Here is a 40,812-nt window from a genome sequence, read left to right as displayed (position 1 = left end):
GCCGGCATCAAAAGGTTTCCACACCGCAGCAACCCTAAACGAACAGATCAACCTTCTGGAACGTCGTCACGTCGATCAGGCCGACGTCGGAAATCCTGAGCTCGGGGATGACGACCAGCGCCAGCAGCGAGTGCTGCATGTAGGCGTTGTTGAGTGAGCAGCCCATCTGGCGCATGGCGTCGCTGAGTTTGTCCGCCTTGGCGGCGACGATTTCCGCCCGCTCGTTCGACATCAGCCCGGCGATCGGCATTTCGACCAGCGCCAGCTCCTTGCCGTTGGAAAACAGCACGACGCCGCCGCCGACCTCGCCCAGCCGGTTCACGGCCAGGGCCATATCCTGCTTGTTGGTGCCGACGACGATGATGTGGTGGGCATCGTGCGCCACGCTGGAGGCCATGGCGCAGTCGCCGATATAGCCGAAGCCGGAGACGAAGGCGTTGGTGACGCCGCCGGTGCCCTTGTGACGCTCGACCAATGCGATCTGGCAGACATCGTTGCGGCGGTCCATGGCGACCAGTCCGTCCTCCACCGCAAGATCGGCCTCCAGCGCCCGCGTCGGCGCCTGGTTCTCGATGACGCCGATGACGCGTACCCGTACCTCGTTGGCGCCCTTGGGTGCCGCGATATCGAAATCCGCAGGTTTGAGCTTCTTGCCGAGCTTGACGGTGTTCTTCGCCGTCCGCGGATAATTGTAGGCCGGAATGTCGATTTCGAGCTTGCCGCCCTTGGCCAGCCTGACGCCGCGGGCATAGACTTCGTCGATGGTCATTTCGGCCAGGTCGGAGACGATCAGCAGATCGGCAAGCCGTCCCGGCGCGATCGAGCCGATCTCGCGTTCCAGCTTGAAATGCTGGGCGGTGTTGAGCGTCGCCATCTGGATCGCCGTCACCGGCTTCAAGCCCTGGCTGATGGCGTGGCGCACGACCCGGTCCATGTGGCCTTCATGCACCAGCGTGCCGGAATGGCTGTCGTCGGTGCACAGGATGAAGTTGCGCGGGTCGAGCCCGCTCTCCGTCACCGCCTTGATCTGCGATGCCACGTCGTACCAGGCCGAGCCCAGCCGCAGCATCGCCTTCATGCCCTGGCGGACGCGCGCGATGGCGTCCTCGGCGCGCGTGCCTTCGTGGTCGTCCTCCGGGCCGCCGGCGACATAGCCATGGAACGGCAGGCCGAGATCGCGCGAGGCATAATGCCCGCCGACCGTCTTGCCGGCCCTCACCGTCGCCGCGATCTCGCCCGACATCACCGGATCGTTGGCGGCGACGCCCGGAAAATTCATCACCTCGCCGAGCCCGATGATGTTCTCCCAGGTCATCGCCTCGGCAACGTCGGCGACGGTCAGCTCGGCGCCAGCATGCTCCAGCCCCGGCGCCGACGGCACGCAGGACGGCATCTGCACATGCACGTTGACCGGCATGGCGACCGCCTCGTCATGCATCAGCCGCACGCCCTGAAGGCCGAGCACATTGGCGATCTCATGCGGATCGATGAACATCGAGGTGGTGCCATGCGGGATCACCGCGCGGCAAAATTCCGTCACCGTCACCATGCCGCTCTCGACATGCATATGCGCGTCGCAAAGCCCCGGCACCAGATAGCGGCCGCCGGCATCGACCACCTTGGTGCCCTGGCCGATGGCATGGCCGGCATTCGGCCCGCAATAGGCGAAGCGGCCGCCGGCAATGGCGATGTCGGTGCCGGCGATGATCTCGCCCGAATGGACGTTGACCCAGCGCCCGTTGCGGATGACGAGATCGGCGGGTTTGCGGCCCATGGCGACATCGACCAGATGCGTCGCCATCTCGGCCCAGGGTTTTGGTTTCGTCGCATTGGCGGTCTTCGGCATCAAACAGGCTCCTCTTTGCCCGACTGTGCCAAGCCGGGAGGATTTTGACCAGCGAGGAAGTAAGCGCCGACGGCGAAACTGCCGATCTCCTCTCTCAAGGGGGTGATGTCGCCGAAGGCGACAGAGGGGTCGCCGATCCACGCGCGACGACCCCTCTGGCCTACCGGCCATCTCCCCCTCAAGGAGGGAGATTGATGCCACCATGGCTTTCGCCAATCGCCAAGGGCATTTTGCGTCGGCCGCAGCAACTTTGTTCTTGCTTTGTGCCGGCAGCTATGCTACTAATTTGGGTATGGTGCCAATTGGCTCCAACGACCCGTCCTCCCGAGGCGGGTTTTTTTTATTGCGCCATTCATGGCAAATGGCCCAGGCGGAATACGATTCCGTTGCGGCCAATCAGCCTTCGTCTCGTTAGAGGATCCTTCTGAATCGACGCTCGCGGAGTTTGACGCACTCCATCGTTCGAGCCTTCGGCCGGTTCAATCAATTCGATCGCGAACTGTCACTTCTTGCTCGGATCGTCTGCCGGGTTGACGTAGGTGATCTTGAATGGCCCCTCGCCATGAACCTGGATGATCGTTTCGCTTGTCGTCCAGGCGAAGTGATTCATTCCGGCCGGCGCGACGCCGAAGCCGCCAGCAGTCAGTTCGACGCCTTTCGCCTCGTCGAACTTATCGCCCATTCCAACATGGAAGTTGCCGGAAAGCACCGTTACGTATTCCGTGGTGGGATGATTATGTGCGGCAATTTTGTAGCCGGCGGGTGTCTTCAACCGCAGCACAAAGGCGCCGTCCTTTGAGGGATCTCCCGCGACAACAGCCATTTCCGCCCCAGCGGGAATGGCAGCAGGAGCAGGACCCCATTTGATGTCTTTGGCGTTCATCGGCATCTCATCGGCAAACAGAGGCGCCGTCCCAACAAGCAGCAGTGCCAGGGCAGAGGCAAGCTTGAGCATGACAATCTCCCAGTGTTTGTAGAGGATGGCGTCGAGTATCGGAGCGCCGATCCACTTGCCACTTCGAGCCTTACCAGGGCAGAGCGCCCGAACGCATCCTGCGAACGGGGGACGCGCATTCGCGGTAGCCGCGGAAGCTGCCGCTAAAAACATTTCCAGGTGAAACGATTTTGTTTGTATCACTGTAGGTGATCGGCCTCGCTAGCTTCCAGTGCCAGATTTGTCGACGGCAGAAGACGGCTTGACGGCCTTTGGCTGGCGGCTGAAAAGGGCTGGCCTGCGGACGTGGCGGAATTGGTAGACGCAAGGGACTTAAAATCCCTCGATCTCTGATCGTACGGGTTCGATTCCCGTCGTCCGCACCAGATTTGGAGTTGCGAAATAATTCGACTTTTTCAGATTTGCCGGACGCCCTGCTAAAAATTGTCCGGGGTATCCGCGAGGGTATCCATTCACTTATCGCTAAGGTGGAGTCGCGCCATGGCATGGTCTGACCTGCTTTTGTTTGCCCCCGGTATCCTTGGCGTCGCCGCCATGGGTTTGGCCAAGTTGCCCGACCTCATCGATGCCATCACTGGCGACGACCAAGCACCGTTCGACCGCTTCGATTCCGAGGCCCGGAATCGTGGTCTGGACTATGCCGGGATGACGAAGAAATGGGATGTTCGTACCGTCTTCGCTCAGCTTCGCACCGATGCCAGCAACGCCGTGGCGGCCGATGTGGAGAATTGGGCACCGGTCATGAACGATTCGATGAACTCCGCGCTGAAGGCTAATCCGCAGCGTGCTCACGAAGTAAGAGGTATGTTGGCCGGGTTGAGCTATTCCCACATTCTCTATGAGCATGAGGCCCGCGCCGTCGCCGCCCGCGCTTCGGATTCGCTGCAAAACCAGCGCTCGACCCGGCCGCAGCGTGTCGATATAGAATGCCCTGAAAAAGAGCCAAAAGGGGCAATCTGGTGAATTCCTATCTCCGTCCGCCGATTGTCGAAGCTGTCGTTGAGTTCGTCACAAATAATTCGATATCCTTTGACGACCTGCAGGCAATGTCGAACAAGGTAGCGGGCGACTACAAGAACCAATCCATTGAAAAGGGCATTCAGGTTCGCATCGACACGCTAGGTGGTGCTGCCACAGTCCATTCCGATCAAACACCTGATCGCTTCCGAAGGACTTCGGATGACCAAGCAGATATCGTAATCTTCGCGGATACCAGCCTGATAGTTGCACGTGCCGCACCCTATCCAGGGTGGGAAGTTTTAAGTGAACGCATTGGGAAAAACTGGCGTATTTGGTCAAAGGGACCATCGGGAAGGAGTGTTGTTCGGCTTGGGGCTAGGTTTATTAACCGTATAGACATACCAATTAACGGCGAAGAACGCATTGAACTCAACGACTATTTAAATTTCTTGCCGCAAGTCCCAAAGATTTCCGACAAGCCGATGTCCTCATTTCTAGTTCAAGCGTCAATGCCGACAGCCAATCCTCATTGGGACTGCAACATTATGTCTACCATAGTTGCACCGTCGCCATTGCTGAACCATATGTCCCTTTTGTTGGACATTGACGTCTTTAGGATGCGCGACATACCATCCAAAAGTGCCGATGTTCTGGCGATTCTCGAAGAGGCGCGGCCGTTGAAGAACATCATCTTTGAGCGCTGCATTACCGACCGAACCAGAGATTTATTTCGATGACAAGAACTACCCATACGGTAGCGGCTCATCCACGAACCCTGACGGCGCTGCCCCCGAGTGGGGCGGCCGGCGCATATTCAACGCAGATGAATTATGCATTGTCCAATGCGCTCACCAGGTCATTCACGCCTTTGGGTGATAGCAAGCCTCGCGGTAGTGACAGCCATCTCGATACGCTGTTGGAAAACGCCAAAGCAATTTTCAAGGTCACGACAAACACAGTTGCCATGCATCTGTTGTCCTCGGACTGGAGGGCGCGCCTATTCAGACAGGTCGATAGCCTCCTTGACGCGGAAGAATGGGATGAAGAGGACAAGCCGGTTGTTTCCGGGTCGTCGCTGACTTTTATTCGCATGCTGATTTTTCTCAAAGCCCGGCGGCCTGGGCTTGGCGCGACCAGTGATGGGAATTTGGTGGCGTCTTGGACAACGGGAAACAATCGCCTCACCATCGTTTGTAAGTCCGATGACACCGTTCGGTGGGTGATATCTACCCAGACCGATATGGGTTGTGAGACGGCAGCCGGTCAAACCACAATTCTTCGGCTTCCTGATGTTTTGCAGCCATACAATCCGGCGCAGTGGTTTTCTGATGAAGGGAGATAAGATACCGGATGAAGACTACCTGATACGAAGCGTCCCATTTTCCAAGTTGCGGAAGGCCGATGGCACGGACGAAGTTATCGGAGTTCTCCCCGAGGCATTCGTGATGCGCGATGTTGATTCATATCTGTCCGCAAACTGGCTTGAACATTTTGCGGGATCTGACCAGCAAAAGATCATCGCAGCTGTCCATACGCTACGCAAAAGCTCTCTGAAAATTTCATCCAAAAGTGGGTTTGCGCGGGGTAAGGTGAGCGACATTCGTTCCGCCTGCTCGACCCGCGGCCATAGCGTTCGGATTGTCCACGAACCAGAGCCAGACAATGATGCCCACGCGGCTGTGCGCCGCTATCCCCGTGATGAACTGGAACTCTTTGAAGTGCTTGCAACCGGCGCTTGGTCAGACTGGTTTCTGAACGCTAGCATCCCCTAGAAGCCGACTTTCAAGCGATGATGACGGCGACGCAGAAAGGTGGCCAGCGTCGCCCCAAGAGGGTTGAAGTCCTTTGATAGGTTGCAGCGGCTGCAACACCAGTTTCGATTACACGATGGAAAACGACGATACAATTGCGTTCAGAGTTGGCTCGGTGGACGACCCGACAAATATGGGAAAATCAGCAGCCACCCGCGAACTCGCTATGTTCGCTGCCGGTCATCTCAGGCGGGAAGATTGTCTGGTTTTGGAGAAGACTCAGTGGGAAGATGGAACCTAGGCGTTCGCGAGGCTGCCTAGGCAAAACGAACAAGCCAGAAATGCCGGTCGAATCCGGTTCCCCAAACCATTGCGGGATCGTCTAGAGGTTTAGGACACTGGCCATGATAGAAACGCCGCTCCCTCGGGTTGAGCGGCGTTTCGCTATGCGGGAACATTTTGAGTGAAGGATGATGCGGCTTGGGGGCCCCCCGCGAGAATCGCGCCAAGGATTGATCATTCTCACAGTGAGAATGACGCATTCGGAAGTGACCAGCATCCCGCTATAGACTACCGGCCCGGCGGCGGCTCAGAAAATTAACGCCGCGACGTCCCGGCCCGCTCCACCACCCTCACCTCCCGATCGGGTTCAGCTTCAAATGCTGGATCAGGATAATCGTCTTGGCATCGATAATCCGACCGTCGTGGATGCCGGCCAGTGCCTCGTCTAGCGGCATCTCCAAAACTTCGATGTCTTCGCCTTCGTCGTGGGCGCCGCCGCCGTCGGAAATGCGGTCGGCGGGCGAGTAGCGAGCGACGAAGAACCAGAGCCGCTCGGTGACGCTGCCGGGGCTCATATAGGGCGAAAACAGCCGCTGCACGTCCTTCAGCCGATAGCCGAGTTCCTCCTCGGCCTCCTTGCGGATACAGGTTTCGGGATCGTCTTCGTCGAGCAGGCCGGCGCAGGCCTCGATCAGCGGCTCCTTGTGGCCGGTGACGTAGGCGGGGTAGCGGAACTGCCGCACCAGAAGCACAGTCGAGCGCTCGGGATCGAAAGGCAGGATCACCGCGCCGTCGCCGCGATCGTAGGTCTGGCGGGTATGCGTTTCCCATTTGCCGTCGCGCCGGCGGTAGTCGAAGACGGTCTTTTTCAAAACCGCCCATTCGTCGGACAGGACTTCCTCAGAGCGGATGCGAATGCGATCTTCCATGGTGGACTCCCTGCTGCCGCGGCAAGGCGTAGCCGCGAACGGCGGTTCTTGCAATCCGGCCAGCTATTGGTCCAGAGCACCGGTTCACCGTCTCGTGTCTGGCGCTGGCACAATCGGCTGCATAAATAGCGGCAACCCTTCGCGGAGTTTTTTTATGACCTCATCGCTTTTCCAGCCGATCACCCTCGACGGCCTGACCTTCCCCAACCGCATCGCGGTCGCGCCGATGTGCCAGTATTCGGCCGACGACGGCTCGGCCAGCGATTGGCACCTCTATCACTGGATGAACCTGGCAATGTCGGGTGCCGGCATGGTCACCGTCGAGATGACCGAGGTCGAACGGCGCGGCCGCATCTCGCATGGCTGTCTCGGCCTCTATTCCGAGGACAATGAGGCGGCGGCGCGACGCACGCTGGATGCAGCCAAGCGTGTCGCCGCGCCGGGCACGAAATTCGGCACGCAGCTTGCCCATGCCGGCCGCAAGGCCTCCAACCGGAAACCCTGGGAAGGCGGCGGCCCGCTGCACGCCGATCAGGATCCGTGGCCGATCGTGTCGGCCTCGGCAATCGCCTACGACACCGGCTGGCAGGTGCCGCGGGCGCTGGAGGACGACGAGATCCTGCAAATCATCGAACGCTTCGCCGAAGCAGCCCGGCGTGCCGAGCGCGCCGGCTTCGACTTCATCGAGCTGCATGCCGCGCATGGCTATCTGATCTTCCAGTTCCTGTCGCCGCTCTCCAACCGGCGCACCGACCGCTGGGGCGGCTCGCTGGAAAACCGCATGCGTTTCGCCGTCGAAATCGCCAAGGCGGTGAAGCAGGCCGTGCCCAGACTGATGCTGGGCGCGCGTCTGTCGATCAAGGAATGGGTCGATGGCGGCTTCGACGTCGAGGATGCGATCGAAGTGGCAAAAGCGCTGAAGGAAGTCGGCGTCGCCTATCTCTGCTGCTCGAGCGGCGGCAATTCGCCGTTGCAGAAGCTGCCGTCCGGACCCGGCTACCAGGTTCATCTGGCCGAAGCGGTGCGCAAGGGCGCCGGCATCGCGACGCGGGCCGTGGGCCTGATCGACGATCCGAAACAGGCCGAGGCGATCGTCGCCGACGGGCGCGCCGACATGGTGGCGCTGGCGCGCGCCTTCCTTGCCGATCCGCGCTGGGGCTGGCGCGCCGCGGCCACCTTCGGCGAAAAAATCCACCCGGCGCCGCAGCTTGCCCGCTCGGTGACGACGATGCAGCATTGGATGAAGGCGGCGAACTGACGGGGCGGGTTCTCACCTCGCTGGACAGGGAACCATAGCTTCGCTTTGATCCTCTGCCGGTGTAGAGTGGCGAGGGCCGCGGCTGGGCGCGGCAGGTTGGGGGAGCAGAGACATGTCGTTCAGGGGGATTTCCATTGCGGCTGCTGCCGCGGTTTTGGCCGGGCTGTCGTTTGCCACATCGACGCCGGCCGGGGCGCAATATTGCGAAGGCACGGTGCACGGTCTTTCCAGGCACTACAATCTGGCAACGGGAAGCGGCTTTCTCGCCGTTCGGGCCCGGCCGAACTCGTCGTCGCGCATGATCGGGCAATTGTTCAACGGCGACCAAACCGAGATCTTTGACCGTCGCGGAAACTGGTACCAGGTCGATTTCGGCGGCCGCGCCGGCTGGGCGAATGCGCGCTGGCTGCGCAACGACTGCGGCTATTGAGGTATTTTCGCCTGAGCTAAAATAGCTGTTGCAACCAAATCGGCCGCTCCGCGTTGGCGGCGATGATGGACAGCAAGCCATTTGAAAAGCCGGTCGTGGTCGAACTCGGCCATGTCGGCAAATATCGGCATATCCGCAGCGCCCAGGAGGCGGCGGAGTGCCTGATGACGGTCTGGCCACTCAATCGCGGGCCGCGTCATCGTGATGCCCTCGACACTTGCCTAAAAGTGCTGGAAGGTTATCGTTCGACGGCCGATGCACGTCGGGCACTGATCGAAGCCGCCAGGGAATCGGACGTGCTGGTTACGGACGACAGGCTGCCAGACGACAGACTGGCCGACGATAGGCTGCATTGAGGCAACGGGCTTTCAACCGGAGGGTTCATGGCGAAACTGACCTATAAGATCGTCGAGCATGACGGAGGCTGGGCCTACAAGGTCGGCTCGACATTCTCCGAAACGTTCCCCACTCATCAGGACGCGTTGCGCGCCGCCGAGATCGCTTCGGCCGAACAGCAGGTCGCCGGCAACACCGATGGCATCCAGTACGAGGACGCCGACGGCAAATGGCACGACGAGCTCGCGGATGGCCGCGACCGGCCGCAGACCGAGGTTTCGGATTAGGGTGTGTCGATATCCAGGTGATGCCGGGCTGCTTTACAGGTCGGTTTGGTAGCGCTACCGTCTGACATCGCGCGTGACCGGGGAGGAGCCTGGGCGCTGTCGCGGGCCAGGCAAGAAAGCGGTTTCCTTCGAAGTCGTTGCAGGAATCAGTCGGGAGGAGATCGATGGCGTCTGTCGCAATCGGCGATGTCTACAAGTCATTTGGGACCGTCGAGGTCCTGCACGGGGTCAGCGTCGATATAAACGACGGCGAGTTCGTCACGTTGGTCGGTCCTTCGGGTTGCGGAAAGTCGACCCTGCTCAGGATGATCGCCGGCCTGGAAAAGATCTCGCGCGGCCAGATCGCGATCGGCAAACGTATCGTCAACAACGTTGCGCCAAAAGAGCGCGACGTCGCCATGGTTTTCCAGAACTATGCGCTCTACCCGCATATGACGGTCGCCGAGAACATGGCGTTCTCGCTGATGCTCAAGGGCGTTCCCAAGACGGAGAGCGATGCCGGCGTGCGGCGCGCGGCCGAAATCCTGGGACTGGTGCCGCTGCTCGACCGGTATCCGCGCCAGCTTTCCGGCGGCCAGCGCCAGCGCGTCGCCATGGGCCGCGCGATCGTGCGCGATCCGCAGGTCTTCCTGTTCGACGAGCCGCTCTCCAATCTCGATGCCAAGCTCCGGGTGCAGATGCGCGCCGAGATCAAGGAACTGCACCAGCGCCTGAAGACGACGACGGTTTACGTCACCCACGACCAGATCGAGGCGATGACCATGGCCGACAAGATCGTCGTCATGCACGACGGCATCGTCGAGCAGATCGGGCCGCCGCTCGAACTCTACGACCGGCCGAACAATCTTTTTGTCGCCAGCTTCATCGGCTCGCCCGCCATGAACATGCTCAGGGGCGAGATCGTAAGCGACGGCTCGCCGTCGTTTCGCGGCGCCGGAGGGATTTCGGTCCCGTTGGCCTCGGCACTTTCCATCGGCAATGGTGAGCCGGTCGTGCTGGGGATACGGCCCGAGCATTTGCGGCTATCCGACAATCAGGGCATTCCGGTCACTGTCGTGGTGGTCGAGCCGACAGGGTCCGAAGTGCAGCTCATCGGCCGAACCGCCGGCGGCGAGGAGATCGTCGCCAATTTCCGGGAACGGCATTCCTTCACGCCGGGCGAAACCATCTGGCTTACGGCCGAGCCTGGCCTCATCCATCTCTTTCACGGCAAAACCGGACAGCGGTTCGAAACACCCATCAAGCAGTAGGACGGCACGGACAATAAGCAGGAGGAAGCGAGCATGAAATTCACCAGACGCGACGTGATCCGCACCACCGCCGGCGCTGCGGCGGGAGCCTTGGGAAGCCGGCTCATCGGCTCTCCCGCCTTTGCCCAGGAGGGATTGAAGTACAAGCCCGAGGACGGCGCCAAGCTCAGGCTGCTGCGCTGGTCGCCCTTCGTGCAGGGCGACGAGGATCAATGGCTGGCCAACACCAAGCGCTTCACCGAAGCGACCGGTGTCGAGGTCCGCGTCGACAAGGAAAGCTGGGAGGACATCCGTCCCAAGGCAGCGGTCGCCGCCAATGTCGGCTCCGGCCCGGACTTGATGTTGGTCTGGTTCGACGACCCGCATCAATATCCCGACAAGCTGCATGACGTGACGGAACTGGGCGAATATCTCGGCTCGAAATATGGCGGCTGGCACGATGGACCGAAGCAATATGCGACACGGCAAGGCAAATTCCTCGGCCTGCCGCTGGCCACCATCGGCAATGCCATCGTCTATCGTGAAAGCTGGGTGAAGGAGGCCGGCTTCTCCGAATTTCCGAAGGACACGGCAGGCTTGCTCGAGCTTTGCAAGGCATTGCAGGCGAAGGGACACCCGGCCGGCTTCACGCATGGCCACGGCGTCGGCGACGGCAACAACTACGCCCACTGGCTGCTATGGAGCCATGGCGGCCAGATGGTCGACGAGAGCGGCAAGGTGACGATCAACAGCCCCGAGACGCTGAAGGCGATCGAATACGCGCAACAGCTCTACAAGACCTTCATTCCCGGTACCGAAAGCTGGCTCGACGTCAACAACAACCGCGCCTACCTGGCCGGCGAATTGAGCGTGATCGCCAATGGCATTTCCGCCTACAACACCGCCAAGATCAACAAGGACAAGGATCCGAAACTGACCGAAATCGCCAAGGACACGCGCACGACCAACCTGCCGATCGGTCCTGTCGGGAAATCCGTCGAGCTGTTCCAGGTGACCACGGCCGTGATCTTCGACTACACGCCCTACCCCAATGCGGCCAAAGCCTATCTGCAGTTCATGTTCGAGGAACAGCAAATGTCGCAGTGGATCACGTCCTCGGCGGGCTATTGCTGCCAGACGCTCAAAGCCTTCGACAACAACCCGGTGTGGACGGCCGATCCGAACAATGCCGCCTACGCCAAGGCCTCGGCGACGCTGCGGCCCAACGGCTATGCCGGCCCGCTCGGCTATGCTTCGGCGGCGACCATGGCCGACTATGTGCTGGTCGACATGTTCGCCAAGGCGGTGACAGGCCAGGCGACGCCGCAAGAAGCGATGGCAGAAGCCGAGAAGCGCGCAAACCGCTACTATCGCGTTTGAGCGGATTCAGCCGGGCAGCCATGCTGCCCGGCTTCGAATCGCGCATGGCCGCCTGGCCGATCAATGAGACTTAGAGGAGCCGACCCATGGCCGTGACCTCCGCTGCCGCTCAGCCACCCCGGTCGACGCTGTCGCGCATTTTGACGTTCGTGTCTGAAAGTCATAACGCGCTTGGCTTCGGCTTCATGCTGCCGGCGGCGGCGCTGCTGCTGGTCTTCCTAACCTATCCGCTCGGGCTCGGCGTCTGGCTCGGCTTCACCGATGCCCGCATCGGCCGCCCCGGCATCTTCATCGGCATCGAGAACTACGAATATCTGTGGGATGACGCCGTCTTCTGGCTCTCCGTCTTCAACACCTTGCTCTACACGATCAGCGCCTCGATCCTGAAGTTTGCGCTAGGCCTCTGGCTGGCGCTTATCCTCAACCAGAACCTGCCGTTCAAGTCGTTCTTCCGCGCGATCGTCCTGCTGCCCTGGGTGGTGCCGACGGTGCTGTCGGCCATCGCCTTCTGGTGGATCTACGATTCGCAGTTCTCGATCCTGTCCTGGGCGCTTATGGAAATGGGCCTGATCGACCATCGCATCAACTTCCTCGGCGATCCGGAGAATGCGCGCGCTTCGGTCATCGCCGCCAATGTCTGGCGCGGCATTCCTTTCGTGGCGATCACGCTGCTTGCCGGCCTGCAGACGATTCCGCAGTCGCTCTACGAGGCCGCCACGCTCGACGGCGCCAGCCGCTGGCAATTGTTCCGCTATGTGACGCTGCCGCTGCTGACGCCGATCATCGCCATAACCATGACGTTTTCGGTGCTGTTCACCTTCACCGATTTCCAGCTGATCTATGTGCTGACGCGCGGCGGGCCGGTGAACGCCACCCATCTGATGGCGACGCTGTCGTTCCAGCGCGGCATTTCCGGAGGCCAGCTTGGCGAAGGCGCCGCGATCGCAGTCGCCATGATCCCGTTCCTGCTGGCGGCGATCCTGTTCAGCTACTTTGGCCTGCAACGCCGCAAATGGCAGCAGGGCGGCGGAGATTGACATGACCGCGATCGAAACGAGCAAACGCCCCGAACTCGACGAAGGCGGCATGGGCTACCTGCAGAGTGTGCCGCGCCGCGTGGTGACGGTCTATCTGCCGTTGCTGATTTTCGTCATCGTGCTGTTGTTTCCGTTCTACTGGATGACGATCACGGCGGTTAAGCCCAACCTCGAGATGACCGACTACGCCAATTTCAATCCGTTCTGGGTGGTGCATCCGACGCTCGAGCATATCCGCTATCTTCTCTTCGAGACGTCCTATCCGGGCTGGCTGCTCAACACGATCATCATCTCGACCGCCGCCACTTTCCTGTCGCTGCTGGCTGCAGTGTTCGCTGCCTATGCGATCGAACGCTTGCGGTTCTCCGGGGCGCGGCAGGTCGGCCTCGCGGTGTTCCTGGCCTATCTCGTGCCGCCGTCGATCCTGTTCATTCCGCTGTCGGTGATGGTGTTCAACCTTGGGCTTTACGACACGCCCTTCGCGCTCATCCTCACCTATCCGACCTTCCTGATCCCGTTCTGCACATGGCTGCTGATGGGTTACTTCCGCTCGATCCCGTTCGAGCTGGAGGAATGCGCGCTGATCGACGGGGCGAGCCGCTGGCAGATCCTCACCAAGATCGTGCTGCCGCTGTCGGTGCCGGGCCTGATTTCCGCGGGCATCTTCGCATTCACGCTGTCATGGAACGAGTTCATCTACGCCTTGACCTTCATCCAGTCGTCCGAAAACAAGACTCTGCCGGTCGGCGTGCTCACCGAACTGGTGCGCTCGGACGTCTATGAATGGGGGGCGCTGATGGCGGGAGCGCTGATCGGCTCGCTGCCGGTGGTGGTGCTCTATTCGTTCTTTGTCGAGCACTATGTTTCCTCGATGACCGGAGCCGTGAAGGAATAAGTTCGGAGGTATTCCCGGCGGCCGGGATGTCCCGAGGCACCCTGCCGGCCGAGGCTGCGGCGGGTTGCACACCTTTGCGTGAGGTTCCGGGAGGGTGTCAGCTGCTGGTGTCGGACTTCGGCGCAAATGCGCGGTCGGCAATGCGTTCGATGAAAGCGACGACCCGTTCCGGCCCGACGAATTGTGGCATATGGCCAAGCCCCTCGACCGGCTCGAAATCGAGCCCGCTGATCTTTTCCATCAGCGGCCAGCCATGGATATCGATGCCCAGGACGATATCGGAAGCACCGAACAGAATGCCGGCCGGCATGGTGATCTCACCATAGCGTTGCTCGATACGGCCAAGGTCGTGCTCGATGGCCACGACATCTGTCGACGTTGCATAGAAATGGCTTGGCCTGAGCCCGCACCAGCCGCCGCCCTCGATCATATAGTCGGCCGGCCTCGCCTGCGGCGCAAAAATGAAGGCCAGCGTGCGTTCTGCGTATCTGAGAGCCGCCGGGATCGCCACCGTGTGAGCCATGATCCGGCGCCGCAGCGGCGACTGAATGTATAGCGGGCCGAACTTCTCGCGCGCGTCCGGTTCCAGATGGGTCAGCGGCGCCAGCAAGGCGATACCGGAAATCGCGGTGGGATGCTCGACAGCCAGCGTCAGCGCGATGGCGCCACCCAGCGAATGGCCGACGATCAGCGGCTTTTCCAGCACAAGCGCCTCGATAAAACGCCGCACGATCTCGGCCTGCTCGGGCAGCCGCCCGCTGGCGCGCCAGGCCCGCACTGAATAGCCGGAACCCGGACGGTCGAGCGCGATCAGCCGATAGTTCGGGCCGAACCGTCCGAACAGCGTGTGGCGGAATTGATGAAGCTGCGCGCCGAGGCCGTGCAGGAAGACGATCGGCCGCCCCTCGCCCATCTCGAAATAATGGATGCGATTGCCGTCGATCTCGATGAATTTACCGCTGGCCGGCACCAGCCTTTCGGCTTTCGCCGCAATCCGCAGCGTCGCCAGCACAGGATAAGCTGCCACGACGAGCGCCAGCAGAAACAGCGCGCCGAGCAGCCATAGAAGAATCGATACCGGCATGTTCTTGCTCATGGCCCAAACCGGTGCAGCATCACCCGCCGAAGGTTCCACTGCAAGGGAGGTGGCACAGGTGGATCCGTCGTTTGGCGGCATTGCCGCCGGCCGTTCGCCGCGCTATCTCAGGCGACCCGTTGCCGGAGCCTGCCATGACCGAAATCGTCACCGCCGCCATGCTCGTCATCGGCGACGAGATTCTGTCCGGCCGCACCAAGGACAAGAACATCGGCCACCTCGCCGACATCATGACGGCGATCGGCATCGACCTGAAGGAAGTGCGCATCGTTGCGGACGAGGAAGACGAGATCGTCGCTGCGGTGAATGCGCTGCGCACCCGCTACAGCTATGTCTTCACCACCGGCGGCATCGGCCCGACGCATGACGACATCACCGCCGATTCCATCGCCAAGGCCTTCGGCGTGCCGTGCGAATACGACGCCAGGGCCTACGCCCTGCTGGAGGCAAGCTATGCTGCCCGCGGCATCGAATACACCGAAGCGCGCAAGCGCATGGCGCGGATGCCGCGCGGGGCAGACCACATCGACAACCCGGTGTCGGTTGCGCCGGGCTTTCGCATCGGCAACGTCCATGTCATGGCCGGCGTGCCTGCGATTTTCCAGGCGATGCTCGACAATGTCGTGCCGACATTACGGGCCGGCACCAAAATGCTGTCGGCAACCGTGGAATGTCCGTTCGGTGAAGGCCTGATCGGCGGCCCGCTGGGCGATATCCAGAAGGCGCATCCGGATACGATCATCGGCTCCTACCCGAAATATGGCGACGGCAAATTCTGGACGGAACTGGTGGTGCGCGCCCGCAGCCAGCAGGCGCTGGACTCCGCGCGCGCCGACGTAGAGGTTATGGTGGCGGGCCTGACCAAGGCAAGCAAGGTGGGCTGATCGGCAGGCGTGACGGAACCAAGCATCGCGCCGTGACGTTTGTCACGAGTGGGATCGCCGAAAAACTGAGGGATTGCCCATGCGCTTCAAGACCATTGTTGCCATATTGCAGAATGAACAGGACGCCGAGCGCGTTCTCGACTGCGCGATCCCGCTGGCCAGCCGGTTCCAGAGCCATCTGATCGGCATTCATGCCGAGGCGCTGCCCGTGCCCTACACCTCGGCCACCGGCTTTCCGGACACCGAGTTCCTGCAGGTTTCGGCCGACATGAACCGGGAGCGCGCCGAGAAGTTGCAGGCCGCCTTTCACAAACGCGTCGAGAATTCCGGCCTGTCGTTCGAGTGGCGCAGCCTCGAGAGTTTTTCCGGCGACAGTGCGCTGACCGGTATCTCGACCGTTCGCACCGCGGATCTGATCATCGCCGCGCAGCGCGAATCGAGCGGCGATCCGAGCGCCGACGTCGACACGCTGGTCTACGATGCCGGCCGGCCGGTGCTGGTGGTGCCGCATTCGGGTCCGCTGGTCACCAGCTTCAAGCACGTGCTGCTCGCCTGGAACGGCAGCAAGGAGGCCGCACGCGCGGCCTTCGATGCCCTGCCCTTCATCATCGAGGCCGAGAAGACGGACATCGTCGTCATCGACCCGCCGGATACGCTCGAAGAGGCGCCGGAAACGGCCGCCGCCGAGATCGCCGCCTCGCTGTCCAGGCACGGCGCGACCGTCAGCGTCTCGGTGCTGAGGTCCGGCGGCGCCTCGGTCGACGACATCATCCAGACCAGGGTCGCCGAATCGGGCGCGGACCTGCTCGTGCTCGGCGCCTACAGCCATTCCTGGCTGCGCCAGCTGCTGTTCGGCGGGGTGACGCGAACGGTGCTGCGGACCGCGCCGGTGGCGGCTTTCCTGTCGCGGTAAGTTCATAGAGATCACGGGTTGGACAATCGCTTTGCCGCGCCCTTGCCAAGGCCAAGCCTTTCCAGTTAATTCCGCCCGCATTCCATAGTGTCTGCGCGCGATGCGCGCTTTGCGGAGTGCGCGAAAGATGTCCCTGCCCGAAAAAGCCTTCCCGGTCTCCTGGGACCAGTTCCACCGCGATGCACGCGCGCTCGCCTGGCGGCTTGCCGGCGCCAACAAGGGGCAATGGAAGGCAATCGTCTGCATCACGCGCGGCGGCCTGGTTCCGGCCGCCATCATTTCGCGCGAGCTCGGCATCCGCATCATCGAGACGGTCTGCGTTGCCTCCTATCACGATTATACCAGCCAGGGGCAGTTGCAGGTGCTGAAGGAGGTCACCCCGGCGCTGCTCGCCGATGACGGCGCTGGCGTGCTGATCATCGACGACCTCACCGACACCGGCAAGACGGCGGGCATCGTGCGCGCGATGATGCCTAGGGCGCATTTCGCCACCGTCTATGCCAAGCCGAAAGGCAGGCCGATGGTCGACACTTTCGTTACCGAGGTCAGCCAGGACACCTGGATCTATTTTCCCTGGGACATGGGCTTCACCTACCAAAAGCCGATCGCCGACGACCACGCCGGCTGATTCGCGGTAACGCCGCTTCCGTCGGAAGACAGCGTCGAGCACTCCTTGAAGGAGTGGCCCCGGCACACGATATTTCCTTAATCGACGCCCATTGGAGTGGTTAACCAGTCCACATGAAGTTTTTTACTTTTATTGCTTATGATTAGCCGTAAGATTTACGAGACGGCAAAACGATTCTGGAAGCTGGGGCAAGCTTCTCCGATGTTGACAAGGCCAACGACGCACAACCATCTGGCCGAAAGAGTCCGGCGACTCTTCGGCACGGTGCCGTCCCGCCTGCAGGTTGCAGCGCTGCCTTGGCGCGACAGCGAGGACGGCGTGGAGGTCATGTTGATCACCAGCCGCGATACCGGCCGCTGGGTGCTTCCCAAGGGCTGGCCGGAAGCAAAGGAGCCGCTTTGCGAAGCAGCGGCGCGCGAGGCCGGCGAAGAGGCCGGGCTGCGCGGCACGATCTCGCATCATGAGGCCGGCCGCTATTTCTATGCCAAGGTGCTGGCGTCCGGCGAGGAAGTGCCCTGCGAGGTGCTGGTGTTTCCGCTGCACGTCGACAAGGTCGCCGACCGGTGGAAGGAAAAGCGGGCGCGCATCCGCAAATGGGTCAGCGCCGCCGAGGCGGTACGCATGGTCAACGAGCCCGACCTTTGTCAGATCATCGGCCATTTCGGTGCTGACCCGCATCGCTTCAACTGAGTCGGCACATGGCTTCCGAGTCGGCATGGTCTTCGCTGCGGCGAAGGCCTTCGAGCGTCGCACCAGGCTTGTGGCTACAAAAACGGAAATCAGCGCGCTTCTGTCCCCGTTATCCACATATGTGACACACAAGATGTTGGGGTCATAAAAGCTACGCAAACGAATCCTTGACGGCGCAAAACGAGTCGCCTTTTATAGGCCATGCGCTCCTGTTGAGAGTGCGACCGGAAAAGTTTCGAGGCCGGTCTTTTTCCCGGAATATGTGCGTTTTGAGCCGCATTCCCGCCTGTTTACGAGGCCGGCGAAGGCGTGGGATTTTGAAGCCTTGGGTGGCGAAAGGGAGGATTGTCGGACTTGAATAAATTGTCTGTTAATACTATATTTAGTGTTTGCAGGTAGGTTCGACGCTAGATAATGTGAATTTCCCTCGACCGAGGGTGTTGCAAAAAGTTTTCAGTTTTGAGGGACCCACAGGGTCCGTCAGCGCGTTGGACAGCGACCTCGCAAGAGGTTCGACCGGCAGGGCGGCGGAGACTGTGAAGATGAGAGCCGGCGGTTTTCGAACGCCGGCAGACGGCGGCCATGCGCGTTTCGTCAAGAGGGCAGAAATCCTCTGGGAAAAGCGCTATATGTAGACAAAAGGGACCGGACCAATGCGCATCGAGCGTCGTTTCACCAAGCCAGGGCAATCAGCTTACGCGGAGATCGAGTTCCGCAAGGCGCTTTCGGAGATCAAGAATCCGGATGGCTCGGTGGTGTTCCGCTTGGACAACATCGACGTGCCGGCGCAGTTCTCCCAGGTTGCCGCCGATATCCTGGCGCAGAAATATTTCCGCAAGGCGGGCGTTCCCGCACGGCTGAAGAAGGTCGAGGAGACGCAAGTCCCCTCCTTCCTGTGGCGCTCGGTCGCCGACGAGGCTGAACTGGCCAAGCTGCCGGAAGCCGAGCGCTACGGTTCCGAGACCGACGCCCGCCAGGTCTTCGACCGGCTTGCCGGCACCTGGACCTATTGGGGCTGGAAAGGCGGCTACTTCAAGTCGGAGGAAGACGCGCGCGCCTTCCGCGACGAGCTCGCCTATATGCTGGCCACCCAGCGCGTCGCACCGAATTCGCCGCAATGGTTCAACACCGGCCTGCACTGGGCCTATGGCATCGACGGCCCGAGCCAGGGCCATTTCTATGTCGACCCGTTCACCGGCAAGCTGACCAAGTCGAAGTCTTCCTACGAGCATCCGCAGCCGCATGCCTGCTTCATCCAGGGCGTGCAGGACGACCTCGTCAACGAGGGCGGCATCATGGATTTGTGGGTGCGTGAGGCGCGCCTGTTCAAATACGGCTCCGGCACCGGCTCCAACTTCTCGTTCCTGCGCGGCGAAGGCGAAAAGCTGTCGGGCGGCGGCCGCTCGTCGGGCCTGATGAGCTTCCTCAAGATCGGCGACCGCGCCGCCGGCGCCATCAAGTCGGGCGGCACGACGCGTCGCGCCGCGAAAATGGTCATCGTCGACGCCGATCATCCCGATATCGAGGAATTCATCGACTGGAAGGTCAATGAGGAGCAGAAGGTAGCCTCGCTGGTCACCGGCTCGAAGATCGTCAAGAAGCACCTCGAAGCGATCATGAAGGCCTGCATCAACTGCGAAGGCAATGGCGACGATTGCTTCGACCCGGCGGTCAACACCGCGCTGAAGCGCGAGATCAAGGCGGCCAAGAAGGACGCGGTGCCGGAGAACTACATCTACCGCGTCATCCAGTTCGCCAAGCAGGGCTACACCTCGATGTCGTTCAAGACCTACGACACCGATTGGGATTCGGACGCCTATCTCACCGTTTCCGGCCAGAACTCCAACAATTCGGTGTCGCTGAAGGACGATTTCCTGCGCGCGGTCGAGCAGGACGGCGACTGGCATCTCACCGCCCGCAAGGACGGGAAGGTGCTGAAAACGCTGAAGGCGCGCGATCTCTGGGAAAAGATCGGCTATGCCGCCTGGGCGTCGGCCGATCCGGGCCTGCATTTCAACACGACGATGAACGACTGGCACACCTGCGCCTCGGCCGGTGCGATCCGGGCGTCCAATCCGTGCTCGGAATATATGTTCCTCGACGACACCGCCTGCAATCTGGCCTCGATCAACCTTCTGCCCTATCGCAACGCCGACGGCACCATCGACATCGCCGCCTACGAGCACACGGTGCGGCTGTGGACCATGGTGCTGGAAATCTCCGTCATGATGGCGCAGTTCCCGTCGAAGGAGATCGCCAAGCTTTCCTACGAGTACCGCACGCTCGGCCTCGGCTACGCCAATATCGGCGGCCTGCTGATGACCTCGGGCATTCCCTATGATTCCGACGAGGGCCGCGCCATCTGCGCCGCCCTCACCGCGATCATGACCGGCACCGCCTATGCCACTTCGGCTGAAATGGCCGCCGAGCTCGGCGCCTTCCCCGACTACGACCGCAATGCGCAGAACATGCTGCGCGTCATGCGCAACCACCGCCGTGCTGCCTATGGCGACAGGGACGGCTACGAGAAGCTCGCCGTCAACCCGGTGCCGCTGGTCGCCTCGGATCTCAGGCAGCAAGAGCTTGCCGACCATGCCAAGGCCGCCTGGGACCGCGCCATCGAGCTTGGCGAGGAGCATGGCTACCGCAACGCGCAGGCAACGGTGATCGCCCCGACCGGCACGATTGGCCTGGTGATGGATTGCGATACCACCGGCATCGAGCCCGACTTCGCGCTGGTAAAATTCAAGAAGCTCGCCGGCGGCGGCTATTTCAAGATCATCAACCGTGCGGTTCCGGAAGCGTTGCGCACGCTTGGCTATTCCGAGAGCCAGATCGCCGAGATCGAGGCCTATGCCGTCGGCCATGGCAATCTCAACCAGGCGCCTGCCATTAACCCCGGCTCGCTCAAGGCAAAAGGCTTCACCGACGACAAGATCGCGGCGCTCAATGCGGCGCTGAAGTCGGCCTTCGACATCAAGTTCGTCTTCAACCAGTGGACGCTGGGCGCCGAATGGGTGAAGGAGAATTTTGGCTTCACCGATGAGCAGCTCAACGATTTCTCGTTCGAGATGCTGCCGGCGCTTGGCTTTTCGAAGAAGGACATCGAGGCCGCCAACATCCATGTCTGCGGGGCGATGACGCTGGAAGGCGCGCCGTTCCTGAAGGCCGAGCACCTGCCGGTGTTCGACTGCGCCAGCCCGTGCGGCAAGATCGGCAAGCGTTCGCTGTCGATCAACAGCCACATCATGATGATGGCGGCGGCGCAGCCCTTCATCTCCGGCGCCATTTCCAAGACCATCAACATGCCGAACGACGCGACGGTGGAAGACGCCAAGGGCGCCTACATGCTGTCGTGGAAGCTGGCGCTGAAGGCCAACGCGCTCTATCGCGACGGCTCGAAGCTGTCGCAGCCGCTCAATGCCTCGCTGCTCGCCGATGGCGAGGAGGACGAGGACGAAGCCGTCGAGCAGCTGATCGCGGGACCGGCCGCGCAGCGCGCCGTTCAGGTGACCGAGAAGATCGTCGAGCGCGTCGTCGAGCGTCTCTACCGCGACCGCGAGAAACTGCCGAACCGCCGCAAGGGCTATACCCAGAAGGCGGTCGTCGGCGGCCACAAGGTCTATCTCAGGACCGGCGAGTTCGACGACGGCCGTATCGGCGAGATCTTCATCGACATGCACAAGGAAGGTGCGGCCTTCCGGGCGATGATGAACAACTTCGCCATCGCCATCTCGCTCGGCCTGCAATATGGCGTGCCGCTCGACGAATATGTCGAGGCCTTCACCTTCACCAAGTTCGAGCCGGCCGGCATGGTGCAGGGCAACGACGCCATCAAGAACGCCACGTCGATCCTCGACTACGTGTTCCGCGAACTTGCCGTATCCTATCTCGGCCGCCACGATCTCGCCCATGTCGACCAGTCGGATTTCGACAAGACCGCACTCGGGCGCGGCATCAACGAAGGCAAGGCGACGCCCTTCTCCAAGGGCCTGACCCGCGGTGCCTCGCCGGTCAAGCTGGTGTCGGGCATGGGAGCGGAGCCCAAGGGCTTTGCCGGCGCGGGCTCCGGAACTCCGTCCCGTACCGCCCCGACCGCCTTCTCCGGCTCCAACGTGCTGACGTTGAAGCCGGCCAGCGACGAAGCCATCGCCTACAAGCGCGACTATGAGGAACGCGCCAGGGAACTGGTCGAGGACATCGTCTACGCGGAAGCGTCCGACCCCACGGAGCTGTTCACCGACGAGGCCGCAAAAGAAGCAGCCGAAGCCAAAGCGCTCGCCGCCAACCGGCGCCAGCAATCGCTGATGCAGGGCTACACCGGCAACGAATGCTCGGAGTGCCATAATTTCACGATGGTGCGGAACGGGACGTGCGAGAAGTGCGATACTTGTGGGGCGACGAGCGGGTGTAGCTGAGGCCATTTCCCCAACTAGTCCAACCACAAAACCCAACGACCTGCTTTTGCAGCGGGCCGTTGGGTGATGAAATTAGTTTGAATAACTTACAGCAGAACGGGCGGCAGAGACCGGGGTCAGTTAGTAGCCATGTGGCGTGACGTCCTTCTCCAACTCTGCGACTTCCTTCTTTACGATCTGGAGAAATCTCTTATTGATCCGCTCCTGAGTCCAAGATCGTACGACGCTATCGTCCCCGAAAAAATCCATATCTGCAATTAATTTTATTTTTTGTTCATTTGTATAGTCGTCAAACTTCGGTATGTATTTTGTACTATTCATGTTAAACCTTATTTCGTAGTAGGCTTTTACAAACTTCTTCGGCTTTCCGTATTTATCAAGGCCGAGCGCTGACCATTCCCGAGAAACAAATGCATCCAATCTCTTCAGTTGACTAACATCATCGGTCAAAGAGAAGAAAAACATCCACCCCATACGTTTGCCGTTAAAAATACATCCGCTTATCTTGATATTTAACCTAGAAAATATCTTGCTATTATTTGCACTGTATTTGGCTAACGTAATAACCGATATGATATTATCGATCATTCGTCGATACGAACTACTTCTTACAGATATAGCTCCTGGCTTAATTTTATAGCCAAGATACTCTATTCCCTTGGAAACTGGCACTATCTTCGTCTTACTGCCCTCCACAAGCTCGTGGCTACTTAGTCCGATCTTTTCCAGACTGTTGTATATCGATTTAAATTTGCGCTTAGCCTCGACACTTTTGCATATTACGACAATGTCATCCACATAGCGAAAATATGTGAACCTCGACTGAGCCATCTGATCAAATTTGGTCATGTATATCGAGGAAAGAATGTTAGACACACTAAGCCCTTGCGGCACTCCTCTGGTATTAACGCCATCCCCAACCCGATTGCCCGTAGGGGTTCGAATCGCTTTGAGCACGAGGTTTAGGATCGCACGCGACCGTATGCGTTGCCGTAGGCGGGATAGTAGACTCTCATGGAGAATACTCGGATAGAAATCTTTGATATCCAATTGAATAAAGGAGTACTCATCAGTGAGTGGCTTTATGAACTCGGCGATCTCGCCCACATAGTAATGCGGGGCGGACGGCTTTCGATCCTTGAAGATCTCCATCAGAACGTTAGTCAGAGCTCGAAGCGCCAACCTGTCTCGTACTGTTGCAATTGAAATTTCGCGCGGGATCTTACCCGCCCCCTTCAACACAAGCTTTTGCTTAAAAGCTGTAAAATCATATTTATCCTCCCACGCCCTGACGGCCATGCGAGCTACTTCAACATCTATAGTCTTCTCAAATTCAGTTGGGTTAATGCCATCCTTGCCGGCTGTCGCACTCTGCAAAATTCTTTCATAGAAGATTGCCTTTAGGCGATCTACCGAGAATTCCCGCTTAAAAAGCTCACTTGGGGACATCGATACCCAGGCCCAACAGCGGGGCAAACAGAAAGACTACCGGAAGCAAGAACAATAATATCACGACAGAATAGAAGAATGCTGACCTGCACAGAAAAGATATCACCATAAATTTTGTGAAGGACAGTTCGACGCTCCCATTTCTGAGCTTTTTTCCCTCTAACAAGGTATGATTTACGAGAAGATCGTAATAATCTCTATCGGAGTGATTTGGAAACTTTGATAGAATATCCATATACCGCATCTGCTTATCTTCAGGCGGCAAATTCTCACCATGTAGTTTCTGTAGACTTAAGTAACAATCTCGAAATACCATTGCCGCCGCTTCAAATCGAAACCCAGCCACCACTAGAGACGCAGCCAGAACAACCACAGAGGCAGAAATATTAATACTATCAAATAATTTGTAGTAGTTTCTATAATACTCCGAAAAAGCCGATATAACAACAACAAACAGTGAGTAGTACGTGAGAAGCAAATACGAATAATTCTGCCTTCTGAGCGCTTTACGCTCTGAAATCATCCTTGTTCTAGACGTAATCCAGATTCTGTCATCGACATTGCCATCTGGTGTGTCAGCCATGAGTCCTCCGTTCGATGAGAGGTACGGACGCCATTTCTCAAAGCAACTAAGCACTCGCAAGAAGCGGATGCAGCATAAGCTGAGGCAGATGCCCCCCTAGATAACCATGACCCATGAATGAGCCAATGAGATTGCTCTCACTCCGTCCGTACCCCAAGACATATAAATTCTAAATGCTTACGCGGTTCAAGTCTTTTTCCTCTTCTAAACGGCAAGACCTCCCTTCGCATGTAGCGCTAGTATGGGATTGACCGTGAAAAGGCGATACTCAGATCGTGCTCCTCTAAGGCAAAATCTCCAGCGTCTGCTCGCCAAACAGCGGCTCATCCTGGCCGATGCGGACGAACAGCACCTTCCGCACCTCCGCCCGCCAGCACCTCGAAACACCGGATGCCGTCAGGCATTTCGGCCGCGCCGCGACCGCTGTATTTGATGGCCAATGCGTTGCCAAAGTGTCCGAAGTGGATCTGGCGGAAGCCGAGGTCGCAGCGCTGCACCCAGGCGCCAAGGCCGATCGTCTTGTCGGCCGGTTTTTCGCAGCCGCAGTTGTCGATAGGCGGGCGCGACGGCGCCGGCTCTTCCGCACCCGCTGCGGCGGCCATCGTCACCGATGGAAACAGGGCGCAGATCGAGGCTATCGATCTGATGGCGCTATTCATCGCTGCATCCTGTCAAAGTGAAGGTAGCTCAGCTACTCCGCGTCGGCCACCATCTGCCGTCCGCCAGTCCAGTCGCGCCAGGCCCTCTCGTCGCCATGGAACACGTTGAGGTCGATGCGGCCTCTCACACCGTGCGACAGGCCGGAGCCGGAATATTGCCAGAACAGCCATTTGCGGCCGGGATAGACCTTTGACGGATGCGCCGCCACGGCGCGCAGCCAGAATGGATAATCTGGGAATGCGCCGCGCAGATTGTCGCGGTAGAAGTCGGGCGCGGTGTAGATGATCGGCCGCTGGCCGTAGTGGCGCTCGAGCTTGTCCATGAACACCTGCATCTTCTCCAGCACCTTTTGCCGGGACGGGCGGCGCTTGCAGCTGGATTCGCCGTTCCACTCGACGTCGATCACCGGCGGCAGCGCACCCTCGACCCTCGGCACGTTGCGGATGAACCAGTCCGCCTGCTCGCCGGCGGTGCGGCACCAGTAGAAGAAATGATAGGCGCCGCGCTTCAGACCGGCGGCGTCGGCATTGCGCCAGTTCCTGGTAAACATCGGGTCGATATGATCGCCACCGTCGGTCGCCTTGATGTAGGCGAAGTTGGCGCCCTGGGCGCGCAGCTTTTGCCAGTTCACATTGCCCTGCCAGCGCGAAACGTCGACGCCATGGACGGCGAGGCGCCTTGGCGAGGAGGACTTGCCGAAATTGATCGGCTTGGCGTCGAGAAAACCATAGCGCGTGACCGGCTCGGCAAGCATCGCCGGTGCCGCGCGTGTCAGCCGTTTCGGCGGCGACATCAGCGCGATCACCTCGGCCGGCGGTTCGACGTCCTGATCGGGTACGTCCATCGCGACCGGCTGCTCGTCCTGCTCCTGTTCGGCAAAGGCGGGCGCAGCATCAGTTGTCGCCACGGATGCCACCGGCGCGGGTGGCCGCACAACCGAGCTGGTGGTCTCGCTGGACGGCACTTGCAGCGCATCGACGCTGGAGGTCGACGTGCAGCCGGCAAGGCACAGCGCTGCGATCGAGAAGATGACGACGCCTGATAACCGCATCTGGACCTGTACGCAAAACACAACAGACCGAAGGCAGGACAACGCCGCCGGACAAACCAAGCTGGATTCCTAACAAGAAACTACCAACAAAGTTTGAATCGAATTGTTAGGGCTCTCGTCGAGACGTCGGCGGGACGGAGGCGCGCTATCCCTCCAACGTTTGGCCATGTCGCTGCCTCCGCTTGACAACTCATGGCATGAGATTAGTCTCTACTAATCTTACGGTGTAAGGCACTACTTGGGAGGAAGTTATGCAGCCCGCCGCCCTGTCAGAATTGCAGCCGGCGGTCACGCCGGAGCCACGCTCGCCCGCCATCGGGATCGACGAGATATCCGGCGATCTCAGCCGCGTCATCGAACGCGCTGAGGTCGATGCCTGGCTCGATCTCTATCGCGCCGCCCCGGCAGACTTTGCCGCAAGGCAAGGCCTAGCCATCGCCGAAGATGGCGATCTCGTCTGGACCACCTGCACGACGATCCCGTTCATCCATTTCAACTGCGTCAAGAACCTTGGTGTCGATAGCGCGGCCACCGAGAGCCGGCTCGATACGCTTCTGAGGCATTATCGCGACGCCGGCATTCTGCGGCCCTGGTTCTACACCAACCCACACACCGAGCCCGCGACGCTCAGCTGCTGGCTCGAGGCGCGCGGCCTGCAGCGTCAGGGAGGCTGGGAACGCATCTTTCGCGACGCCACGCCGTTGCCAGCGGAGCCGCTTTTCCCGACGGAGGATGTCTCGGTCGAGCGGGTGACGCCGGCAACGGCAAGGGAATGGGCTGGGTTCATCGACAGCCAATACCGGTTGCCGACCTCACCGTGGTTACTGGCGCTGGCCGGCCGGCGCGGATGGCATCATTACATGCTGCGGCGGGACGGCGCTGTGGCGGCGGTGCGCTCGATGTTCATCGGTGCCGACGGCATGGCCTGGAGCGGCATCGACGCGCCGGTGCCCGGCATCATGGCGCCGAGCTTCGATCTCGATGCAATGCTCGGCGAAGCGATGGTGCGCGACGGACTTGCGGCCGGTGCAAAACTGTTCGTGGCCGATATCGAGGCGCCGCAAGCCGAACGCGACGGGCCGGCCTATCGCAACTATGCACGTCTCGGCTTCAAACTCGCTTATTTCCGCAGCCATTACAGCTATTTGCCGGCAAATTCCGGCTAACCGCTTCAAGACCCTAGCCGCACAGCCACAGCTTGTGGCAGGTCGTGGCCATCAGGTGGGCCGGCGGTACAAAACGATCGTTGACCGCCACATCATCGTCCGCCCGCCGGACTTTTTCTTCGAGCAGCGTGCGAAGTTGCGCCGGTTGCACGCGGTCGCGCTCCATCACCAGCTTGATCATCGGATCGCTCAAGAGTTCGTCCAGGGTGTTGATGCTGTCGTTCATTCCGTCGCCTCCTCGACTGCCGCCCGCACGCAATAGATAGGCAGCAATGATGGCCCGCCAATGACGCTTTGCCGGCTATCTCGTGTCGCTTTGGATTAAATTTTGTCCAGATTTCACCTCAAACCGGAGGTGGCGCGCCTTCATATTGCGGCAGGCCGTCGTCGATCTGCACCCAGGGCTGCTTCGAGGCGGTCCAGATATGCATCTCGGGCCTGAACACTGAGGGGTCATCGAGCGAGCCGGTGGTGACGCCGATGATGCCGGCGGAATCGCGCCGGGAAAACATCGTCGTGCCGCAGCGCGGGCAAAAGCCGCGCTTGAGATCGGGCGAGGAATTCACCATCGCCAGCGGACCGTCGACCGTCACATCGTCGATACGGAACAGCATGCGCGCGTTGAAGGCGGCACCCAGCGCCTTCTGGCACAACCGGCAATGGCAGATCCGCTCATTGATCGGTGCCGCCTCGGCGCGGTAGCGCACCGCGCCGCACAAACATCCACCCTGATATCCAGCCATCGCCCGCGTCCCTTCCCTGTAAGGATAGGCGATACCTATCGATAGGCGTGGCAGCGTCAATTGAAAAGCTTTGATGGCGCCATCTATAGCTGTGATGCGGCCGATACACGATTGGCTCGATGCGCCGCGCCAAGGCCTCATCGACGAAATGCCGGCCGTCTCGCGGGAGACGGCCGGCAGACAATTGACTGCGTGTCAGTTCGTTTCGTTGACGACTTCGTCCCAGGTCTTGACCTTGGTCTCGCCATTAAGGAACGGCAGCGCGGCAGGTGTCAGTTCCGGCGCGAAGAACACATCGTAGTGGGTGCGGTTCGGCACGATCGCCAGGCGGTTCTGCGACAGGTTCTCGCGCATCCAGCCGGCGTCCTTCAATCCGCCGCCGAGCATCTGGTAGAATTTGATCTCGTGCTCGGGCCGGTACATGTCGCTGTCGCCAAACACCAGCATCACCGGCATTTTCAGCTTCGGCACGTCGGCGGAATAATCGTAGTCCTTGCGCATATAGGCGCCAAGTTGATCGAGGAGTTTCGGAAAATCCTCCGGATGCGGCGCAACGGCGACGTAGGATTTGTACATCGGCGTGTCCTTCATCATGTCAGCCATCGCCGCGCCGACCTGTGCCTGCTGGCCACGCATCTCGGCATAGAAGCCGTCCGCGGCGTAGGGGGTCGAGACCAGCACCAGCCGGCGCACCGCCTCGGGATGCTGCACGGCCATGCGGAAGGCGACGCCGCCACCCAGCGAATAACCCATGACGTCGACCTTGTCGTAGCCGAGCGCCTTGACGATCGCCGCCATGTCGTCGCCCATCGCCTCCAGGCTGAGCGGCCGGTCGCCGAGTGCGGTGCGGCCATGGCCCTGCAGGTCGACGCCGATGACGGTGCGGTTTTCGGTAAGCTTCGGCAGGATCGGCGCGAACATATCCGTCGTGCCGAGCCCGCCATGCAGCAGAAGCAGCGGCTCTCCCTTACCATAGACGGCGTAATAATAGTTCAAACCGTTGATCGGCAGCAGGCCGGATTTTTCCGGCTTCGGCAATGTTGCGGTTGCGGTCGTCATGGCGGGCTTGGCCTCCTCAGCGTTGATGGTGCCCGGCGCCGCAAACAGCGCGGCGGCCGAAGCGAAAATGGCGAAAAATATCGATCTGGACATGTCAGTCTCCCTCTCCCGTTTGCATCAAAGTCGCTTTGCGACTTCCTCGAGCTGTTCGGCGCACTGGCCCCAGCCCTCGTGAAAACCCATTTTCTCGTGCTGTTCGCGGTCGGCGACCGACCAATGCGCAACCCGGGCGACGTAGCGGGTCTTGCCCGTGCCCTCGTCCTCGAGTGTCACAATGCCGGTCATGAACGGTTTGGCGGAAGGCTCCCACGCCTTGGTATAGGCATCGGTGAAGACGAGCTTCCTGCCCGGCACGACTTCGAGGAAGACGCCGGGGTTCGCAAACTCGTTGCCGTCGGGACCGGCCATGACGACCAGGCTGGTGCCGCCGGCGCGAACGTCCATCTCAGCGCGCGGCGTCGTCCACGGCTTCGGCGCAAACCATTGCGTCAACAGCTTCGGCTCGGTCCAGCAGCGATAGACGTTCTCGCGCGGTGCATCGATGATGCGGGCGAGAACCAGTTCGCGGTCGGAGTTGGGGGCGATGTCGAGCTTGGTGGTCATGGTGTTTCCTCACATGTCGGGTTTGGCTTTCGTGTCTAGGACGAACCGACAAGACGCAAGCCGACACGGGTCCGCGAGAAAAAATCCGCGGGACCGGAGATTCGAACGACGGAACCGAGTGGCTTCAGTGGCGCTTGGCTTGGACGAGGTAGGCGTCGATCTCGGTCTCGCCCAGCCACTTGGCCGCTTCCAACCGGTGCAGGCCTTCGACGAGGATGTGGCGCTTGCCGTCATGGCGCACCTGGATCGGCGTCTTCATGCCGTTTTCCAGAATGTCCTCGGCCAGATGGCGGACGGTCTCGGGATGCAGCGTCTTCTTGCGCGCGGTCGGCACGTAAATGTCGTTGACCCTAACCTTTTGCACTCTCAGCATATCGGCTCCCGTGGCGGACAAGGCCGCGGTTTGTGAGATAGTCTGTTTGTCCGGCAAGGCCAAGGGAGCAGCCCGGCGATGGCTGGCCCGATCGTTTCCAATTGACGCTTGGCCGGCGGATGGCCGAAATGGCGGCCTTTCGACCTTAGCGGTGTCCATGAACCATCTGCCGACCGAGTTTCCCGATTTCGGACTGACGCCGGAGCAGCGACGCCAGGCGGTGCGCAGCCATTACTGGGAATGGCCGGGCATGGATGGCGGGCGCGGCGAGATCTGGTGCTATAGCGATCGTTTTTCCTACCGCCCCGGCGACATGGTGGCGCTGCATGTCAGCTCGACGGCCGCCAGCTTCGGCATTGTGGTCGTCCGTGACGGCGGCATGGAAGTGACGACGTTCGAGGAGGCCGGTATCGCGGCGCGCTGGCAGGATACGCCGGATCAGTGTTCGGTCGAGGGCTGCGGCTGGCAAGCATCGTTCGAATTTCGCATCGGCGACGACTGGCCGTCCGGTGCCTATCGCATCACGCTTGAAGCCGACGCTCGCGACGGCAATCCGATCCGCTGCCATCATCTTTTCATCGTCGCGCCGCAGCCCGGCAAGAAGCTTGGTCGTGTGCTGCAGGTGGCGGCCACCGGCACCTGGCTCGCCTACAACACATGGGGCGGTTCCAACCATTACGAAGGCATCACCGGGCCAGGCCGCGACAAGTATGCACGAATGGTGTCGACGCAGCGGCCTTGGTGCCGCGGCTTCGTCGTGCTGCCCAGGGACGCGCCGCGCGTGCCGCTCGAAGTCGCCGTGCCGCCGAAAACCGTGCCGCGCTATCCGCATATGGAATGGGCGTTTGCCACCGGCCATTCGAAGAAATACGCCTCGTCCGGCTGGGCAAGCTATGACAGCCATTTCTTCCGCTTCGCCGAGCGTGCCGGCTACGCCGTCGATCTTGCCAGCCAGCACGATCTGCATTTTTCGCCCGACATTCTCGACGGCTACGACTGCGTCGTCTTCGTCGGCCACGACGAATACTGGACCTGGGAGATGCGCGATGCGGTCGACACCTATGTCGAGCGCGGCGGCCATGCGGCGCGCTTCGCCGGCAATCTCATGTGGCAGACCAGGCTGGAGGACGAAGGCCGCCGGCAGGTCTGCTACAAATACCGCGCTCGCGCAGAGGACCCGGCCTATCGCGGCGGCGATATAAGGCGCGCCACCAATTCCTGGGAAGCGCCGGAAATCGGCCGGCCGGGTGCGGCGACCTTCGGCCTCAATGCGACAAGAGGCGTCTATGCGGGCTGGGGCGGCTGCGCGCCGCGCGGCGTACGCGGCTTTCCGGTCTACCGGCCTGAGCATTGGGCGTTTGCCGGCACCGGCATCTACTATGGCGACCTGCTCGGCGCCGACAGCCATGTCTATGGCTACGAGGTCGACGGGCTCGATTTCGAGATCCGCGGCGGCCTGCCCTACCCCACGCCCGACAGCGGCGCACCGGACGGCCTGCAGGTGCTCGCGGTCGGCATGGCTGCCCAGGTCGAGGAAAGCGCCGACATTCCGTTCGAGGACCAGTTCCTCGGCGACGAGGACGGTCGCTTCACCGCCGAAACGCTGTTCGGCGAGGCAAGCGACGCCAATCTCGACAAGGTCAAACGCGGCAACGGCATGATCGTCAATTTCCCGCGCGGCAAGGGCGAGGTGTTTCACGCAGGAAGCTGCGAATGGGTCGCCGGCCTGCTAAGGCAGGACGCGATGGTCGAGCGCGTCACCAGAAATGTCCTCGACCGCTATCTTGGAAAGCCATGACATGCTGAAGTCCCCTGTCCCGGAAGCCCGCGAAGCCTCGCATCTGTTTTATCTGTCCAGCCTGCGTCGGCCGCTGATCGACCGCGCCGAAGGCATCTACATGTGGACGCAGGATGGCCGCCGCTTCATCGACGGATCGAGCGGGCCGATGGTCGCCAATATCGGCCACTCCAACCGCAACGTGCTCGACGCGATGAAACGGCAGATGGACCGCGCCACCTTCGCCTACCGCCTGCATTTCGAGAACGAACCGGCCGAGGAGCTCGCGCGGCAACTGGCGGCCAAACTCCCCGAGGGCCTGGACCGCATCTTTTTCGTCTCCGGCGGCTCGGAGGCAACGGAATCCTGCGTCAAGCTGGTGCGGCAATGGGCGGTCGCCACCGGCCAGCCCAGCCGCTGGAAGGTGATCACGCGTTTTCCGTCCTATCATGGCGGCACGCTGGGTGCGCTCGCCGTCACCGGCGACGATGCGCTGGCCGAAACATTTGCGCCGATGATGCAAGTGATGCCGACCGTGCCGGCGCCCATCGCCTGGCGCGACCGCGACAATCTTTCGATGGAACAGCGCGGCATCCGCTATGCCGACATGCTGGAGGAGAAGATTCTCGCCGAGGGGCCGGACAGCGTGCTCGCCTTCATCATGGAGCCGGTCGGCGGCGCTGCCACGGCAGCACTGGTGGCGCCGGACAGCTACTATCCGCGCATCCGCGAGATCTGCGATCGCTACGGCATCCTGCTCATCCATGACGAGGTGATGAGCGGCGCCGGTCGCACCGGAAAATTCCTCGGCGGCGATCACTGGAACTGCAAGCCCGACATCGTTGCGCTGTCGAAGGGGCTGGGCTCGGGCTACGCGCCGCTCGGCGCGCTGGCGGCACCGATGCGGCTGGTGCAGCCATTGCTCGCATCGGGCGGCTTCCAGCATGGCCATACCTATGCCGGCAACCCGCTCGCCTGCGCCGCCGGGCTCGCCGTGCTCGGCGAGATGGACCGTCTCGGCCTGATCGCCAATGCGGCCGATATGGGCAAGCTTTTGATGGACGAGCTGAAGGGATTGGCGAAGCGGTTTCCGTTCATCGCCGACGTCCGCGGCAAGGGCCTGCTCACAGGTGCCGAAATGGTCGCCGACCCAGATACGCTGAGGCCGATCGAGCCGGCAAAGAAGGCCACCCAGCGGCTGCTCGACCTCGCCTATGAGCGCGGACTGATCATCTACGGACGCAAGGTCAAGGGCGGCGTCGACGGCGACAATTTCATGGTCGCGCCGCCGATGATCGTCACCGCCGCGCAGATCGGCGAGATCGTAGCCATCATCGGCGACTCGCTCGAAGTGCTGGCCGGTGAACTCGACCTGCCGGTCGAAGGCTGAGGGGCGAACCATGGCGCCGCGAAAAATCATTATCACCTGCGCCGTCACCGGGTCGGTGCACACACCATCGATGTCGCCGCATCTGCCGGTGACGCCGGACCAGATCGCCGCCGACGCGATCGCCGCCGCCGAAGCCGGTGCCTCGATCCTGCATCTTCACGCCCGCGACCCCAAGGATGGAAGGCCGACCGCCGACCCCGAGCTGTTCATGCAGTTCCTGCCGCGCATCAAGCAGGCGACCGACGCAGTGATCAACATCACCACCGGTGGCTCCTCGCTGATGACGCTCGACCAGCGGTTGGCCGCCCCGCTCAGGGCGGAGCCGGAAATGTGCTCGCTCAACATGGGCTCGATGAATTTCGCGCTGTTCCCCATGCTCGAGCGGCCGCGGGAGTGGCAGCACGAATGGGAGCCGAAGCTGCTCGAGGCGACCCGCGACACGATCTTCAAGAACACCTTTGCCGACATGGAGACGGTGCTTGAGAAGCTTGGGCGTGGTTGCGGCACGCGCTTTGAATTCGAGTGCTACGATGTCGGCCACCTCTACTCGCTGGCGCATTTCCGCGACCGCGGGCTGGTGTCGGGACCGCTGTTCATCCAGTTCGTGTTCGGCATCCTCGGTGGCATCGGCGCCGATCCCGAAAACCTGATCCACATGAAGCGCATCGCCGACAAACTGTTCGGCGACAGCTACCAGTTTTCGGTGCTGGCCGCCGGACGCCATCAGATGCCGATGATCTCGATTGCGGCGGCGATGGGCGGCAATGTCCGCGTCGGGCTGGAGGACAGCCTCTACGACGGGCGCCAACTGGCCAAGTCCAATGCCGACCAGGTCCGCCGTATCCGCAGCGTGCTCGACGGGCTGTCGCTGGACGTCGCGACGCCGGCCGAGGCGCGGCAGATGCTGGCGCTCAAGGGCGGCGACCGTGTGGCGTTCTGATGGTTGCGCTCCGGCACACCCCCCTCTGGCCTGCCGGCCATCTCTCCCTCAAGGGGAGAGATCGGCAGCTTCGATCTCGCTGCCCACCCTGCAACGTTGGTGAATGGCGAAACCCGGCGCGACATCCAATCTCCCCCCTTGAGGGGGAGATGTCCGGCAGGACAGAGGGGGGTGCCTGGGCGCCCTGCCTGCCGTGAGTACGCCATCCACAAACGTGCTTATCCGCCCCGGCCGGGTGGAGGACGTCGAAACCATCCACGCCGCACTCCTACGGCTCGGCGCGCATGTCGGCGCACATCAGGAGATCACCTCGACAGCTGCGGATCTCCGCACCTATGGATTTGGCGAAAAGCCTGCCTTCTCGACCTTGATCGCCGAAGTCGGCGGCGAATTTGCCGGGCTTTGCCTGCATTTTCCGATCTTCTCGACATGGATGGGACGACCCGGCGTCTATGTGCAGGACCTCTACGTCGAGGACCGGTTTCGCGGCCGCAGGATCGGCGAGCGCCTGCTGCGCCGGGTGGCGGCGCAGTGCCGGAAGGCAGGCGGCGTCTATCTCAGGCTGTCCGTCGATACCGACAACGAGACCGCCAAGGCTTTTTACGAACGGTTGGGCATTGCCTGGTCGAGCTACGAGCAGGTGCAGAAGATCGTCGGCGACGCCTTTTTCGCCTTCGCCGATGCACCGGAGGAGCCAACATGAAAGCCTTCTATGCCGAAGAACAGAAGCGCCACGACCCGAAGGCGTTCCTCTCAAGCGGCGCGCCGCAGCCCAATCCGGAAAAGCCGGAACGGGTCGAGCGATTGCTAGCCGGCGCAAAGGCTGCCGGCTGCACGATCGAACGGCCGCGGGATCACGGGCTCGGCCCGATTGCGGCGGTGCATACGCCCGAATATCTCGATTTCCTCCAGCATATCTTCGCGCGCTGGCAGCGCATCGAGGGTGCCTCTGCCGAGGTCATTCCCAACATCCATCCGATCGCGCGGCACGGCTCCTATCCTGCCTCGGCAGTCGGCCAGGCCGGCTACCACATGGCCGACACCGCCTGCCCGATCTCCGGCGAGACGTGGCAGAGCGCACTGTGGAGCGCCTGGAGCGCGGTTGAAGCAGCCGAGGCGGTGATGTCGGGCGTGCCTTCAGCCTATGCGCTCTGCCGTCCGCCCGGCCATCACGCCTTTGCCGAGGTCGCCGGCGGCTTCTGCTTCATCAACAATTCGGCGGTCGCCGCACGGGTTCTGCGCAAGCAAGCGGCGCGGGTGGCGATCCTCGACGTCGACCTGCATCACGGCAATGGCACGCAGGGCATCTTCTATGCCCGGCCGGACGTGCTCACCGTGTCGCTGCATGCCGACCCGGTGCGCTTCTATCCGTTTTTCTGGGGCCATGCCGACGAGCGCGGCGAAGGCGCCGGCCTCGGCTACAATCTCAACCTGCCGCTGCCGCGCAAATCCGGCGACGCCGCATTCCTCGAAGCACTGGACGTGGCTTTCCAGCGTATCCGCGCCTTTGCGCCAGAAGCGCTGGTGGTGGCGCTCGGCCTCGACGCCTTCGAGGGCGATCCGTTCGGTGGGCTGTCGGTGAGCACGCCCGGTTTCTCGCGCATTGGCGAGGCCATCGCCGGTCTCGGCCTATCGACAGTCATCGTCCAGGAAGGCGGCTATCTCTGCGACGAGCTCGGCGACAATCTCACCGCCTTCCTCACCGGTTTTGGCGGCGCCCACAAGCGATGATCGGCCCGCGAGGCGCGCTCAGGATCGTTCCTGCCTCAGCATGGCGACAACGCGGTGCACACTCTCCAGCGTCTCGTCGATCTCGGCTGAAGTGTTGTAATGAGCGATGCCTATGCGCACGACGCCCTGGTCGGCCGGAATGCCGAGCTGGTGCACAATCTCCCAGGCGTAGTTGTGGCCGGACCATAGGAAGATGTTTTCCGCATTCATCTGCCGCACGATCGCCTCCGGCACGATGCCTTGGACGGTGAAGGACACCGTCGGCACGCGCTCATTGATCCGCTTCGGATCGGTGATGCCGTGGATGGTCAGGCCGGCAATATCCGACAGACCGTCGATCAGCCGTTGCGCCAGCGGGTTCTCGTAAGCGATCGACAATTCGAAGGCCTTGGTTATTTTCTGGCGGCGCGATGCTTGATCGCCGGCCGCCGCGCCCAGCTCGGCAAGATAATCGACCGCCGCCGACAGGCCGGCCATCAATTCAATTTGCGGCGTGCCGAGCTCGAAGCGCTCCGGCAAGGCATTGGACGAGCAACGGCATTTGTACGGCTTCAGCGCATCGACGACGTCCAGCCTGCCCCACAAAATTCCCATATGTGGGCCGAAGAACTTGTAGGCCGAGCAGATCAGGAAATCACAGCCGAGATTTTGGACGTCGATCAGGCCATGCGGGGCGAACTGCACGGCATCAACGTAGACCAACGCACCGGCCTGCCTGGCAGTGCGGGTCAACGCCTTCACCCGGTTGATCGACCCCGGTGAGATTGCTGGCGTAGTTGAGCGCGATGAGCCGCGTCCTCTCGGAAAGCAGCGCGGCGAGCGCCGCCTCCTCGATCTGCCAGCTCTGCTGGTCGAAAGGTAGCCAGCGCACGACAAGGCCAAGGTCTTCAGCCAGTTGCAGCCAGGGTGAGATGTTGCCCTCATGGTCCATGCGGGTGAGGATGATCTCGTCGCCGGGTTTCATCGTACGGCCAAGCGTTCGCGACATGTGGTAGGTCAACGTCGTCATGTTGGCGCCGATGATGATTTCCCGCGGACTTGCCGCGCCAAGGAAATCCGCCATCGCCAGATGGGCCTCGTCGACGATGTCTTGTGCCGCGATGGTGGTCTCGAAGAAGCCGCCGAGATTGGCATTGGTGGTCAGCAGGCAGCGTGACACCGCGTCCGCCACCGCCTGCGGCACCTGCGTGCCGGCAGGATTGTCGAGATAGATGCGCCTGCGGCCCTTGTCGGTCAGCGACAAGGCCGGAAATTTTGCGCGCACCGCGTCGATCCGGAAGTCCATGGCTGTTCCCCTCCCCTTATGATCATCGGACGATCACGTCTCGACGCCTCACGGGCACGGATTGCCGACGCGCTGGTGGATCGCATCGACGGCTTTCTGCATGTCCTCGGTCCAGACCACGTTGGCGGAAGAGAGCGCCATTTCGAGTTGCGAAATGGTGGTGGCACCGATGATGTTCGAAGTGACCAAGGGCCGGTTCGAGACATAGGCATTGGCAAACAGGGCCGGCTCCATGCCGAAGGTGCGCGCCAACCGGTTGTATTCGAGCTGCACTTCGGCAGCATTCGGCGTCTCGTAGCGCTGGCCGCGGTTGAACAACTGCGAGCGCGAGCCCTGCGGCCGCGCGCCATGATCGTATTTGCCGGTCAAATAGCCTTGCGCCAGCGGCGAATAGGCAAGCAGCGACACCTGCTCGCGCTCGCAGACTTCGGCAAGGTTCACCTCGAAGGTGCGGTTGACGAAATTATAGGCGTTCTGCAACGAGACGACGCGCGGGCCGAGGCCCTTGTCGGCTTCGGCAATGAAACGCATGACGCCCCAGGAATTCTCGTTCGACAGGCCGAAGTGGCGGATCTTGCCGGCCTTCACCAGCTCGTCGAACACACCAAGCGTCTCGGCGATCGGCGTCTCGCCCTCCGGCACGCCGGCGGCATCGGAGCGTCGCGGCACGGCGCCGATGCGGTTCGGATTGGCGCCCCACGGTACGTCGCGTTCCGGCCAATGGATCTGGTAGAGATCGATGTAATCGGTGTTGAGCCTGGCGAGTGACTTATCAATAGCGTCGAAGATGTCGGCGCGCACCAGCTTCGACGGGCGGTCGCCGCGAAACCAGGTGTTGGCGGTGCGGCCAACCACTTTCGAGGCGATGATCACCTGGCCGCGATTGCGCTTCTCCTTCATCCAGTTGCCGATGATTGTCTCGGTGCGGCCCTGCGTCTCGGCCTTGGGCGGGATCGGATAGAGTTCGGCGGTGTCGATGAAATTGACGCCGCGCGCAAACGCCAAATCCATCTGAGCGTGACCGTCCGCCTCGGTGTTCTGCTGGCCCCAGGTCATCGAGCCGAGGCAGATCTGCGACACGAAAAGATCGGTCTGGCCGAGGCGGCGTTTGTGCATGGAGGTTCTCCGGCGGGAATTTTGCGCGGCTGCGCGAGGAGGAAGCAATAGCATACAGGAAAGCGCCGGCCGCTTCCAAGCCCGCCGCCGGCAGGCCAGGCGACTTTCCCAGGATGCCGGCGAACGGGGTTTATCCCCACGGCCAATAAAAAGCCGGACTGCATGTGCATGCAGTCCGGAAGTTCGCCAGGAATGGCGAGGAAAAACCGGCCAAATGCCGGCACTGACGCATACGGTCGAAGTGCCGCAGAAGTTTCGCCGGACCAGCCGAATTATGTCAAAAAAGATCGGGGCAGCATGGCTGCCATGCGAATGCTGCACTGCACAATCGTCATGATCCGCCTATATTGAAGGCCGCGGAGGTTTCAATAGAGGGGCTTGAATCATGGGATTCTTCACTGAAATGTTCGCCCGTCCGCGTCCGCGGGAACAGCTGCGCTATCGCGCGGCACTGGCGCTACTCCATTCGATGAGCAATGCCGATCGCGCCGATATCGGGGTCAAGCCGGCCGATTTCCCACGCATCGCCCGGGAAATGTCCTTGCGCTAAACAGTGCACCGCGAGATATCCCGGCGCGGCCGGGATATCTCCTGAGCGAATCTCAACGCAATCCGAGGAAGATCGACTTGCCCAATGGCACGCCGTTGTGGCGCAGGATGTCATAGGCAGTGGTCAGGTGGAAATAGAAATTGGGCATGGCGGCATGCAACAGATACTGCATTCCTGGCATCGAAACCTCGCGTCCCGCAAGCCTCAGTTCGACCATCCTGTCATCTGAACCATCGAATTCGGCCGCCGAAAATGTCGCGAGATGAGCCAATGTCTTGCTAAGGCGGGCCTGCAGATCGGCGAAGCTCGCCTCATTGTCCTCGTATTTTGGCACCTCACGCCCGGCCAGCCGCGACGGCGCGCCCTTGGCGTGATCGGTGGCAATCTGTACCTGCCTGGTCAGGGCGAACATGTCCGGCGCCAGCCTCGCCGTGAGATACACCTGCGGATCGATCTTCCGGTCAGCCGCATTTTGCTCGGCAATGCTCAGGACGTTGGCCAGTGCCTTCAGCCTCGCCGAAAATACCGGCACGGATGCTTCATACATTGATATGGTCACAAGAAATCTCCACGCGGCCCGACTGCCGACGGCGAGAGGTAGCGCTTTCGCACGCGATTGTTCAAGCGTCACCACGTCGCCGCAATCGATATGATAGGATTTTTCATCGAGTGGAGGTTCCCGATGAGACGCGCCCTTTTCGCAACGGCTGCTTTTATCTCTCTTGCCGGCCAATCGGCGCTCGCCGCAGACGCGCCTTATATCGACGACAGGTCGAATGCCGAAGCGGTCATCCGGTCGCTTTATAGTGCCATCAGCCGGCACGAATTCGCGCGCGCCTGGGACTATTTCGGCGACACCAAGCCGGCCAAGGATTTCAACTCCTTCGTCAAAGGCTATGACGGCACCGACACGGTCGACGTAAAAACCGGTGGTGTGTCCGAAGACGGTGCTGCCGGCAGTATCTACTACAGCGTTCCGGTCGCCATCCGGGCGACAGCCAAGGACGGCAGCGAAAATGTCTTTGCCGGCTGCTATACGCTGCGCCAGATCAACGCCTCGATCCAGGAACCGCCATTTCGCTCGATCTTCATCGACAAGGGTGCGCTGAAACCGTCAAAGGCCGATTTCGAGGATGCCGTGCCGGCAAGCTGCGGCGAAGGACCGCCGCCGCCGAAGAAGGACGCAGCGCTTGAGCAGGCCAACAGAGCGTTTGCCACGACTTATGGCGACCAGTGCGACAAGGATCTTTTGGCGCAGGAGCCGGACATTTTCTCGATCCACTATAAGGACAAGGATGCGGCTGCCAGTGATCCCGAAAGGGAAACGCGGCTTTTCCACTTCTCCTGCTCGGCCGCGGCCTATAACGAAAGCTCTATTTATTACATGAGCGACGACGTGCTCGGCGTCAGGCAATTGCAGTTCGCCGAACCCGAAATGGACATTCGCTACGAAAACAACGACAGCGAAGGCAAATTGCTGGGCATGACCATAGTTGGCTTCCAGACCTCCGGCTGGGCAACCAATTCCGATTACGACGAAGAGACCAAGACGATCGCTACGTTCAACAAATGGCGTGGCATCGGCGATGCCTCTTCATCGGGGACATATCTGTTTCGCAACGGCGATTTTTCCCTGGTCCAGTACGACGTCGACGCGTCTTACGACGGCGAGGAAAATCCGCAGACGGTCGTCGACTACAACACCGCGCCCTAGGGGGCCTTCGATAACATCCAGTTGAGTGTACCCCGCCAGTCGGTCATGCGGATTGGCGTGCCATGCGTGCCAGTTTCAAAACGGACGAAGCGGGTCGGATAGGTTCTCGATTTGGCTAGGATCGATCGGAAGAAGCCTTCCTGTTTCTCGATTGGAAACACCGGGTCCTTGCTACCCTGGCCGAAGAAGACCGGCACACGACGCTTGAATGCGGGGCTTGAGAAGAAACTCTCATCCCACAGCGAGCCGAGCAGCAGCAGCCCGTCGATGCGCCCGCCGGTGTCCTTGCGATCGGCCAGCTTCCAGCATAACGAACCGCCCATCGAGCCACAGGCGACGAAGATTTTTGCGCCCGGCGACTGCTCGGCATAGTGGCCGATCAACGCAGCGATCTGGGCGGCACCGGTGTCGCCGAAGT

The 40,812-nt window shown here is 61.1% G+C and carries 42 protein-coding genes, 1 tRNA gene and 1 pseudogene (1 of these 44 running past the window's edge); 27 read left to right on the top strand and 17 right to left on the bottom strand.

The features are described 5' to 3' along the window. Nucleotides 1–34 precede the first annotated feature (34 nt). Nucleotides 35–1,846 (bottom strand): adenine deaminase, encoded by a 1,812-nt coding sequence (gene ade / locus NKJ09_RS27015; RefSeq protein ID WP_352495837.1) that lies wholly within the window; start codon nucleotides 1,844–1,846, stop codon nucleotides 35–37. A 202-nt stretch (nucleotides 1,847–2,048) separates the two neighbouring features. Between ade and NKJ09_RS27010 the strand changes: the two genes are divergently transcribed. Next, nucleotides 2,049–2,261 (top strand): hypothetical protein, encoded by a 213-nt coding sequence (locus NKJ09_RS27010; RefSeq protein ID WP_352495836.1) that lies wholly within the window; start codon nucleotides 2,049–2,051, stop codon nucleotides 2,259–2,261. Nucleotides 2,262–2,348: 87 nt separating this feature from the next. Here NKJ09_RS27010 and NKJ09_RS27005 read toward each other — a convergent pair whose 3' ends face one another. Further along, nucleotides 2,349–2,801 (bottom strand): cupin domain-containing protein, encoded by a 453-nt coding sequence (locus tag NKJ09_RS27005; protein ID WP_023717441.1) that lies wholly within the window; start codon nucleotides 2,799–2,801, stop codon nucleotides 2,349–2,351. Nucleotides 2,802–3,080: 279 nt separating this feature from the next. Between NKJ09_RS27005 and NKJ09_RS27000 the strand changes: the two genes are divergently transcribed. From NKJ09_RS27000 to NKJ09_RS26980, 5 genes are all read left to right on the top strand, one after another. Continuing rightward, nucleotides 3,081–3,166, top strand: a tRNA-Leu gene (locus NKJ09_RS27000). A gap of 115 nt (nucleotides 3,167–3,281) precedes the next feature. Then, entirely contained in the window at nucleotides 3,282–3,764 is a 483-nt protein-coding gene (locus NKJ09_RS26995) for a hypothetical protein (protein WP_352495835.1), read from the top strand. Then, nucleotides 3,761–4,498, top strand: coding sequence for a TIGR04255 family protein (locus NKJ09_RS26990; protein WP_352495834.1), 738 nt, complete (start codon nucleotides 3,761–3,763; stop codon nucleotides 4,496–4,498). The genes NKJ09_RS26995 and NKJ09_RS26990 overlap by 4 nt, the downstream gene beginning before the upstream one ends. A gap of 86 nt (nucleotides 4,499–4,584) precedes the next feature. After that, nucleotides 4,585–5,103, top strand: coding sequence for a hypothetical protein (locus NKJ09_RS26985; protein WP_352495833.1), 519 nt, complete (start codon nucleotides 4,585–4,587; stop codon nucleotides 5,101–5,103). Further along, nucleotides 5,090–5,533 (top strand): hypothetical protein, encoded by a 444-nt coding sequence (locus NKJ09_RS26980; RefSeq protein ID WP_352495832.1) that lies wholly within the window; start codon nucleotides 5,090–5,092, stop codon nucleotides 5,531–5,533. Before NKJ09_RS26985 ends, NKJ09_RS26980 begins: the two co-directional genes overlap by 14 nt. Nucleotides 5,534–6,144: 611 nt before the next feature. Here NKJ09_RS26980 and NKJ09_RS26975 read toward each other — a convergent pair. Then, complete coding sequence (locus tag NKJ09_RS26975; protein WP_254817694.1) at nucleotides 6,145–6,723, bottom strand: NUDIX domain-containing protein; 579 nt, start codon at nucleotides 6,721–6,723, stop codon at nucleotides 6,145–6,147. Between the two features lie 154 nt (nucleotides 6,724–6,877). Between NKJ09_RS26975 and NKJ09_RS26970 the strand changes: the two genes are divergently transcribed. The 8 genes from NKJ09_RS26970 (at nucleotide 6,878) to NKJ09_RS26935 (ending at nucleotide 13,575) form a co-directional block, all read left to right on the top strand. Continuing rightward, nucleotides 6,878–7,981, top strand: coding sequence for an NADH:flavin oxidoreductase/NADH oxidase (locus NKJ09_RS26970; RefSeq protein WP_352495830.1), 1,104 nt, complete (start codon nucleotides 6,878–6,880; stop codon nucleotides 7,979–7,981). 112 nt (nucleotides 7,982–8,093) lie between these two features. After that, nucleotides 8,094–8,411 carry an SH3 domain-containing protein gene (locus NKJ09_RS26965; protein ID WP_023717438.1) on the top strand — a complete coding sequence of 106 codons (318 nt, stop codon included), beginning with the start codon at nucleotides 8,094–8,096 and terminating at the stop codon, nucleotides 8,409–8,411. Nucleotides 8,412–8,473: 62 nt separating this feature from the next. Next, nucleotides 8,474–8,767: a DUF982 domain-containing protein gene (locus tag NKJ09_RS26960; RefSeq protein ID WP_352495829.1), complete on the top strand. Its 294-nt coding sequence runs from the start codon at nucleotides 8,474–8,476 to the stop codon at nucleotides 8,765–8,767. 27 nt (nucleotides 8,768–8,794) lie between these two features. Beyond that, nucleotides 8,795–9,034: a DUF2188 domain-containing protein gene (locus NKJ09_RS26955; protein WP_023674770.1), complete on the top strand. Its 240-nt coding sequence runs from the start codon at nucleotides 8,795–8,797 to the stop codon at nucleotides 9,032–9,034. Nucleotides 9,035–9,198: 164 nt separating this feature from the next. Then, complete coding sequence (locus NKJ09_RS26950) at nucleotides 9,199–10,284, top strand: ABC transporter ATP-binding protein (protein ID WP_352495828.1); 1,086 nt, start codon at nucleotides 9,199–9,201, stop codon at nucleotides 10,282–10,284. 33 nt (nucleotides 10,285–10,317) lie between these two features. Next, entirely contained in the window at nucleotides 10,318–11,643 is a 1,326-nt protein-coding gene (locus tag NKJ09_RS26945) for an ABC transporter substrate-binding protein (protein WP_352495827.1), read from the top strand. Nucleotides 11,644–11,828: 185 nt separating this feature from the next. Continuing rightward, the gene (locus tag NKJ09_RS26940) at nucleotides 11,829–12,680 is read left to right on the top strand and encodes a carbohydrate ABC transporter permease (RefSeq protein ID WP_376705884.1); all 852 of its coding nucleotides are present in this window, start codon (nucleotides 11,829–11,831) and stop codon (nucleotides 12,678–12,680) included. A gap of 1 nt (nucleotide 12,681) precedes the next feature. Next, entirely contained in the window at nucleotides 12,682–13,575 is an 894-nt protein-coding gene (locus NKJ09_RS26935; protein ID WP_352495826.1) for a carbohydrate ABC transporter permease, read from the top strand. Nucleotides 13,576–13,672: 97 nt separating this feature from the next. On the opposite strand, the gene NKJ09_RS26930 is transcribed toward NKJ09_RS26935, so the two are convergent. Continuing rightward, nucleotides 13,673–14,659 (bottom strand): alpha/beta fold hydrolase, encoded by a 987-nt coding sequence (locus NKJ09_RS26930; RefSeq protein ID WP_352495825.1) that lies wholly within the window; start codon nucleotides 14,657–14,659, stop codon nucleotides 13,673–13,675. Between the two features lie 146 nt (nucleotides 14,660–14,805). Here NKJ09_RS26930 and NKJ09_RS26925 point away from each other — a divergent pair, with 146 nt between their 5' ends. The 5 genes from NKJ09_RS26925 (at nucleotide 14,806) to NKJ09_RS26905 (ending at nucleotide 22,204) form a co-directional block, all read left to right on the top strand. Continuing rightward, nucleotides 14,806–15,555: a competence/damage-inducible protein A gene (locus tag NKJ09_RS26925; RefSeq protein WP_352481143.1), complete on the top strand. Its 750-nt coding sequence runs from the start codon at nucleotides 14,806–14,808 to the stop codon at nucleotides 15,553–15,555. A 79-nt stretch (nucleotides 15,556–15,634) separates the two neighbouring features. Then, nucleotides 15,635–16,468, top strand: coding sequence for a universal stress protein (locus tag NKJ09_RS26920; protein WP_352495824.1), 834 nt, complete (start codon nucleotides 15,635–15,637; stop codon nucleotides 16,466–16,468). 127 nt (nucleotides 16,469–16,595) lie between these two features. Continuing rightward, nucleotides 16,596–17,096: a xanthine phosphoribosyltransferase gene (gene gpt / locus NKJ09_RS26915; protein WP_352481145.1), complete on the top strand. Its 501-nt coding sequence runs from the start codon at nucleotides 16,596–16,598 to the stop codon at nucleotides 17,094–17,096. A 201-nt stretch (nucleotides 17,097–17,297) separates the two neighbouring features. Then, on the top strand, nucleotides 17,298–17,786 hold the full coding sequence (locus tag NKJ09_RS26910) for an NUDIX hydrolase (RefSeq protein ID WP_352495823.1): 489 nt from the start codon (nucleotides 17,298–17,300) through the stop codon (nucleotides 17,784–17,786). A 653-nt stretch (nucleotides 17,787–18,439) separates the two neighbouring features. Beyond that, entirely contained in the window at nucleotides 18,440–22,204 is a 3,765-nt protein-coding gene (locus NKJ09_RS26905) for a vitamin B12-dependent ribonucleotide reductase (RefSeq protein ID WP_352495822.1), read from the top strand. Nucleotides 22,205–22,324: 120 nt separating this feature from the next. Here NKJ09_RS26905 and NKJ09_RS26900 read toward each other — a convergent pair whose 3' ends face one another. The 4 genes from NKJ09_RS26900 to NKJ09_RS26885 form a co-directional block, all read right to left on the bottom strand. Next, entirely contained in the window at nucleotides 22,325–23,653 is a 1,329-nt protein-coding gene (locus NKJ09_RS26900; protein ID WP_352610489.1) for a reverse transcriptase domain-containing protein, read from the bottom strand. After that, nucleotides 23,640–24,236, bottom strand: a complete 597-nt coding sequence (locus NKJ09_RS26895) for an SLATT domain-containing protein (protein ID WP_352495820.1) — start codon at nucleotides 24,234–24,236, stop codon at nucleotides 23,640–23,642. Before NKJ09_RS26895 ends, NKJ09_RS26900 begins: the two co-directional genes overlap by 14 nt. Nucleotides 24,237–24,559: 323 nt before the next feature. Next, on the bottom strand, nucleotides 24,560–24,895 hold the full coding sequence (locus tag NKJ09_RS26890; protein ID WP_352495819.1) for a hypothetical protein: 336 nt from the start codon (nucleotides 24,893–24,895) through the stop codon (nucleotides 24,560–24,562). Between the two features lie 32 nt (nucleotides 24,896–24,927). Next, nucleotides 24,928–25,947 carry a glycoside hydrolase family 25 protein gene (locus tag NKJ09_RS26885; protein ID WP_352495818.1) on the bottom strand — a complete coding sequence of 340 codons (1,020 nt, stop codon included), beginning with the start codon at nucleotides 25,945–25,947 and terminating at the stop codon, nucleotides 24,928–24,930. A 251-nt stretch (nucleotides 25,948–26,198) separates the two neighbouring features. On the opposite strand from NKJ09_RS26885, the gene NKJ09_RS26880 reads away from it, so the two are divergent. Then, entirely contained in the window at nucleotides 26,199–27,113 is a 915-nt protein-coding gene (locus tag NKJ09_RS26880) for a hypothetical protein (RefSeq protein ID WP_352495817.1), read from the top strand. A 13-nt stretch (nucleotides 27,114–27,126) separates the two neighbouring features. Here NKJ09_RS26880 and NKJ09_RS26875 read toward each other — a convergent pair whose 3' ends face one another. The 5 genes from NKJ09_RS26875 to NKJ09_RS26855 form a co-directional block, all read right to left on the bottom strand. Further along, nucleotides 27,127–27,339, bottom strand: coding sequence for a hypothetical protein (locus NKJ09_RS26875; RefSeq protein ID WP_352495816.1), 213 nt, complete (start codon nucleotides 27,337–27,339; stop codon nucleotides 27,127–27,129). A gap of 118 nt (nucleotides 27,340–27,457) precedes the next feature. After that, nucleotides 27,458–27,856 carry a GFA family protein gene (locus tag NKJ09_RS26870; RefSeq protein WP_352481152.1) on the bottom strand — a complete coding sequence of 133 codons (399 nt, stop codon included), beginning with the start codon at nucleotides 27,854–27,856 and terminating at the stop codon, nucleotides 27,458–27,460. Between the two features lie 195 nt (nucleotides 27,857–28,051). Continuing rightward, nucleotides 28,052–29,008, bottom strand: a complete 957-nt coding sequence (locus tag NKJ09_RS26865; protein WP_352481153.1) for an alpha/beta fold hydrolase — start codon at nucleotides 29,006–29,008, stop codon at nucleotides 28,052–28,054. Nucleotides 29,009–29,032: 24 nt separating this feature from the next. Continuing rightward, nucleotides 29,033–29,518 (bottom strand): SRPBCC family protein, encoded by a 486-nt coding sequence (locus NKJ09_RS26860; RefSeq protein WP_023717419.1) that lies wholly within the window; start codon nucleotides 29,516–29,518, stop codon nucleotides 29,033–29,035. A gap of 124 nt (nucleotides 29,519–29,642) precedes the next feature. Then, a complete protein-coding gene (locus NKJ09_RS26855; protein WP_352481155.1) occupies nucleotides 29,643–29,891 on the bottom strand; it encodes a ParB N-terminal domain-containing protein in 249 nt (82 codons plus the stop codon). Nucleotides 29,892–30,048: 157 nt separating this feature from the next. On the opposite strand from NKJ09_RS26855, the gene NKJ09_RS26850 reads away from it, so the two are divergent. From NKJ09_RS26850 to NKJ09_RS26830, 5 genes are all read left to right on the top strand, one after another. Continuing rightward, on the top strand, nucleotides 30,049–31,689 hold the full coding sequence (locus NKJ09_RS26850; RefSeq protein WP_352495815.1) for a N,N-dimethylformamidase beta subunit family domain-containing protein: 1,641 nt from the start codon (nucleotides 30,049–30,051) through the stop codon (nucleotides 31,687–31,689). A 1-nt stretch (nucleotide 31,690) separates the two neighbouring features. After that, a complete protein-coding gene (locus NKJ09_RS26845; RefSeq protein ID WP_352495814.1) occupies nucleotides 31,691–33,058 on the top strand; it encodes an aminotransferase family protein in 1,368 nt (455 codons plus the stop codon). Nucleotides 33,059–33,068: 10 nt separating this feature from the next. After that, on the top strand, nucleotides 33,069–33,998 hold the full coding sequence (gene kce, locus NKJ09_RS26840) for a 3,5-dioxohexanoate:acetyl-CoA acetone transferase (protein WP_352515788.1): 930 nt from the start codon (nucleotides 33,069–33,071) through the stop codon (nucleotides 33,996–33,998). A 193-nt stretch (nucleotides 33,999–34,191) separates the two neighbouring features. Then, nucleotides 34,192–34,701, top strand: a complete 510-nt coding sequence (locus NKJ09_RS26835) for a GNAT family N-acetyltransferase (protein WP_352495812.1) — start codon at nucleotides 34,192–34,194, stop codon at nucleotides 34,699–34,701. Further along, nucleotides 34,698–35,729 carry a histone deacetylase family protein gene (locus tag NKJ09_RS26830; RefSeq protein ID WP_023717413.1) on the top strand — a complete coding sequence of 344 codons (1,032 nt, stop codon included), beginning with the start codon at nucleotides 34,698–34,700 and terminating at the stop codon, nucleotides 35,727–35,729. The genes NKJ09_RS26835 and NKJ09_RS26830 overlap by 4 nt, the downstream gene beginning before the upstream one ends. Nucleotides 35,730–35,747: 18 nt before the next feature. Here the strand turns inward: NKJ09_RS26830 and NKJ09_RS26825 are convergent. Together NKJ09_RS26825 and NKJ09_RS26820 are read right to left on the bottom strand one after the other, a co-directional pair. Next, nucleotides 35,748–37,014: pseudogene (locus NKJ09_RS26825) on the bottom strand (cysteine desulfurase-like protein). Nucleotides 37,015–37,062: 48 nt separating this feature from the next. Continuing rightward, complete coding sequence (locus NKJ09_RS26820; RefSeq protein ID WP_023717412.1) at nucleotides 37,063–38,130, bottom strand: aldo/keto reductase; 1,068 nt, start codon at nucleotides 38,128–38,130, stop codon at nucleotides 37,063–37,065. 385 nt (nucleotides 38,131–38,515) lie between these two features. Here NKJ09_RS26820 and NKJ09_RS26815 point away from each other — a divergent pair, with 385 nt between their 5' ends. After that, nucleotides 38,516–38,680, top strand: coding sequence for a hypothetical protein (locus tag NKJ09_RS26815; RefSeq protein WP_023674744.1), 165 nt, complete (start codon nucleotides 38,516–38,518; stop codon nucleotides 38,678–38,680). 52 nt (nucleotides 38,681–38,732) lie between these two features. Here NKJ09_RS26815 and NKJ09_RS26810 read toward each other — a convergent pair whose 3' ends face one another. After that, complete coding sequence (locus NKJ09_RS26810; RefSeq protein ID WP_023717410.1) at nucleotides 38,733–39,239, bottom strand: DUF1993 domain-containing protein; 507 nt, start codon at nucleotides 39,237–39,239, stop codon at nucleotides 38,733–38,735. A 123-nt stretch (nucleotides 39,240–39,362) separates the two neighbouring features. Between NKJ09_RS26810 and NKJ09_RS26805 the strand changes: the two genes are divergently transcribed. Continuing rightward, nucleotides 39,363–40,394: a DUF1176 domain-containing protein gene (locus NKJ09_RS26805; protein ID WP_023717409.1), complete on the top strand. Its 1,032-nt coding sequence runs from the start codon at nucleotides 39,363–39,365 to the stop codon at nucleotides 40,392–40,394. Here the strand turns inward: NKJ09_RS26805 and NKJ09_RS26800 are convergent. Beyond that, nucleotides 40,391–40,812: the 3' end of an alpha/beta hydrolase gene (locus NKJ09_RS26800; RefSeq protein ID WP_084642439.1), read on the bottom strand. It continues 496 nt past the right edge of the window; 422 of the gene's 918 nt are visible here — the last part of the coding sequence; its start codon lies off the right edge, out of view; its stop codon occupies nucleotides 40,391–40,393. The genes NKJ09_RS26805 and NKJ09_RS26800 overlap by 4 nt on opposite strands.

The organism is Mesorhizobium sp. M0189 (assembly GCF_040322135.1).
Taxonomy (GTDB): Bacteria; Pseudomonadota; Alphaproteobacteria; order Rhizobiales; family Rhizobiaceae; genus Mesorhizobium.
Note: the sequence above shows the minus strand (reverse complement) of the source record. Positions and strands in the feature narration are given on the sequence as shown.

Bases quoted from the DNA above. Each gene is read 5' to 3' on its own strand.
- NKJ09_RS26875 (WP_352495816.1), bottom strand. From the start codon at position 27,339: ATGAACGACAGCATCAACACCCTGGACGAACTCTTGAGCGATCCGATG.
- NKJ09_RS26935 (WP_352495826.1), top strand. From the start codon at position 12,682: ATGACCGCGATCGAAACGAGCAAACGCCCCGAACTCGACGAAGGCGGC.
- NKJ09_RS27005 (WP_023717441.1), bottom strand. From the start codon at position 2,801: ATGCTCAAGCTTGCCTCTGCCCTGGCACTGCTGCTTGTTGGGACGGCG.
- NKJ09_RS26900 (WP_352610489.1), bottom strand. From the start codon at position 23,653: ATGTCCCCAAGTGAGCTTTTTAAGCGGGAATTCTCGGTAGATCGCCTA.
- NKJ09_RS26845 (WP_352495814.1), top strand. From the start codon at position 31,691: ATGCTGAAGTCCCCTGTCCCGGAAGCCCGCGAAGCCTCGCATCTGTTT.
- NKJ09_RS26930 (WP_352495825.1), bottom strand. From the start codon at position 14,659: ATGCCGGTATCGATTCTTCTATGGCTGCTCGGCGCGCTGTTTCTGCTG.
- NKJ09_RS26920 (WP_352495824.1), top strand. From the start codon at position 15,635: ATGCGCTTCAAGACCATTGTTGCCATATTGCAGAATGAACAGGACGCC.
- NKJ09_RS26895 (WP_352495820.1), bottom strand. From the start codon at position 24,236: ATGGCTGACACACCAGATGGCAATGTCGATGACAGAATCTGGATTACG.
- NKJ09_RS26970 (WP_352495830.1), top strand. From the start codon at position 6,878: ATGACCTCATCGCTTTTCCAGCCGATCACCCTCGACGGCCTGACCTTC.
- NKJ09_RS26955 (WP_023674770.1), top strand. From the start codon at position 8,795: ATGGCGAAACTGACCTATAAGATCGTCGAGCATGACGGAGGCTGGGCC.
- NKJ09_RS26975 (WP_254817694.1), bottom strand. From the start codon at position 6,723: ATGGAAGATCGCATTCGCATCCGCTCTGAGGAAGTCCTGTCCGACGAA.
- kce (WP_352515788.1), top strand. From the start codon at position 33,069: ATGGCGCCGCGAAAAATCATTATCACCTGCGCCGTCACCGGGTCGGTG.
- ade (WP_352495837.1), bottom strand. From the start codon at position 1,846: ATGCCGAAGACCGCCAATGCGACGAAACCAAAACCCTGGGCCGAGATG.
- NKJ09_RS26870 (WP_352481152.1), bottom strand. From the start codon at position 27,856: ATGGCTGGATATCAGGGTGGATGTTTGTGCGGCGCGGTGCGCTACCGC.
- NKJ09_RS26960 (WP_352495829.1), top strand. From the start codon at position 8,474: ATGATGGACAGCAAGCCATTTGAAAAGCCGGTCGTGGTCGAACTCGGC.
- NKJ09_RS26945 (WP_352495827.1), top strand. From the start codon at position 10,318: ATGAAATTCACCAGACGCGACGTGATCCGCACCACCGCCGGCGCTGCG.
- gpt (WP_352481145.1), top strand. From the start codon at position 16,596: ATGTCCCTGCCCGAAAAAGCCTTCCCGGTCTCCTGGGACCAGTTCCAC.
- NKJ09_RS26850 (WP_352495815.1), top strand. From the start codon at position 30,049: ATGAACCATCTGCCGACCGAGTTTCCCGATTTCGGACTGACGCCGGAG.
- NKJ09_RS26855 (WP_352481155.1), bottom strand. From the start codon at position 29,891: ATGCTGAGAGTGCAAAAGGTTAGGGTCAACGACATTTACGTGCCGACC.
- NKJ09_RS26965 (WP_023717438.1), top strand. From the start codon at position 8,094: ATGTCGTTCAGGGGGATTTCCATTGCGGCTGCTGCCGCGGTTTTGGCC.
- NKJ09_RS26905 (WP_352495822.1), top strand. From the start codon at position 18,440: ATGCGCATCGAGCGTCGTTTCACCAAGCCAGGGCAATCAGCTTACGCG.
- NKJ09_RS26820 (WP_023717412.1), bottom strand. From the start codon at position 38,130: ATGCACAAACGCCGCCTCGGCCAGACCGATCTTTTCGTGTCGCAGATC.
- NKJ09_RS26890 (WP_352495819.1), bottom strand. From the start codon at position 24,895: ATGAATAGCGCCATCAGATCGATAGCCTCGATCTGCGCCCTGTTTCCA.
- NKJ09_RS26925 (WP_352481143.1), top strand. From the start codon at position 14,806: ATGACCGAAATCGTCACCGCCGCCATGCTCGTCATCGGCGACGAGATT.
- NKJ09_RS26940 (WP_376705884.1), top strand. From the start codon at position 11,829: ATGCTGCCGGCGGCGGCGCTGCTGCTGGTCTTCCTAACCTATCCGCTC.
- NKJ09_RS26995 (WP_352495835.1), top strand. From the start codon at position 3,282: ATGGCATGGTCTGACCTGCTTTTGTTTGCCCCCGGTATCCTTGGCGTC.
- NKJ09_RS26885 (WP_352495818.1), bottom strand. From the start codon at position 25,947: ATGCGGTTATCAGGCGTCGTCATCTTCTCGATCGCAGCGCTGTGCCTT.
- NKJ09_RS26815 (WP_023674744.1), top strand. From the start codon at position 38,516: ATGGGATTCTTCACTGAAATGTTCGCCCGTCCGCGTCCGCGGGAACAG.
- NKJ09_RS26950 (WP_352495828.1), top strand. From the start codon at position 9,199: ATGGCGTCTGTCGCAATCGGCGATGTCTACAAGTCATTTGGGACCGTC.
- NKJ09_RS27010 (WP_352495836.1), top strand. From the start codon at position 2,049: ATGGCTTTCGCCAATCGCCAAGGGCATTTTGCGTCGGCCGCAGCAACT.
- NKJ09_RS26985 (WP_352495833.1), top strand. From the start codon at position 4,585: ATGAATTATGCATTGTCCAATGCGCTCACCAGGTCATTCACGCCTTTG.
- NKJ09_RS26830 (WP_023717413.1), top strand. From the start codon at position 34,698: ATGAAAGCCTTCTATGCCGAAGAACAGAAGCGCCACGACCCGAAGGCG.
- NKJ09_RS26980 (WP_352495832.1), top strand. From the start codon at position 5,090: ATGAAGGGAGATAAGATACCGGATGAAGACTACCTGATACGAAGCGTC.
- NKJ09_RS26805 (WP_023717409.1), top strand. From the start codon at position 39,363: ATGAGACGCGCCCTTTTCGCAACGGCTGCTTTTATCTCTCTTGCCGGC.
- NKJ09_RS26910 (WP_352495823.1), top strand. From the start codon at position 17,298: ATGTTGACAAGGCCAACGACGCACAACCATCTGGCCGAAAGAGTCCGG.
- NKJ09_RS26860 (WP_023717419.1), bottom strand. From the start codon at position 29,518: ATGACCACCAAGCTCGACATCGCCCCCAACTCCGACCGCGAACTGGTT.
- NKJ09_RS26880 (WP_352495817.1), top strand. From the start codon at position 26,199: ATGCAGCCCGCCGCCCTGTCAGAATTGCAGCCGGCGGTCACGCCGGAG.
- NKJ09_RS26865 (WP_352481153.1), bottom strand. From the start codon at position 29,008: ATGTCCAGATCGATATTTTTCGCCATTTTCGCTTCGGCCGCCGCGCTG.